This is a genomic window from Pseudomonas baetica, from assembly GCF_051216495.1.
Taxonomy (GTDB): Bacteria; Pseudomonadota; Gammaproteobacteria; order Pseudomonadales; family Pseudomonadaceae; genus Aquipseudomonas; species Aquipseudomonas baetica_B.
Genome location: NZ_JBPKAM010000037.1, coordinates 1 through 56869 on the forward strand (window position 1 = coordinate 1; position 56869 = coordinate 56869).

The 56869-nt window shown below is 59.2% G+C and carries 54 protein-coding genes; 43 read left to right on the forward strand and 11 right to left on the reverse strand.

Annotation, left to right across the window (positions count from 1 at the left end; translation table 11 throughout):
- Positions 1-113: 113 nt before the first annotated feature.
- The 4 genes from pabB to ACSFE6_RS14940 form a co-directional block, all read right to left on the reverse strand.
- A complete protein-coding gene (gene pabB / locus ACSFE6_RS14925) occupies positions 114-1457 on the reverse strand; it encodes an aminodeoxychorismate synthase component I (protein WP_435428326.1) in 1344 nt (447 codons plus the stop codon).
- A 190-nt stretch (positions 1458-1647) separates the two neighbouring features.
- Positions 1648-2634 carry an alpha-L-glutamate ligase-like protein gene (locus ACSFE6_RS14930; RefSeq protein WP_435428327.1) on the reverse strand — a complete coding sequence of 329 codons (987 nt, stop codon included), beginning with the start codon at positions 2632-2634 and terminating at the stop codon, positions 1648-1650.
- The gene (locus ACSFE6_RS14935) at positions 2634-4169 is read right to left on the reverse strand and encodes an inactive transglutaminase family protein (RefSeq protein WP_435428328.1); all 1536 of its coding nucleotides are present in this window, start codon (positions 4167-4169) and stop codon (positions 2634-2636) included. Before ACSFE6_RS14935 ends, ACSFE6_RS14930 begins: the two co-directional genes overlap by 1 nt.
- A gap of 5 nt (positions 4170-4174) precedes the next feature.
- Positions 4175-4711: an ATP-dependent zinc protease family protein gene (locus ACSFE6_RS14940; RefSeq protein ID WP_435428329.1), complete on the reverse strand. Its 537-nt coding sequence runs from the start codon at positions 4709-4711 to the stop codon at positions 4175-4177.
- 301 nt (positions 4712-5012) lie between these two features.
- On the opposite strand from ACSFE6_RS14940, the gene ACSFE6_RS14945 reads away from it, so the two are divergent.
- The 6 genes from ACSFE6_RS14945 to prpD all read left to right on the forward strand — a co-directional run bounded on the left by ACSFE6_RS14945 (position 5013) and on the right by prpD (position 13566).
- Positions 5013-5729, forward strand: coding sequence for a GntR family transcriptional regulator (locus ACSFE6_RS14945; RefSeq protein WP_435428374.1), 717 nt, complete (start codon positions 5013-5015; stop codon positions 5727-5729).
- Positions 5726-6616, forward strand: a complete 891-nt coding sequence (gene prpB / locus ACSFE6_RS14950) for a methylisocitrate lyase (RefSeq protein ID WP_435428330.1) — start codon at positions 5726-5728, stop codon at positions 6614-6616. The genes ACSFE6_RS14945 and prpB overlap by 4 nt, the downstream gene beginning before the upstream one ends.
- Positions 6617-6775: 159 nt before the next feature.
- Entirely contained in the window at positions 6776-7903 is a 1128-nt protein-coding gene (gene prpC, locus ACSFE6_RS14955; protein WP_435428331.1) for a bifunctional 2-methylcitrate synthase/citrate synthase, read from the forward strand.
- Positions 7904-8107: 204 nt separating this feature from the next.
- Complete coding sequence (gene acnD / locus ACSFE6_RS14960; RefSeq protein WP_435428332.1) at positions 8108-10702, forward strand: Fe/S-dependent 2-methylisocitrate dehydratase AcnD; 2595 nt, start codon at positions 8108-8110, stop codon at positions 10700-10702.
- 62 nt (positions 10703-10764) lie between these two features.
- Positions 10765-11955 carry a 2-methylaconitate cis-trans isomerase PrpF gene (gene prpF / locus ACSFE6_RS14965; protein ID WP_435428333.1) on the forward strand — a complete coding sequence of 397 codons (1191 nt, stop codon included), beginning with the start codon at positions 10765-10767 and terminating at the stop codon, positions 11953-11955.
- Positions 11956-12081: 126 nt separating this feature from the next.
- Positions 12082-13566, forward strand: a complete 1485-nt coding sequence (gene prpD, locus ACSFE6_RS14970; protein WP_435428334.1) for a 2-methylcitrate dehydratase — start codon at positions 12082-12084, stop codon at positions 13564-13566.
- A 118-nt stretch (positions 13567-13684) separates the two neighbouring features.
- Here the strand turns inward: prpD and ppsR are convergent, their stop codons facing one another.
- Positions 13685-14503 (reverse strand): posphoenolpyruvate synthetase regulatory kinase/phosphorylase PpsR, encoded by an 819-nt coding sequence (gene ppsR, locus ACSFE6_RS14975; protein WP_435428335.1) that lies wholly within the window; start codon positions 14501-14503, stop codon positions 13685-13687.
- A 174-nt stretch (positions 14504-14677) separates the two neighbouring features.
- Here ppsR and ppsA point away from each other — a divergent pair, with 174 nt between their 5' ends.
- From ppsA to ACSFE6_RS15015, 8 genes are all read left to right on the forward strand, one after another.
- On the forward strand, positions 14678-17053 hold the full coding sequence (ppsA, locus tag ACSFE6_RS14980) for a phosphoenolpyruvate synthase (protein ID WP_435428336.1): 2376 nt from the start codon (positions 14678-14680) through the stop codon (positions 17051-17053).
- Between the two features lie 195 nt (positions 17054-17248).
- Positions 17249-18238, forward strand: coding sequence for an alpha/beta fold hydrolase (locus ACSFE6_RS14985; protein ID WP_435428337.1), 990 nt, complete (start codon positions 17249-17251; stop codon positions 18236-18238).
- Positions 18239-18369: 131 nt separating this feature from the next.
- Positions 18370-18858 (forward strand): ribonuclease E activity regulator RraA, encoded by a 489-nt coding sequence (gene rraA, locus ACSFE6_RS14990; RefSeq protein WP_435428375.1) that lies wholly within the window; start codon positions 18370-18372, stop codon positions 18856-18858.
- Positions 18859-18880: 22 nt separating this feature from the next.
- Positions 18881-19876, forward strand: a complete 996-nt coding sequence (locus ACSFE6_RS14995; RefSeq protein WP_435428338.1) for a zinc transporter ZntB — start codon at positions 18881-18883, stop codon at positions 19874-19876.
- 63 nt (positions 19877-19939) lie between these two features.
- Complete coding sequence (locus ACSFE6_RS15000) at positions 19940-20188, forward strand: hypothetical protein (protein ID WP_020801096.1); 249 nt, start codon at positions 19940-19942, stop codon at positions 20186-20188.
- A 2-nt stretch (positions 20189-20190) separates the two neighbouring features.
- Positions 20191-21015, forward strand: coding sequence for a mechanosensitive ion channel family protein (locus tag ACSFE6_RS15005; RefSeq protein WP_008048604.1), 825 nt, complete (start codon positions 20191-20193; stop codon positions 21013-21015).
- A gap of 89 nt (positions 21016-21104) precedes the next feature.
- Entirely contained in the window at positions 21105-21695 is a 591-nt protein-coding gene (gene sigX / locus ACSFE6_RS15010) for an RNA polymerase sigma factor SigX (RefSeq protein ID WP_017337463.1), read from the forward strand.
- Positions 21696-21802: 107 nt separating this feature from the next.
- Positions 21803-22834, forward strand: coding sequence for an OmpA family protein (locus ACSFE6_RS15015; RefSeq protein WP_435428339.1), 1032 nt, complete (start codon positions 21803-21805; stop codon positions 22832-22834).
- 97 nt (positions 22835-22931) lie between these two features.
- Here ACSFE6_RS15015 and cobA read toward each other — a convergent pair whose 3' ends face one another.
- The 5 genes from cobA to ACSFE6_RS15040 form a co-directional block, all read right to left on the reverse strand.
- Entirely contained in the window at positions 22932-23696 is a 765-nt protein-coding gene (gene cobA, locus ACSFE6_RS15020) for a uroporphyrinogen-III C-methyltransferase (RefSeq protein WP_435428340.1), read from the reverse strand.
- Positions 23697-23836: 140 nt separating this feature from the next.
- Positions 23837-25507 (reverse strand): protein kinase domain-containing protein, encoded by a 1671-nt coding sequence (locus ACSFE6_RS15025; protein WP_435428341.1) that lies wholly within the window; start codon positions 25505-25507, stop codon positions 23837-23839.
- Between the two features lie 7 nt (positions 25508-25514).
- Entirely contained in the window at positions 25515-26726 is a 1212-nt protein-coding gene (locus ACSFE6_RS15030) for a nitrate/nitrite transporter (protein ID WP_435428342.1), read from the reverse strand.
- 321 nt (positions 26727-27047) lie between these two features.
- Positions 27048-27623: an ANTAR domain-containing response regulator gene (locus ACSFE6_RS15035; protein WP_435428343.1), complete on the reverse strand. Its 576-nt coding sequence runs from the start codon at positions 27621-27623 to the stop codon at positions 27048-27050.
- Positions 27624-27638: 15 nt separating this feature from the next.
- Positions 27639-28850: a CmpA/NrtA family ABC transporter substrate-binding protein gene (locus ACSFE6_RS15040; RefSeq protein WP_435428344.1), complete on the reverse strand. Its 1212-nt coding sequence runs from the start codon at positions 28848-28850 to the stop codon at positions 27639-27641.
- 176 nt (positions 28851-29026) lie between these two features.
- On the opposite strand from ACSFE6_RS15040, the gene ACSFE6_RS15045 reads away from it, so the two are divergent.
- The 18 genes from ACSFE6_RS15045 (at position 29027) to ACSFE6_RS15130 (ending at position 46244) form a co-directional block, all read left to right on the forward strand.
- Positions 29027-29812: a helix-turn-helix domain-containing protein gene (locus ACSFE6_RS15045; protein WP_435428345.1), complete on the forward strand. Its 786-nt coding sequence runs from the start codon at positions 29027-29029 to the stop codon at positions 29810-29812.
- Between the two features lie 4 nt (positions 29813-29816).
- Positions 29817-31466, forward strand: coding sequence for a type III secretion system outer membrane ring subunit SctC (gene sctC, locus ACSFE6_RS15050; RefSeq protein ID WP_435428346.1), 1650 nt, complete (start codon positions 29817-29819; stop codon positions 31464-31466).
- On the forward strand, positions 31463-32569 hold the full coding sequence (gene sctW / locus ACSFE6_RS15055; RefSeq protein ID WP_435428347.1) for a type III secretion system gatekeeper subunit SctW: 1107 nt from the start codon (positions 31463-31465) through the stop codon (positions 32567-32569). Before sctC ends, sctW begins: the two co-directional genes overlap by 4 nt.
- Positions 32570-32592: 23 nt before the next feature.
- Positions 32593-34644, forward strand: a complete 2052-nt coding sequence (locus ACSFE6_RS15060) for an EscV/YscV/HrcV family type III secretion system export apparatus protein (RefSeq protein ID WP_435428348.1) — start codon at positions 32593-32595, stop codon at positions 34642-34644.
- Positions 34645-34656: 12 nt separating this feature from the next.
- Positions 34657-35064, forward strand: a complete 408-nt coding sequence (locus ACSFE6_RS15065) for an Invasion protein B family (protein WP_435428349.1) — start codon at positions 34657-34659, stop codon at positions 35062-35064.
- Between the two features lie 50 nt (positions 35065-35114).
- A complete protein-coding gene (gene sctN, locus ACSFE6_RS15070) occupies positions 35115-36347 on the forward strand; it encodes a type III secretion system ATPase SctN (protein WP_435428350.1) in 1233 nt (410 codons plus the stop codon).
- Positions 36331-36786: a type III secretion protein gene (locus tag ACSFE6_RS15075; protein WP_435428351.1), complete on the forward strand. Its 456-nt coding sequence runs from the start codon at positions 36331-36333 to the stop codon at positions 36784-36786. The genes sctN and ACSFE6_RS15075 overlap by 17 nt, the downstream gene beginning before the upstream one ends.
- Positions 36783-37640: a SpaN/EivJ family type III secretion system needle length determinant gene (locus ACSFE6_RS15080; RefSeq protein WP_435428352.1), complete on the forward strand. Its 858-nt coding sequence runs from the start codon at positions 36783-36785 to the stop codon at positions 37638-37640. Before ACSFE6_RS15075 ends, ACSFE6_RS15080 begins: the two co-directional genes overlap by 4 nt.
- The gene (locus ACSFE6_RS15085) at positions 37637-38551 is read left to right on the forward strand and encodes a FliM/FliN family flagellar motor switch protein (protein ID WP_435428353.1); all 915 of its coding nucleotides are present in this window, start codon (positions 37637-37639) and stop codon (positions 38549-38551) included. Before ACSFE6_RS15080 ends, ACSFE6_RS15085 begins: the two co-directional genes overlap by 4 nt.
- Complete coding sequence (locus tag ACSFE6_RS15090) at positions 38544-39203, forward strand: EscR/YscR/HrcR family type III secretion system export apparatus protein (RefSeq protein WP_435428354.1); 660 nt, start codon at positions 38544-38546, stop codon at positions 39201-39203. Before ACSFE6_RS15085 ends, ACSFE6_RS15090 begins: the two co-directional genes overlap by 8 nt.
- Positions 39204-39213: 10 nt before the next feature.
- Positions 39214-39468 carry an EscS/YscS/HrcS family type III secretion system export apparatus protein gene (locus ACSFE6_RS15095; protein WP_435428355.1) on the forward strand — a complete coding sequence of 85 codons (255 nt, stop codon included), beginning with the start codon at positions 39214-39216 and terminating at the stop codon, positions 39466-39468.
- A gap of 4 nt (positions 39469-39472) precedes the next feature.
- Entirely contained in the window at positions 39473-40279 is an 807-nt protein-coding gene (sctT, locus tag ACSFE6_RS15100) for a type III secretion system export apparatus subunit SctT (protein ID WP_435428356.1), read from the forward strand.
- Positions 40254-41288, forward strand: a complete 1035-nt coding sequence (locus tag ACSFE6_RS15105; RefSeq protein ID WP_435428357.1) for an EscU/YscU/HrcU family type III secretion system export apparatus switch protein — start codon at positions 40254-40256, stop codon at positions 41286-41288. Before sctT ends, ACSFE6_RS15105 begins: the two co-directional genes overlap by 26 nt.
- 237 nt (positions 41289-41525) lie before the next feature.
- A complete protein-coding gene (gene sicA / locus ACSFE6_RS15110; protein WP_435428358.1) occupies positions 41526-42008 on the forward strand; it encodes a type III secretion system translocator chaperone SicA in 483 nt (160 codons plus the stop codon).
- 2 nt (positions 42009-42010) lie between these two features.
- Positions 42011-43780: a type III secretion system translocon subunit SctE gene (gene sctE, locus ACSFE6_RS15115; RefSeq protein WP_435428359.1), complete on the forward strand. Its 1770-nt coding sequence runs from the start codon at positions 42011-42013 to the stop codon at positions 43778-43780.
- A 24-nt stretch (positions 43781-43804) separates the two neighbouring features.
- Positions 43805-44875 (forward strand): IpaC/SipC family type III secretion system effector, encoded by a 1071-nt coding sequence (locus tag ACSFE6_RS15120; protein WP_435428360.1) that lies wholly within the window; start codon positions 43805-43807, stop codon positions 44873-44875.
- Positions 44876-44887: 12 nt separating this feature from the next.
- Positions 44888-45880 (forward strand): IpaD/SipD/SspD family type III secretion system needle tip protein, encoded by a 993-nt coding sequence (locus tag ACSFE6_RS15125; protein ID WP_435428361.1) that lies wholly within the window; start codon positions 44888-44890, stop codon positions 45878-45880.
- Between the two features lie 109 nt (positions 45881-45989).
- Positions 45990-46244 carry a phosphopantetheine-binding protein gene (locus ACSFE6_RS15130; RefSeq protein ID WP_435428362.1) on the forward strand — a complete coding sequence of 85 codons (255 nt, stop codon included), beginning with the start codon at positions 45990-45992 and terminating at the stop codon, positions 46242-46244.
- Between the two features lie 54 nt (positions 46245-46298).
- Here ACSFE6_RS15130 and ACSFE6_RS15135 read toward each other — a convergent pair whose 3' ends face one another.
- The gene (locus tag ACSFE6_RS15135) at positions 46299-47513 is read right to left on the reverse strand and encodes a hypothetical protein (RefSeq protein ID WP_435428363.1); all 1215 of its coding nucleotides are present in this window, start codon (positions 47511-47513) and stop codon (positions 46299-46301) included.
- Between the two features lie 308 nt (positions 47514-47821).
- Between ACSFE6_RS15135 and ACSFE6_RS15140 the strand changes: the two genes are divergently transcribed.
- From ACSFE6_RS15140 to ACSFE6_RS15190, 11 genes are all read left to right on the forward strand, one after another.
- Positions 47822-49459 (forward strand): winged helix-turn-helix domain-containing protein, encoded by a 1638-nt coding sequence (locus ACSFE6_RS15140; protein WP_435428364.1) that lies wholly within the window; start codon positions 47822-47824, stop codon positions 49457-49459.
- Positions 49456-49902 (forward strand): transglycosylase SLT domain-containing protein, encoded by a 447-nt coding sequence (locus tag ACSFE6_RS15145; RefSeq protein WP_435428365.1) that lies wholly within the window; start codon positions 49456-49458, stop codon positions 49900-49902. Before ACSFE6_RS15140 ends, ACSFE6_RS15145 begins: the two co-directional genes overlap by 4 nt.
- A gap of 117 nt (positions 49903-50019) precedes the next feature.
- A complete protein-coding gene (locus tag ACSFE6_RS15150) occupies positions 50020-51192 on the forward strand; it encodes a PrgH/EprH family type III secretion apparatus protein (protein WP_435428366.1) in 1173 nt (390 codons plus the stop codon).
- Between the two features lie 10 nt (positions 51193-51202).
- Complete coding sequence (gene sctF / locus ACSFE6_RS15155) at positions 51203-51463, forward strand: type III secretion system needle filament subunit SctF (protein ID WP_435428367.1); 261 nt, start codon at positions 51203-51205, stop codon at positions 51461-51463.
- Between the two features lie 59 nt (positions 51464-51522).
- Positions 51523-51831 carry a type III secretion system inner rod subunit SctI gene (sctI, locus tag ACSFE6_RS15160; protein WP_435428368.1) on the forward strand — a complete coding sequence of 103 codons (309 nt, stop codon included), beginning with the start codon at positions 51523-51525 and terminating at the stop codon, positions 51829-51831.
- Positions 51828-52550, forward strand: coding sequence for an EscJ/YscJ/HrcJ family type III secretion inner membrane ring protein (locus ACSFE6_RS15165; protein WP_435428369.1), 723 nt, complete (start codon positions 51828-51830; stop codon positions 52548-52550). The genes sctI and ACSFE6_RS15165 overlap by 4 nt, the downstream gene beginning before the upstream one ends.
- Complete coding sequence (locus ACSFE6_RS15170) at positions 52537-53103, forward strand: secretion system protein (protein WP_435428370.1); 567 nt, start codon at positions 52537-52539, stop codon at positions 53101-53103. The genes ACSFE6_RS15165 and ACSFE6_RS15170 overlap by 14 nt, the downstream gene beginning before the upstream one ends.
- Entirely contained in the window at positions 53075-53773 is a 699-nt protein-coding gene (locus tag ACSFE6_RS15175) for an oxygen-regulated invasion protein OrgB (protein ID WP_435428371.1), read from the forward strand. The genes ACSFE6_RS15170 and ACSFE6_RS15175 overlap by 29 nt, the downstream gene beginning before the upstream one ends.
- Positions 53763-54200, forward strand: coding sequence for a hypothetical protein (locus ACSFE6_RS15180; RefSeq protein ID WP_435428372.1), 438 nt, complete (start codon positions 53763-53765; stop codon positions 54198-54200). Before ACSFE6_RS15175 ends, ACSFE6_RS15180 begins: the two co-directional genes overlap by 11 nt.
- Positions 54201-54249: 49 nt before the next feature.
- Complete coding sequence (locus ACSFE6_RS15185) at positions 54250-55644, forward strand: hypothetical protein (RefSeq protein WP_435428373.1); 1395 nt, start codon at positions 54250-54252, stop codon at positions 55642-55644.
- Between the two features lie 119 nt (positions 55645-55763).
- A complete protein-coding gene (locus tag ACSFE6_RS15190) occupies positions 55764-56783 on the forward strand; it encodes a quinone-dependent dihydroorotate dehydrogenase (RefSeq protein WP_435428376.1) in 1020 nt (339 codons plus the stop codon).
- Positions 56784-56869: the final 86 nt, after the last annotated feature.

Below are 56869 nucleotides of genomic sequence, written 5' to 3' on the forward strand. Positions count from 1 at the left end.
GGGCGGCAAATGGTATTGGGGTTTGTTGTTTGCCCGGGAGGTCTCTTTTGCGGGGGGCTTCTCTCCAAGGGGGCCTGGCCGGTTTTGTGGGAGCGAGCCTGCTCGCGAAGCTTTTAGAGGTTCTGCAGGGTATCGAGCAGTACTTTCACCTTGGTGATCGATTCCTGATATTCGGCCTGCCACTGCGAATCCGCGACAATCCCGCCGCCACCCCAGCAACACACCTGACCTTCCTTGACCAGCAAACTGCGTATGGCGATGGAGCTGTCCATCTCGCCGCGCACGTCCAGATACAACAATGAGCCGCAATACAACCCGCGCCGGGTCGGCTCCAGCTCGTCGATGATCTGCATCGCCCGAATCTTCGGCGCGCCGGTAATCGAACCGCCCGGGAAACTGCCGGCGATCAGGTCCAGTGCATCCCGGTCGTCCGCCAGTTCGCCGGTCACGCTGCTCACCAGATGATGCACGTTGGGGTAGCTTTCCAGGCTGAACAGTTCCGGGACCCGGACCGAGCCTGTGCGGCAGGTGCGACCGAGGTCGTTGCGCAGCAAGTCGACGATCATCAGGTTTTCCGCGCGATCCTTGGGGCTGGCCAGCAGTTCATCGGCATTCGCCGCATCTTCGGCAGCGGTCAGTCCGCGAGGACGAGTGCCTTTGATCGGACGGGTTTCCACATGCCGTTCACTGACTTTGACGAAGCGCTCCGGCGACAGGCTCAGCACCGCGCCGCCGTCAGGCAAACTCTGGAACCCGGAAAACGGCGTCGGGCATGCCAGGCGCAAGGCGCAATACGCGGTCCACGGATCACCCTGACAGGGCGCGCGGAAACGCTGGGCGAAATTGACCTGATAGCAGTCGCCGGCCTGGATGTATTGCTGAATGCGTTCGATTGCCTGGCGATACTGATCTGAGCTCAGGTCAGCCTTCATGGGGGCTTTCAGTTTGAACGGCTCGACCGCTTCAACAGCTGATTGATTGAATAGCTGGATCAGGCGTTGACGCTCGCTGTCCGCCAGCGTCGGGTGAAACACCAGTTGACTGGTGGCCTGCTGGTGATCGCTGATCAGCGCCCAGTCATACAGGCCGAAGCGCGCATCCGGCAGTTGCAGATCGTCCTGCGCCTCACTTGGCAGGTGTTCCAGATGACGACCGAAGTCGTAGCTCAGGTAGCCGATCAAACCGCCGGCGAATGGCAGTTCATAGGCTGCCGGCAGGGAGGCTTCACCCAGTCGTGTCAGGTTGTCCCGCAGGCGTTGCAGGAAATCGCCACCACTTTCGTCAGGCGCTACCGTCAGCTGTTCCAGCGGCCAGGCGCTGAGCAGGTCGAACCGGCCGCGCTCGGCACTGGGTCGGCCGCTGTCGAGCAGCACTGCGCCGGGGGCGTGGCGGATGGCCGAAAAGTAGTCGGCGGGGTTGGCGCGATAGGGGAGCGGGTATACGGAACAGATCAGCATGGGCGGGTTGGATCAGCCATCGAGGCGGGGTGGCGATTGTAGTCCCCTGCGGGATTTGGTCCTAGTGGGGATTGATGACCTGTAGGAGCGAGCATGCTCGCGATGAGCGCCGGAACACCGCGTAGTGTCAGGTTTCCATCGTCATCGTTGACGACCATCGCGAGCGTGCTCGCTCCTACAGGGGGAGGGATCAACCTTCGACCGGCGGAATATGCCCGAACATTTCCTGCACGAACGCCACACGCTCTTCGACGGTTTCGGTCACGCCACGGGCCTTCATCTCTTCCAGTCGCGCTTCGACCGCGTGGGTGCGCAAGGTCAGGCCGCAGTCGTTGGCAATCTGGATGTTCAAGCCCGGCCGGGCATTGAGCTCAAGGATCAGCGGGCCTTTTTCCTGGTCGAGCACCATGTCGACACCGATGTAACCCAGGCCGCACAGCTCATAGCACCCGGCGGCGAGTTTCATGAAGCCGTCCCAGTAGGGCAGTTGCACGCCGTCCACCGCGTTGGTGGTGTCCGGGTGTTTGGCGATGATGTTGTTCAGCCAGGTGCCACGCAGGGTCAGACCGGTGGCGAGGTCGACACCGACGCCGATGGCCCCTTGATGCAGGTTGGCCTTGCCGCCGGACTGGCGGGTCGGAAGGCGCAGCATGGCCATGACCGGGTAGCCCATCAGCACGATGATGCGGATGTCGGGCACGCCTTCGTAACTGATGCTTTTGAAGATCTGGTCCGGGATTACGCGGTACTCGATCAGCGCCCTGTCGCGATGCCCGCCAAGGGAATAGAGCCCGGTGAGGATGCTGGAAATCTGATGCTCGATTTCCTCGTGGCTGATGATCTTGCCGGATACCGTGCGATAGCGCCCTTCAAAGCGGTCGGCAATCACCAGGATGCCGTCACCGCCGGCGCCTTGGGCCGGTTTGATCACGAAGTCGCTGCGCCCACCGATGATCTCGTCGAGTTTTTCGATTTCCTTCTCGGTGGAGATGATCCCGTACAGTTCCGGCACATGGATGCCGGCCGCGATGGCACGTTCCTTGGTGATGATCTTGTCATCGACAATCGGGTACAGGCTGCGCTTGTTGTACTTGAGTACGTAGTCTGCGTTGCGCCGATTGATACCCATGATGCCCCGGGCTTCCAGGGCCTTCCAGGTCTTCCAGAAGCCGAACATCAAGCGTCAGCCTTTTTCAGGAAAGCCTTGAAACGCACCAGCTCGGTCAGGCGGTAGCCGCGATAGCGACCCATGGCCAGCATGAAGCCCACCATGATCAGCAGGATCGCCGGGAAGGTGAACACGAAGTACACCAGCTCCGGAATGGTCATGATCAGGTGAGCCAGGGTTGCGGCGAACAACGTACCGATCGCCACTTTCATGGCATGGCCGCCGCCACGTTCTTCCCAGGTGATCGACAGGCGTTCGATGGTCATGGTCAGAATGACCATCGGGAACAGCGCCACCGACAACCCTCGCTCAAGGCCCAGCTTGTGGCTGAGCAGGCTGATGGCCGCGATCAATACCACCACGAATGTCAGTACCACCGACAGCCTCGGCAGCATTTGCAGCTTCAGGTGTTCAAGGTAGGAACGCAGTGAGAGTCCCAGGGCCGTAATGATCGTGAACAGCACGATACCGAAGCCAAGCTGGGTTTCGCGGAAGGCCAGGGCGATCAGCACCGGGGTGAAGGTGCCGAGGGTCTGCAGGCCGATCAGGTTGCGCAGGATCAGGATCACCAGCACGCCGATCGGGATCATCACCATGATCATGAACGTTTGCTGGGTTTGCAGCGGCAAACCGTACAGCGAGTATTCGAGGAAATTGGCGTCGGTGTTTTCGTCGGTCAGCTTGGCCAGGCGAATGGCGTTCATTTCGCTGTTGTTCATGCTGAAGGTGACAGTGGCTTTCTTGCCGCCATCGACGGTGATCAGGTTCTCCTCACCGGTCCACCACAGCAGGCGGTCGGTCGGCAGGCCCTGTTCGCCGGTTTCCGGGTTGAAGTACAGCCAGTCGGTGCCGTTGAAGCTTCGCAGCCAGAGCTCCGGTGTCTGCGGCTGGTCGGCCACCAGGCGAATGGTGTGGACTTTTTCCACTGGCACGTGGGCGATGGACAGCACCAGTTCGACGATCCTGGCTTTTTGCGCCGTGGACGGATCGCCCGCCAACAGCAGCTTCACGTTGTCGTCGTTGACATTGTTGACACGTTTGATCGCTTCGCCGACGAAGGTTTCGACGTCGGCCGAGTGTTGACGGATCGGCGCGAGCAGGGCTTCGGCGGCGATTTTTTCCGGGCCTTCGATGGCGATGCTGTCGCGGAAGGTCGGACCTTTGATCTTGGACTTTTCGGCGCTGTAGCGCTTGGTCAGCACCAGGCGGTAATAAAGGGTCTGGTTGCCCTTGGCCCGACGTGCCGACCAGGTGACCTTGCGGTTACCGTCGACCCGGTTGACCGCCACCCCGTAGTTATTGGAGATGAAGCTCTCGTTGAGGCTGACATAGTCGCGGCTCAGCGGTGGCACGAACATCTGGATCTTGACCGGATCCTTGGCACTGGCGACGAACTCGACCTTGGCGTCGATGTTCCACAAGTCGTCGGTGGCGTCTTCGGTCACGGGAATGCCCAGCACGAAGATCTGGTAGGCCGTGACTGAAATGCCCAGCACCACCAGGATGGCGATCAGCATTTTCAGATGAAGGGTAAGAGAGCGCATTGGAATTACTCTGCGGTATGAGCGTCGGTGGCGCAGGCGGGTTTGCCGGCAGCGTATTTAAGACTGGGGTCGACCAGCGCATCGAAGCGTTTGAGCGCTTCGGAGCCGATCAAAAGCGGATATTGGAACGCGCTGCGGTCGGTCAGGTTCACTTCGATGCTGCGTAGGGCCGAGCCCATGCAAATATCCAGTTCGATCACCGGGCGGGCGGTGTACTTCTTGCCTTCTTCCGGGTCGTAGTCACCGGCCCGGCGCTTGATCTTGCTGACGCGGGCCAGCGGGCGTTCGATCGGGTGAGAGTGGGCGGTGTCGATGGCCAGGTAAAAACGTACCCAGGACTCGCCATTGCGTTTGAAGCGCTTGATGTCGCGGGCACTCAGGGAAGCGGTTTTGGCCCCGGTATCGAGTTTGGCGGCCACTTCCAGGTCCAGGCCACCCAGCGACGCGTACTCATTAAGGCCATACACGGTCTTTTCCCCCGCCACGGCGACACCTGGCAGGCAAAGAAAATAAAGGAAAGCGGGGAAGGGCTTGAGTCTCATAAATCCTGGTGCGCAGCGGTCCGTGTTTCGATTCAAGACCCTGGCATTGCTGCGCAAGCTCCTCGTATGCCTATCAGGGTTTTATGACAGACAGTGCAGATGTGACAAACAAATGCGGGCGGCATTCTAGCACGGTGGTTTTATGGCGCCAGCGCTGCCCGGCGACTATAAACAGGTTGGCCGCGTCCTTGTGATCAATGTGGTTATTAGACGATTGTCGACAATATCCAATTATCCTTTGACTGTTACGGCGGTATTGGTTAGTTTTTGCGGCACTGGCTTACAAGGTGTCGACAATATGCTGGACCAACTCGAACCTCCGGTTTCGATTTCAGACGATTCTGAAACGCTTTCCGAGAACGTCTTCCGACGCATCCAGGCGGCTATCGTCAAGGGTGAAATCGCCCCGGGCAGCAAAATCTCCGAACCGGAGCTGGCGCGTACCTATGGCATCAGCCGCGGTCCGCTGCGTGAGGCCATCCACCGTCTGGAAGGTCAGCGCCTGCTGGTTCGCGTACCGCACGTCGGCGCTCGGGTTGTCTCGCTCAACCATGCCGAACTGCTGGAGCTCTACGAAATCCGCGAGTCCCTTGAAGGCATGGCCTGTCGCCTGGCCGCCGAGCGCATGAGCGTCGAAGAGATCGACGAACTGCGGCGTGTCCTCGAAACCCACGAGCGCGATGAAGCGTTCCAGGCCGGCCGAGGCTATTACCAGCAGGAAGGTGATTTCGACTTCCACTACCGAATCATCCAGGGCAGCGGCAACCGCACCCTGACGCAATTGCTCTGCGGCGAGCTGTATCAACTGGTGCGCATGTACCGCATCCAGTTCTCCACAACACCCAATCGTCCGCACCAGGCCTTTGCCGAACACCACCGAATTCTCGATGCCATCGCCGACCGTGACGGTGAGCTGGCCGAGTTGTTGATGCGCCGTCACATCGGCGCTTCCAAACGCAATATCGCCCGTCATTACCAGGACGGCGCCAATCCGACAGCCAAACGAGGTGAGTCATGAGTTTGAACAAAAGCACTCCAGGCCAGCGTTTCCGCGATGCGGTCGCCAGCGAGCATCCATTGCAAGTGGTCGGCGCGATCAACGCCAACCACGCGCTGCTGGCCAAGCGCGCCGGTTTCAAGGCGATCTACCTGTCCGGTGGCGGGGTGGCTGCAGGCTCCCTCGGCGTGCCTGACCTGGGCATCACCGGCCTGGATGACGTGCTGACCGACGTGCGCCGCATCACCGACGTCTGCGATCTGCCACTGCTGGTGGACGTGGACACCGGTTTCGGCTCCTCGGCCTTCAACGTTGCCCGTACCGTCAAGTCGATGATCAAGTTCGGCGCGGCGGCGATTCACATCGAAGACCAGGTCGGCGCCAAGCGTTGCGGCCACCGTCCTAATAAGGAAATCGTGACCCAGCAGGAAATGGTCGACCGCATCAAGGCGGCCGTCGATGCCCGTACCGACGACAGCTTCGTGATCATGGCCCGTACCGACGCCCTGGCGGTGGAAGGCCTGGAGTCCGCGCTGGATCGCGCTGCCGCCTGCATCGAAGCCGGCGCCGACATGGTGTTCCCGGAAGCCATCACCGAACTGGAAATGTACAAACTGTTCGCCAGTCGCGTGAAAGCGCCGATCCTGGCCAACATCACCGAATTCGGCGCGACGCCGCTGTACACCACCGAACAATTGGCTGGTGCCGATGTATCCCTGGTGCTGTACCCGCTGTCGGCCTTCCGTGCCATGAACAAGGCCGCGGAAAACGTCTACACCGCCATCCGTCGCGACGGCACGCAACAGAACGTCATCGGCACCATGCAGACCCGCATGGAGCTTTACGATCGCATCGACTACCACACCTTCGAGCAGAAGCTCGATGCGTTGTTTGCCGCGAAGAAGTAATCAACACCCTGTGACTGTAGGAGCGAGCATGCTCGCGATGGACGTCAACGATAACGCGGGAACCCTGTGACCCCGCGGCGTAGCGTCCACCATCGCGAGCATGCTCGCTCCTACAGGAGGGAAGTTTCCCCAACAAATTCAAGAAGATTGGAGACAGCAATGGCCGAAGCAAAAGTACTCAGTGGCGCCGGGCTCCGTGGCCAGGTTGCCGGGCAAACCGCACTGTCCACCGTGGGCCAGGAAGGCGCAGGCCTGACCTATCGCGGCTACGACGTTCGCGAACTGGCGGCTGACGCACAATTCGAAGAAGTCGCTTACCTGCTGCTGTACGGCGAACTGCCAAGCAAAACCCAATTGGCGGCGTACATCAGCAAACTGAGCAAGCTGCGCGACCTGCCGCAAGCGCTGAAAGAAGTGCTGGAACGCATCCCTGCCGACGCCCATCCAATGGACGTGATGCGCACCGGTTGCTCGTTCCTGGGTAACCTGGAGCCGGAGAACAACTTCTCCGAGCAGCACGACAAGACCGACCGCCTGCTGGCCGCCTTCCCGGCGATCATGACCTACTGGTATCGCTTCAGCCACGAAGGCAAGCGTATCGATTGCGTGAGTGACGAGCAGTCCATCGGTGGCCACTTCCTGCACCTGTTGCACGGCAAGAAGCCGAGCGAGTTGCACGTTAAGGTGATGAACGTCTCGCTGATTCTTTACGCGGAGCACGAGTTCAACGCCTCGACCTTCACCGCTCGCGTTTGCGCCTCGACCCTGTCCGACCTGTTCTCCTGCATCACCGCGGCCATCGGCTCGCTGCGCGGCCCTCTGCATGGCGGCGCCAACGAAGCGGCGATGGAAATGATCGAGCGCTTCTCGTCGCCGGAAGAGGCGATCAAAGGCACCCTCGGCATGCTTGAGCGCAAGGACAAGATCATGGGCTTTGGCCACGCGATCTATAAGGACAGCGATCCACGTAACGAAGTGATCAAGGGCTGGTCGAAGAAGCTGGCTGAAGAAGTGGGCGACAAGGTGTTGTTCCCGGTCTCCGAAGCTATCGACAAGACCATGTGGGAGCAGAAGAAACTGTTCCCGAACGCCGACTTCTACCATGCCTCGGCGTACCACTTCATGGGCATCCCGACCAAATTGTTCACACCGATTTTCGTCTGCTCGCGCCTGACTGGCTGGGCCGCCCACGTCTACGAACAACGTGCCAACAACCGCATCATTCGCCCGAGCGCCGAGTACACCGGCGTTGAACAGCGCAAGTTCGTGCCAATCGAACAACGCTGAATGGTGGAGGCCTGAACTTCGGCAACTGAAGGAACCGAGACCCTGTGGGAGCGAGCCTGCTCGCGAAGACGGACAGACATTCAACATCGATGTTGACTGAAATACCGCTTTCGCGAGCTGGCTCGCTCCCACAGTGGATGGTGTGAACTTCAGGCCTAGTGCCAAGCCCCACCCTTTGTAATTACCGTGACCGAGTCCTGACCGATGAACACAGAATTCCGTAAAACGCTGCCCGGCAGCCATCTGGATTACTACGACGTGCGTGCGGCGGTCGAGGCCATCCAGCCCGGCGCCTACGACACCCTGCCGTACACCTCCCGCGTGCTGGCGGAAAACCTTGTGCGTCGCTGCGACCCGGCCACGCTCACCGAATCCCTGAAGCAATTCATCGAGCGCAAGCGCGACCTCGATTTCCCATGGTTCCCGGCTCGCGTGGTGTGCCACGACATCCTCGGCCAGACCGCGCTGGTGGACCTCGCCGGCCTGCGTGACGCCATCGCCCAGCAAGGCGGTGACCCGGCGCAAGTCAACCCGGTGGTGCCGACCCAGCTGATCGTCGACCACTCCCTGGCCGTCGAGCGCGGTGGCTTCGATCCGGAGGCGTTCGAGAAGAACCGCGCCATCGAAGACCGTCGCAACGAAGACCGTTTCCACTTCATCAACTGGACCAAGAAGGCGTTCAAGAACGTCGACGTGATCCCGCCAGGCAACGGCATCATGCACCAGATCAACCTGGAGAAAATGTCTCCGGTGATCCAGGTGCGTGACGGCGTGGCGTTCCCTGATACCTGCGTCGGTACAGACAGCCACACCCCGCACGTCGATGCGCTGGGCGTGATCGCTATCGGTGTCGGTGGTCTGGAAGCGGAAAGCGTGATGTTGGGCCGTGCATCCTGGATGCGCCTGCCGGAAAGCGTCGGCGTCGAACTGACCGGCAAGCTGCAACCGGGCATCACCGCCACCGACATGGTGCTGGCGCTGACCGAATTCCTGCGCAAGCAGAAGGTTGTGGGCGCTTGGCTGGAATTCTTCGGCGAAGGCGCGTCCGCGCTGACCCTCGGCGACCGTGCAACCATTTCCAACATGGCTCCGGAATACGGCGCCACTGCAGCGATGTTTTACATCGACCAGCAAACCATCGACTACCTCAAGCTCACCGGCCGTGAAGACGAGCAGGTGCAGTTGGTCGAGAGCTACGCCAAGCAGATCGGTCTGTGGGCTGACAGCCTGAAGGGCGCGCAATACGAGCGTGGTCTGACCTTCGATCTGTCTTCGGTGGTGCGCAACATGGCTGGCCCAAGCAACCCGCACGCCCGTGTGGCCGTTTCGGATCTGGCGGCCAAAGGCATTTCCGGACAGTGGGAAGACGTTCCAGGGCAAATGCCGGACGGCGCGGTGATCATCGCCGCCATCACCAGCTGCACCAACACCAGCAACCCGCGCAACGTGATCGCTGCCGGTCTGCTGGCGCGCAACGCCAACAAACTCGGCCTGACCCGCAAGCCTTGGGTCAAATCATCCCTGGCGCCGGGCTCGAAAACCGTGGCGCTGTACCTGGACGAAGCTGGCCTGACCGATGAGCTGGAGCAGCTCGGTTTCGGCGTCGTGGCCTTTGCCTGCACCACCTGCAACGGCATGTCCGGTGCGCTGGACCCGGTGATCCAGCAGGAAATCATCGATCGCGACCTGTACGCCACTGCCGTGCTGTCGGGCAACCGTAACTTCGACGGCCGGATTCACCCGTACGCCAAGCAGGCATTCCTCGCCTCGCCGCCGCTGGTGGTCGCTTACGCCATCGCCGGTACCATCCGTTTCGACATCGAAAAAGACGTGCTGGGCGTGGTCGACGGCAAGGAAATCCGCCTGAAGGACATCTGGCCGAGCGACGAAGAAATCGACGCGGTGGTCAAGGCCTCGGTGAAGCCGGAGCAGTTCCGTCAGGTCTACATCCCGATGTTCGCCATCCACGAAGACAACGGCCCGAAAGTCGCGCCACTGTACGACTGGCGCGAGATGAGCACCTACATCCGCCGTCCGCCGTACTGGGAAGGCGCATTGGCCGGCGCCCGTCCGCTCAAGGGCATGCGCCCGCTGGCGGTACTGCCGGACAACATCACCACCGATCACCTGTCGCCGTCCAACGCCATCATGATGGACAGCGCCGCCGGCGAATACCTGGCGAAAATGGGCCTGCCGGAAGAGGACTTCAACTCCTACGCGACCCACCGTGGTGACCACCTGACCGCACAGCGCGCCACCTTCGCCAACCCGAAACTGTTCAACGAAATGGTCCAGGAAAACGGCAAGGTCAAGCAGGGCTCCCTGGCCCGCGTCGAGCCGGAAGGCAAAGTGATGCGCATGTGGGAAGCCATCGAGACCTACATGGATCGCAAGCAGTCGCTGATCATCATCGCCGGCGCCGACTACGGTCAGGGCTCGTCCCGCGACTGGGCAGCCAAGGGCGTGCGTCTGGCGGGTGTGGAGGCGATCGCCGCCGAAGGTTTCGAGCGCATCCACCGCACTAACCTGGTGGGCATGGGCGTGTTGCCGCTGGAGTTCAAGCCGGGCACCAACCGTCACACCCTGGCCATCGACGGCACCGAGATCTATGACGTGATCGGTGATCGCACGCCACGGGCCGATCTGACCCTGGTGATCCATCGCAAGAACGGCGAACGCGTCGAAGTGCCGGTGACCTGCCGCCTCGACACCGCTGAAGAAGTGTCGATCTACGAGGCGGGCGGCGTGTTGCAGCGCTTCGCCCAGGACTTCCTCGAAGAATCGGCGGTAGCCGTTTAACACAGGCTGTACGGACACGGGACCTTGGGTCCCGTGTCTCATTTCAAGGAGTAACGAGCATTATGGCTCACGCACCTCAGATCAAAATTCCTGCCACCTACATGCGTGGCGGTACCAGTAAAGGCGTGTTCTTCAGCCTGAAGGATTTGCCGGAAGCGGCACAGGTTCCGGGCCCGGCCCGCGACGCTTTGTTGTTGCGCGTGATCGGCAGCCCCGATCCGTACGACAAGCAAATCGACGGCATGGGCGGCGCGACCTCCAGCACCAGCAAAACCGTGATCCTGTCGAAAAGCATCAAGGCCGATCACGACGTCGATTACTTGTTCGGTCAGGTCTCCATCGACAAGCCTTTCGTCGATTGGAGCGGCAATTGCGGCAACCTCTCGGCGGCAGTCGGTTCGTTCGCCGTCAGCAATGGCCTGGTGGATGCCAGCCGCATTCCGCACAACGGCGTTGCCGTGGTTCGCGTGTGGCAAGCCAATATCGGCAAGACCATCATCGCCCATGTGCCGATCACCAACGGTGAAGTGCAGGAAACCGGCGATTTTGAACTCGACGGCGTGACGTTCCCGGCCGCTGAAGTGCAAATCGAGTTCCTCGATCCGGCTGCGGAAGAAGAGGGCGGCGGCGGTTCGATGTTTCCTACCGGCAACCTGATCGATGATCTCGAAGTACCCGGTGTCGGCACCTTCAAGGCGACCATGATCAACGCCGGCATCCCGACGATTTTCGTCAATGCCGAAGACATCGGCTACAAGGGCACCGAGTTGCAGGGCGCGATCAACGGTGATCCGAAAGCGCTGCAGATGTTCGAAACCATCCGTGCCTATGGCGCAGTGCGCATGGGCCTGATTGCCAACGTCGACGAAGCGGCCAAGCGGCAGCACACGCCCAAAGTGGCATTCGTGGCCAAGCCAGCGGACTACGTTGCCTCCAGCGGTAAAGCGATTGCCGCCGGCGATGTCGACCTGCTGGTGCGCGCGCTGTCCATGGGCAAACTGCACCACGCGATGATGGGCACGGCGGCTGTGGCGATCGGCACGGCGGCGGCGATTTCCGGCACCTTGGTCAACCTCGCGGCCGGCGGTGTCGAACGCAACGCGGTGCGCTTCGGTCATCCGTCCGGCACCCTGCGTGTCGGCGCCGAGGCCAGCCAGCTCAATGGCGAATGGGCCGTGAACAAAGCCATCATGAGCCGCAGTGCGCGGGTGTTGATGGAAGGGTTCGTGCGGGTGCCGGGCGACTCCTTCTGATCGACACACCCCTGTAGGAGCGAGCTTGCTCGCGATGGACGTCAACGATAACGAGGCGTCCCTGATGCACAGTGGTGTGCCTTCCACCATCGCGAGCGAGCTCGCTCCTACAAGAGTGAATCGAACATGAGCGCCAACGTTGACCTCAACAATCGCCCGGACTATGACCAGGTCTTGCAGGACATTGTCGATTACGTCCTCAACTTCAAGGTCGAGTCCGAAGAAGCCCTGGACACCGCCCGCAACTGTCTGATGGATACCCTGGGCTGTGGCCTGCTGGCGCTGCGTTTCCCCGAGTGCACCAAACACCTGGGGCCGTTGGTCGAAGGGACCGTTGTGCCCTTTGGTGCGCGGGTGCCGGGCACCAGCTTTCGATTGGACCCGGTCAAGGCGGCGTGGGACATCGGTTGCATCGTGCGTTGGCTCGATTACAACGACACATGGCTCGCGGCCGAGTGGGGCCATCCGTCGGACAATCTCGGTGGCATCCTTGCCGTGGCTGACCATTTATCACAAAAGCGCTTGGCCAATGGCAATGCAGCATTGACTGTTCGTACCATGCTCGAAGCGATGATCATGGCACACGAGATTCAAGGTGTGATTGCCCTGGAAAACTCCTTCAATCGCGTCGGTCTTGATCACGTCATTCTGGTTAAGGTCGCCTCGGCGGCGGTTACCGCCAAGCTGATGGGCGCCAATCGTGAGCAGTTGCTCTCGGCGTTGTCCCACGCATTCGCCGACGGCCAGGCGCTGCGCACCTACCGGCATGCGCCAAATGCCGGGTCGCGCAAGTCCTGGGCGGCGGGCGATGCGTCAAGCCGTGGCGTGCGTCTGGCGGATATTGCGATGCGTGGCGAGATGGGGATTCCGGGTGTCTTGGGTGCCAGGCAGTGGGGCTTTTATGACGTGCTGTTCAGCCATACCAACAACGATCTGGCGCTCAAGCCCGAAGACAAGCGTGCCTTCAGTTTCTCCCGGCCATACGGCAGTTATGTGATGGAAAACGTGCTGTTCAAAATCAGTTTTCCCGCCGAGTTTCACGCGCAAACCGCCTGTGAAGCGGCAGTGACGTTGCACCCGCAGGTGCGTAATCGCCTGCATGAAATCGACCGGATCGTCATCACCACCCACGAGTCGGCGATCCGCATTATTTCCAAGGTCGGCCCGTTGGCCAATGCCGCCGACCGCGATCATTGCCTCCAGTACATGACCGCGGTGCCACTGGCCTTCGGCAATCTGGTGGCGGAGTACTACGAGGACGATTTCCACAAAGCGCATCCGATCATCGATGTGTTGCGCGGCAAAATGGTCATCGTCGAAGACCCGCGCTTTACCCGCGAATATCTGGAGGCTGACAAGCGCTCCATCGCCAATGCGGTGCAGGTGTTCTTCAAGGATGGGTCCAGTACCGCAAACGTGGTGGTGGAATACCCGATCGGCCACCGTCGGCGCCGTGCCGAGGGTATCCCGTTGCTGGAGGACAAGTTCAGGGCGAACCTGGCGACGCGGTTTGTCGGGCAGCGAAGCGAGGAGATATTTGCGTTGTGCAAGGACCAGGCGCGGCTTGAGGCGACGCCGGTGAACAGGTTTGTGGATTTGTTTGTTATCTAGGAGACCGCGTTATCGTTCAATCGCTAGCAGGCTAGCTCCCACAGGGGATCTGCGGTGTACACAAATCAACTGTGGGAGCTAGCCTGCTGGCGATGAGGCCAGAACAGGCGATTGAGATTTATTTGAAACGCCGCTCGACGCCTTTCTCCACAAGGATCTTTGCGGAAATTTCTTCAACGGAGAAATGCGTGGAGTTGATGTTCGGAATGTTTTCGCGGCGGAACAGGTTTTCCACTTCGCGCACTTCGAACTCGCACTGGGCGTAGCTCGAGTAGCGGCTGTTGGGCTTGCGCTCGTTGCGGATCGCGGTCAAGCGGTCCGGGTCGATGGTCAGGCCGAACAGCTTGTGCTGGTGGGCGCGCAGGGCGCTGGGCAGTTGCAGGCGTTCCATGTCGTCTTCGGTCAGAGGGTAGTTGGCCGCGCGGATGCCGAATTGCATGGCCATGTACAGGCAGGTAGGCGTTTTGCCGCAGCGTGACACGCCCACCAGGATCAGGTCGGCCTTGTCGTAATAGTGCGTACGGGCGCCGTCGTCGTTGTCGAGGGCGAAGTTAACGGCCTCGATACGCTCCATGTAATTGGTGTTGGCCCCGATGGAATGGGACTTGCCGACGGTGTAGGAAGAATGCTCGGTCAGTTCCTGTTCGAGAGGCGCCAGGAAGGTCGAGAAAATGTCGATCATGAAACCATTGGAAGTCGCGAGGATCTCACGAATGTCCTGATTGACGATGGTATCGAAGATAATCGGACGGAAGCCGTCGGTTTCGGCGGCTTTGTTGATTTGTTGTACCATGGCCCGCGCTTTGTCCACGCTGTCGATGTACGGCCGCGTGACTTTGCTGAAGGTAATGTTTTCGAACTGCGCCAGAAGGCTTTGACCCAGGGTTTCGGCCGTAATGCCGGTGCCATCGGAGATAAAGAAAGCAGATCGTTTCATTTGCACCTTGGGCCTTAAGCTAGTAACGAATCTTGGATATGATAGGCGCGGTTTGCCGGCCGCCATTGGCCCGCATTCTCACTTATTTTCCAGGTCCAGGCCATACAGCTGGCAAACGCTCCCCCGAGCAGCCGGTGTCTGAGCTTTTCCAACACAGTTAGTGGAGAGATCACCTTGGTAGAGTACGTAGTTTCCCTCGATAAGCTCGGCAAACACGATGTTGAGCATGTGGGGGGCAAGAACGCATCCCTGGGCGAGATGATCAGCAACCTTGCAGGTGCCGGTGTATCGGTGCCCGGTGGCTTCGCCACGACCGCTCAGGCTTATCGCGACTTCCTGGAACTGAGCGGCTTGAACCAGCAGATTCACGACGCCCTTGATGCCCTGGACGTCGACGACGTGAATGCCTTGGCCAAGACCGGCGCCCAGATCCGTCAATGGATCATGGAAGCCGAGTTCCCGGAAAAACTGAATGCCGAAATCCGCGCCGCGTTCGCCGCGCTGTCCTCCGGCAACCCTGACGTGGCCGTGGCCGTACGTTCTTCCGCTACCGCCGAAGACTTGCCCGATGCGTCCTTCGCCGGTCAGCAGGAAACCTTCCTGAACATCCGTGGTGTCGATAACGTCATTCGCGCCGCCAAGGAAGTGTTCGCCTCCCTTTTCAACGATCGCGCGATTTCCTACCGCGTGCATCAGGGCTTCGACCACAAGTTGGTAGCCCTGTCGGCCGGCGTACAACGCATGGTCCGTTCCGAAACCGGCACCGCCGGCGTGATGTTCACCCTCGATACCGAATCGGGCTTCCGCGACGTGGTGTTCATCACCGGCGCCTACGGCCTGGGTGAAACCGTCGTACAAGGCGCGGTGAACCCGGATGAATTCTATGTCCACAAAGGCACGCTGGCCGCCGGTCGCCCGGCGATCCTGCGCCGCAACCTGGGCAGCAAGGCCATCAAGATGATCTACGGCGACGAGGCCAAGGCCGGTCGTTCGGTCAAGACCGTCGATGTCGACAAGGCCGAACGCGCGCGTTTCTGCCTGACCGATGCCGAAGTCAGCGAGCTGGCCAAGCAGGCAATGATCATCGAGAAACACTATGGCTGCCCGATGGACATCGAGTGGGCCAAGGACGGTGACGACGGCAAGCTGTACATCGTGCAGGCCCGTCCGGAAACCGTGAAGAGCCGTACCCAGGCCAACGTCATGGAACGTTACCTGCTGAAGGAAACCGGCACCGTGCTGGTGGAAGGTCGCGCCATCGGCCAGCGCATCGGCGCGGGCAAGGTCCGCATCATCAAGGACGTGTCCGAGATGGACAAGGTCCAGGTCGGCGACGTACTGGTCTCCGACATGACCGATCCGGACTGGGAACCGGTCATGAAGCGCGCCAGCGCCATAGTCACCAACCGTGGCGGTCGTACCTGCCACGCGGCGATCATCGCCCGTGAACTGGGTATTCCGGCCGTGGTCGGTTGCGGTAACGCCACCCAGCTGTTGAAAGACGGCCAGGGCGTCACCGTTTCCTGCGCTGAAGGCGACACCGGTTTCATCTTCGAAGGCGAACTGGGCTTCGACATCAAGAAGAACTCCGTGGATGCCATGCCGGAGCTGCCGTTCAAGATCATGATGAACGTCGGCAACCCTGACCGCGCCTTTGACTTCGCACAGCTGCCGAACGCCGGTGTGGGCCTGGCCCGCCTGGAGTTCATCATCAACCGCATGATCGGCGTGCACCCTAAGGCGCTGCTGAACTACGACGGCCTGCCGCAGGACATCAAGGAAAGCGTCGACAAGCGTATTGCTGGATACAACGATCCGGTCGGCTTCTACGTCGAAAAACTGGTCGAAGGCATCAGCACCCTGGCGGCGGCGTTCTATCCGAAGAAGGTCATCGTGCGTCTGTCGGACTTCAAGTCCAACGAATACGCGAACCTTATCGGCGGTAAGCTCTATGAGCCGGAAGAAGAAAACCCGATGCTGGGCTTCCGCGGCGCCTCGCGTTACATCAGCGAATCGTTCCGCGACTGCTTCGAGCTCGAGTGCCGCGCACTCAAGCGCGTGCGCAACGACATGGGCCTGACCAACGTCGAAATCATGGTGCCGTTCGTCCGTACCTTGGGCGAAGCGAGCCAGGTGGTGGATCTGCTGGCTGAAAACGGCCTGGCCCGTGGCGATAACGGTCTGCGCGTCATCATGATGTGCGAACTGCCGTCCAACGCGATCCTGGCCGAAGAGTTCCTCGAGTTCTTCGACGGCTTCTCCATCGGTTCCAACGACCTGACCCAGCTGACCCTGGGCCTGGACCGTGACTCCGGTATCATCGCGCACCTGTTCGACGAGCGTAATCCGGCAGTCAAGAAACTGCTGGCCAACGCCATTGCCGCGTGCAACAAGGCGGGCAAGTACATCGGCATTTGCGGTCAGGGCCCTTCGGACCACCCGGACCTGGCCAAATGGCTGATGGAACAAGGCATCGAAAGCGTTTCGTTGAACCCTGACTCCGTACTGGAGACCTGGTTCTTCCTGGCGGAAGGTCAAGCTTCGGCTTGATGGTGTGAAACGGGCCGCTCTCTCTGTAGGAGCGAGCTTGCTCGCGATGGACGTTAACGATAACGCGTTTATCCTGGAAAAACGTGGTGTCCTGAAGTTCTTCGCGAGCAGGGCTCGCTCCTACAGGGAGCGGTCTTTTTGAGATTCAAGTAGGGCGGGCTCCTCTGGATGCCGCCCTTTTTTGTGCAAGAGATTATGCAAAGCAGCAGCAACCTATTTCCTGTCGCCCTGATCAGTGCCGAACGGCGCGGTGATCTGAGCGAAGATGTCTATCGTTTGAAACCCGGCAACAGCCCGGACGGTACCGTCGAGCTGGCTGTGACGCGCCTGGGCATGGCCGACGAGCCGGCGGTGCGTGGTGTGCCCGTGATCCTGTTGCACGGCAGCTTTTCCAATCGACGCTTCTGGTTTTCCCCCAAGGGCCTGGGGTTGGGCGCTTATCTGACGCGCTTGGGGTTCGATGTGTGGATTCCGGAAATGCGCGGTCACGGTCTGTCCCAGCGCAACCAGGGCTACCGCAAGAACCGCGTCGCCGACTATGCGCGCTACGATCTGCCGGCCATTGGCGCCTTTGTACGCGAGCAAAGCGGGCAGGTGCCGCACTGGATTGGCCACTCGTTGGGCGGCATTACCCTGGCGGCAGCGCTGGGCGGTGAGTACATTGGCGAGCCGGTGGTCGCGTCGGTGGCGTTTTTCGGCACGCAAGTCAGTCGCACCTACTGGCCGTTGAAGATTCCGCCAGTCGAGTGGAGCGGGCGTTTCATCCTCAATCGGTTTGCGCAATTGTCCGGCTCACGGCTCAAGCGTGGCCCGGAAGACGAGCCTGTTGGCCTGGCCCTGGAAAGCATGCGCTGGTATGGCCTGTTCGGCCGCTTTGGCGATGCCGACAAGGACTGGTGGGCGGGTTTGGCCGAGGTCAAAGTACCGGTGTTGGCGGTCAGTGCCGCTGGCGACCATCAGGACCCGGCGTGGGCTTGTCGCAAGTTGTTCGAACAGTTGGGTTCCGAGCAAAAGCAATTTATCAACCTGGGCCGCGAGCAGGGCTTTGGCGATAATTTCGGCCATGTGGAAATGCTGGTTAGCAAAGCCGCTCAAGCCGAAGTCTGGCCCTTGGTGGCCCGCTGGCTGGCGGATCAGCAAACACCTTTGCTGGGTGAGCAAGCGGATTTGACCACGGCAATCTAAGCTGGGCGCTCTATCAGAGGCATTTCGCTCTGATCGGCTTGCGGCTAAGATATGACGCATTGTGCTGTTTTGGTCATTTTCGATGTCAGTGTTGTTCGTGCTGTCTTCCTCTTTACAGGAGTTTTTCGATGATCCATTACCTTACGCCTGACCTGTGCGACGCCTACCCGGAGCTGGTGCAGGTGCTGGAACCGATGTTCAGCAATTTCGGTGGCCGTGATTCATTCGGCGGTGAAATCGTGACCATCAAGTGCTTCGAAGATAACTCGCTGGTCAAGGAACAGGTCGAACTCAAAGGCAATGGCAAGGTACTGGTAGTCGACGGTGGCGGCTCCCTGCGTCGCGCGTTGCTGGGCGACATGCTCGCCGAGAAGGCCGCGAACAACGGTTGGGAAGGTCTGGTGATCTATGGCTGCATCCGCGATGTGGACGTCATTGCGCAAACCGACCTCGGGGTTCAGGCGCTGGCCAGCCATCCGATGAAAACCGACAAGCGCGGCATCGGCGACTTGAACGTTGCCGTGACCTTCGCCGGTGTGACCTTCCGTCCTGGCGAATACATCTATGCGGACAATAACGGCGTGATCGTCTCGCCGAGCCCGCTGAAAATGCCTGAGTAGGAATTTGACCGAAGGAATGCGGATGTTCGAGGAAGAAAACGCGCAGTGGGGGTTGGTACATGCCCTGGTGCTGGACGGTAAAGGCGGTGCGCGTTCGATAGCCCGGACAGAACTCGATGACTTGCAGCTGCAGGCCCATGAAAGCCTGTGGTTGCACTGGGATCGCAGTCACCCGCAGACCCAGACCTGGCTGCGTAAAACCAGTGGTCTGAGTGAGTTCAGTTGCGACCTGCTGCTTGAAGAAAACACCCGTCCGCGTCTGTTACAGCTTTCCGACAGCGAACTGCTGCTATTTTTGCGTGGGGTCAATCTGAATCCAGGGGCCGAGCCTGAAGACATGGTCTCGGTACGGATCTTCGGCTCCGCCCAACGGGTCATTTCCCTGCGTTTGCGTCCGTTGCGCGCCACCGAAGAACTGTTGGTGCAACTGGCAGACGGCAAGGGGCCGAAAACCGCCTCCGAACTCATCCTTTATATGGCGCAGTACCTCACCAACAAGGTGCAGGATCTGGTCAGCTGCCTCTCGGAAGTGGTCGATGGGGAAGAAGAAAAGCTAGATGCCGACGAACGGTATACACCCGAGCACGGAGAAGTTTTACAGATCCGTCGCCGGGCGGCTGCGTTGAAGCGCTTTCTCGCTCCGCAGCGAGACATTTTTGGTCAACTGACGCGGATCAAGTTGCCTTGGTTCGTCGAGGATGATGGCGATTACTGGAACGAATTGAACAACAGCCTGACCCGCTATCTCGAGGAGCTTGAATTGACGCGGGAACGGGTGGGGCTGGTCCTGGAGGCTGAAGACCGCCGATTGAGCGTGCGTATGAACCGCACGATGTATCGCTTCGGGATCATCACCGGGATCTTTTTGCCGATGAGTTTTTTGACCGGTCTTTTGGGGATCAACGTCGGGGGTATTCCGTTCTCTCAAAGCCCCTATGGCTTCCTCGTCGCCTGCCTGCTGATGGTTTCGGTAGCGCTCGGGCAGTGGTGGTTATTCCGACGTTTGCGCTGGGTTTGAAAGTGAGCCATGTGACCCAACCAAATTTGACCGCGTCTTTCACAGACATCACGAGAGGTGCGTATGCACGATCCGTTTGAACAGTCTTTGCGTGACATGCTCAAGGCATCACCGTCCACCCGGGACGACGATGCGTGCCTTGGCCGTGTACTGAAAACCGCCAACCGCCAGGTCGGTGCCGGCGATCTGTTCAGCTTGCTGGGCCGCTGGCTGCCCGCCCTGATGATCGCCCTGAATAACGGTTCGGCCCACGTGGCGCCGGTGTCCCGTCTTCGTAAACCTACCGCTCGCACTGCTGATAAGGCTGATTGAATATGGAACTTGATCTCTGGACACAGAGCCTCGTCACTGCAATGACTGCGTTATGGACCAAGGTTGCGAACTTCATTCCGAACCTGTTTGGCGCACTGGTCGTGCTGCTGCTGGGTTTTGTCGTGGCCAAGCTGCTGGACACGTTGCTGTCCAAACTGCTCGCCAAACTGGGCCTGGATCGTTTGATGGGCGGTACCGGCCTGACCAAGCTGTTGTCACGCGCCGGCCTTCAAGTCCCGATCTCCACGCTGATCGGCAAGATCGTCTATTGGTTCGTTCTGCTGATTTTTCTGGTTTCTGCCGCAGAATCCCTTGGACTTGAGCGAGTTTCGGCTACGCTGGATATGCTTGCGTTGTATTTGCCGAAGGTATTCGGCGCGGCGCTGGTGTTGCTGGTGGGTGTATTGCTGGCGCAACTGGCCAATGGCCTGGTGCGCGGGGCGGCAGAAGGCGTAGGCCTGGACTACGCTTCCGGGTTGGGGCGTATAGCCCAGGGCCTGGTGATCATCATCAGTATCTCGGTTGCGATCAGCCAGTTGGAGGTCAAGACAGACCTGCTCAACCACGTGATCGTAATCGTATTGATTACCGTTGGTCTGGCGGTTGCGCTGGCCATGGGGCTGGGAAGCCGGGAAATTGCCGGTCAGATTCTTGCGGGAATCTATGTGCGTGAGTTGTACCAGGTTGGGCAACAAGTGCGTGTTGGCGAGGTCGAAGGGCAGATCGAAGAGATCGGCACGGTTAAAACCACATTGCTGACCGATGAGGGTGAGCTAGTCTCTCTTTCCAATCGGATCCTCCTTGAGCAGCATGTGAGTAGCCGCTAACCCGGCAAACCCTGCTAATGTATGCCGCCGCAAAATGCCGCTGATGCTGGCTGCGGCGGACATTGACCTGACTGTCGGCACGACTTGTTTTGAATAAAGCCCAATCGCTATCCACGCGCTACGACCCCCGCGAGCTCTCTGATGAGGAGTTGGTCGCGCGCTCGCATACCGAGCTGTTTCATGTTACGCGCGCCTATGAAGAATTGATGCGGCGTTACCAGCGAACATTATTTAACGTCTGTGCACGATATCTCGGGAACGATCGCGACGCAGATGATGTCTGTCAGGAAGTCATGTTGAAGGTGCTGTATGGCCTGAAGAACTTCGAGGGCAAATCGAAGTTCAAGACATGGCTATATAGCATCACGTACAACGAATGCATCACACAGTATCGGAAGGAACGGCGAAAGCGTCGCTTGATGGACGCCTTGAGTCTCGACCCCCTCGAAGAAGCGTCCGAAGAAAAGGCGCCGAAACCCGAGGAGAAGGGCGGACTTGATCGCTGGCTGGTGTATGTGAACCCGATCGACCGGGAAATTCTGGTGCTACGATTTGTCGCAGAGCTGGAGTTTCAGGAGATCGCAGACATCATGCACATGGGTTTGAGTGCAACAAAAATGCGGTACAAACGCGCTCTAGATAAACTGCGTGAGAAATTTGCAGGCATTGCCGAAACTTAGTTCGGCGCAAATATCTCTTACGTGTAGGCAAGTTCTGATAGACTTGCCGCCGAGTTGTCCCCCGGTTTGCGGGACTGCTTCACAATCACCAGATGGGGATTTAACGGATGAAATTGAAAAATACCTTGGGCTTGGCCATTGGTTCTTTGATTGCCGCTACTTCGTTCGGCGCTCTGGCACAGGGCCAAGGCGCGGTCGAAATCGAAGGTGGCGTTCAGAAGCGTTACTACGATAGCGAGCGTAATTTCGATAACACTGGCACTAACCCGTACTTTCAGGGCAGCTACTTCCTGACCGACGACGTCGCTCTGGGCCTGCGCTACAACGAAGTGCACAACGCCCGTGGCGATAGCGGCAAGGACATCAAGGGCAGCAACACCGGCCTCGATGCTACCTACCACTTCAACAACCCGGGTGACCTGGTTCGTCCGTACGTTTCTGGTGGTTTCTCGCACGAGAGCATCGGTCAGGACGCCCGCAATGGTCGTGATCACTCCACCTTCGCCAACGTGGGCGCTGGTGCCAAGGTGTACTTCACCGAGAACTTCTTCGCCCGTGCCGGCGTAGAAGCCAACTACAACATCGACCAGGGCAACACCGAGTGGGGCCCGATGCTGGGTGTGGGTGTGAACTTCGGTGGCGGCTCCAAGCCTGCTGCTGCTCCAGTTCCAGCACCAGAAGTTTGCTCCGACAGCGACAACGATGGCGTTTGCGACAACGTTGACAAGTGCCCGGACACCCCAGCCAACGTTACTGTTGACGCTGATGGCTGCCCAGCAGTTGCTGAAGTTGTACGCGTAGAGCTGGACGTGAAGTTCGACTTCGACAAGTCGGTCGTTAAGCCTAACAGCTACGGCGACATCAAGAACCTGGCTGACTTCATGAAGCAGTACCCATCCACCACCACTACTGTTGAAGGTCACACTGACTCCGTCGGTCCTGACGCTTACAACCAGAAACTGTCCGAGCGTCGTGCAAACGCCGTTAAGCAAGTTCTGACCAACCAGTACGGTGTTGAATCGTCCCGCGTTCAGTCTGTTGGCTACGGCGAATCCCGCCCAGTTGCTGACAACGCTACTGACGCTGGCCGCGCTGTAAACCGTCGCGTAGAAGCGCAGGTTGAAGCTCAAGCTAAGTAATTAGCTCGCCGCTCTGAGAAAAGCCCGGCTTAGGCCGGGCTTTTCTTTGTCTGCGATTTGATGCTGTGGTTGAAAAGATCGCAGCCTGCGGCAGCTCCTACATAGATCCCTGTAGGAGTTGCCGAAGGCTGCGATCTTCTGATCTTTTGATCTTTTCGTTCGCCGCCACCGCACCGATAACCAGAATCGCCGGGCTTTTCAGCTCGAAGGCATGGGCGTCTTCTTCCATCGCCGTCAGATCGCTCCGACATTCGCGCTGATGGGGCAGCGAAGCGTTTTCGATCATCGCCACCGGCATGTTTGGCGCCATTCCTCCGGCCAGCAACTGTTCACGGATTTCACTGAGTTTGGCAACGCCCATGTAGATCACCAGGGTCGTGCCGCCCTGTGCCAATGCTTGCCAGTTCAGGCTGCTGCCGTCCTGAGTATGGGCGGTGACCAGCGTCACTCCTCGCGCCACACCGCGCAGGGTCAGCGGAATGTCGCATTGCGTGGCGCCAGCGAGCCCGGCGGTGATGCCGTTGACCAGTTCGACTTCAACCCCGCGTTCGCGCAACCACTGAGCCTCTTCACCACCGCGCCCGAAAATGCACGGATCGCCCCCCTTGAGTCGCACCACGCATTTGCCGTGACGTGCGTAGCGCAACATCAGACGATGTATGAATGCTTGTGGCGTGGAGCGGCAGCCGCCGCGTTTGCCAACGGGAATGATCCGGGCGCCGCTGCAGTGCTCAAGGACCGCATCATTCACCAAATCATCAATCAGCACGACGTCCGCTTCGTTCAATGCCCGCACGGCCTTGAGCGTCAGCAATTCCGGATCACCAGGTCCCGCACCGACCAGCCAGACTTTTGCGTTCATCGTGTTTTCCTCATCAGGTCGAAAGAGTTGCCGTGACGTTCAGTTCGCCTTCGCGAGCAGGCTCGCTCCCACAAGGGATTGTCTGAACAACTGAGAGCCCCTGTGGGAGCGAGCCTGCTCGCGAAGGGGACGACTCGGTCTTAGCCATGAAATACCGCAAACAACAGCACCAGATTGATCAATAGCGACACCAGCGCTAGCGTCCGCCACACCTTCAGCGGCTCTCGTTCCAGCAGCGGCCTGGGGCGTACGCTCAAGCTATGGCGCTCCCCCTGTTCCATCAGCAGCAACCATTCCTCGGCCGTTTCAAAGCGCTCAGCCGGATCCGCCGCCACCGCGCGTTCCAGGATCGGTGTCAGCCATTCCGGCAGGTCGGGTCGATAGCGGCTGGCGCTGACCGGGACCCCGAATCGCGGGCGCTGGAACGCTTCGATTTCGCCGTAGGGAAAATGCCCGGTCAGCAGGTAATACAAAGTCACACCGACCGCATACAGATCCTGTTGCGGGCTCGGTCTTTCACCGCGAAACGCTTCGGGCGCAATGTAGCTGGGCGTTCCGGGCAGGGTTGAGGGTTGGTCTTCGGACAGACCGGAACACCAGGCGAGCCCGAAATCCAGCAAGCGCAATTCCCCGTCTTCACCCAGCAGCAGGTTCTCCGGTTTGATATCGCGATGCAGGATCTGCCGTCGATGCAACAGGCCGACTGCCTTCAGCAGGCGTTCGGCCAGATCTTGCCACTGTGCCAGCGGCAATGGTCCGGTCTGTGCGTGCAGTTGCGCCAGGGTCGAGCCGGAATATTCGCGCATCACGTAGTACAAATGCTGACGCTGACTGGCCGCATGGACTTCAGGAAAATGCCGTCCGGCCACACGCTTTAGAAACCATTCCTCCGAGAGCAATGCCTGCCCGGCCAAGTGATCATCACGCAACGCACTGGGCAGGGTTTTCAGCAGCCAGGGTTGCCGTTGACTGTCGCGCACCCGATAGAGCAGTGACTGCTGGCTCTGGCCAAGTATTGTTTCAATTTGCCAGCCCTCGAAATCCTGACCCAGCTTCAGTGCCGGCGGCAGCGGCCATTGCTGCACATGAATCAGCGCCTCGCCAATGCTGGTTTCGCCGAGAGCATCGACCCGCACCAGCAGGGCGCTGGCATTATCCTGGCTGCCGGCCAGATGGGCCGCATTGACCAGTGTCTGTGCGGCGCTGTCGAGGTCCGGTTGATCGCGCAGAATCGCGGCAATCGCCGTATCGCCCAGCACCGCCCAGATGCCGTCGCTGAGCAGCACGAAGCTCTCATCGAGGCGCAATTCACCGTCGAGGAAATCCAGCACGAGGTGCTGATCGAGCCCCAGTGCTCGCTTGAGCACATGCTGCATGCCCGGCTGATCCCAGACGTGGTCTTCGCTGACCCGCTGCAATTGATCTGCGTGCCAGCGATACACCCGGCAATCACCGACATGGGCCAGGGTAAAGCGCCGGCCACGCAGGACCAGTGCACTGACCGTGGTCAGCAAGGGTTGCCCGCCACCGTTGGCCTGCAGCCAGCGATTCTGCGCCAGCAGCAGGCGATCCAGGGCCTGGGCAACGCCCCAGGTTTCCGGGGTGGCATAGTAATCCAGTGCCAGGGCCTGCAACGTCGAGCGGGCGGCCAGTCCGCCATCGGCGCATTGGCTGACGCCGTCGGCGATGGCGAACAGGTAACCCTTGCTGGCTGCCAGTGCCGGGGCCGGCGTCACCAGGCGCAAGGCGTCCTGATTTTCCTCACGCGGGCCGGTGGCAGTGGCTTCGGCAAAACTCAGTTGCAGGCTCATGGCGATCTCAGACCCGTGCAGCGGTCACGGCGGCCGAACCCCAAGTGGTTCTCCAGCGACGTTTCACACCATGCAAGCCGAACCAGGCGAGGATGGCGAGACTGGCGAACAGCCACAGCGCCATCTGGTAGCTACCGGTGCTTTGCTTAATCGCACCCATGCCGGCCGCCAGCGCAAAGCCGCCGATACCACCCGCCATGCCGATCAGGCCGGTCATCACGCCGATCTCCCGACGAAAGCGTTGTGGGACCAGCTGGAACACCGCACCGTTACCGGCCCCCAAACCGAGCATGGTGCAGACGAAAAGTGCCAGGGCTGCGTAGGAACTTGGTAGGTTGAAACCCACGGCAGCAATGCAGATCGCCGCCACGGTGTACATCGCCAGCAAGGTGCGGATGCCGCCAAAACGATCAGCCAGGGCGCCGCCCAATGGGCGCATCAGGCTGCCACCGAATACGCAGGCCGCCGTGTAGTATCCAGCCGTCACCGGGCTCAGGCCGTATTGGTCGTTGAAATAGCCGGGCAGGGCGCTGGCCAGGCCGATGAAGCCACCGAAGGTCACGCTGTAGAAAAACATGAACCACCAGCTGTCACGGTCGCCCAGCGCCTTGAAGTAGTCGGCCATCGACTTGGCTTTCGGCCGTTCGGGTGCGTTTTTGGCCAGCCAGGCGAACACGATCAGGGTCAGGACCAGCGGGATCAGGGCGAAGCCGAACACGTTGCTCCAGCCAAACGCCGCGGCCAATACGGGGGCGATCAGTGCCGCCAGTACGGTACCGGAGTTACCGGCCCCGGCGATGCCCATGGCTTTGCCCTGGTGCTGTGGCGGATACCATTGCGACGCCAGGGGCAGGGCCACGGCGAACGATGCGCCAGCCATGCCGAGGAACAGACCTAGCAACAGCGCTTGTTCGTAACTGTGGATGCCCAGTTTCCAAGCGCCGAACAGCGCGCAGATCACGATCACCTGGCCGATCAGGCCTGCGGTTTTCGGTGACAGGCGATCGGCCAGCATGCCCATGACAAAGCGCAGTACAGCCCCGGCCAGGATCGGCGTCGCCACCACCAGCCCGCGCTGTTGGGTGGTCAGGTGCAGGTCACCGGCGATTTGCACCGCCAGGGGGCCGAGCAGGTACCAGACCATGAAGCTCAAATCGAAATAGAGGAAGGCCGCGAACAGGGTCGGGGTATGGCCGGATTTCCAGAAGCTTGAATTCATCGCGCACCTCAACTGATAGGAGTCTCGAACGGGAGTCGTGCAGGTGGGGCGCCGCAGGGCCGCACCACCGGCCCCGGGCAATGGGGCCAAAACAAAAAAACGCCGCTACCCGATCCGCCAGGGGCAAATGGGGTGAGCGACGTCTTTGTCGTAGGTGGGGCAACCGCCGTTGGTTACCTGTAGTGATTAACTAGCGAGATCTGTGCCAACAGTCAGAATCGGGTGGTCCCCATTCGCGAGCAGGCTCGCTCCCACATTGGACCGCGATCAACTGTGGGAGCGAGCCTGCTCGCGAAGGCGATGGAACATTCACCGCAAGCCTCAGCCCAGCAACTCACTCATGGCAATAATCTGCTCCGCTACCTGAATCAGCTTCTGCTGGCGGCTCATGGCTTGGCGACGCATCAGGGTGTAGGCCTCTTCCTCGTTGCAATCCTTCATCTTCATCAGCAGCCCTTTGGCCAGCTCGATGCGCTTGCGCTCGGCCAGTTGCTGGTCGCGGGCGTGTAGTTGCGCGCGCAGGGCCTGGTCGCTTTCGAAGCGCGCCATGGCCACGTCGAGAATCGGCTGCAAGCGCTGTGCGTGAATGCCTTCGACGATGTAGGCACTGACCCCGGACTTGATCGCCTGGCGCATCACCTCGGGGTCGTGCTCGTCGGTAAACATCACGATCGGCCGTGGCTGGTCACGGCTCACCAGCACCACTTGCTCCATGACATCGCGGCCCGGTGACTCGGTATCGATCAGGATGACGTCCGGACGCACCGTTTCGACGCGTTCGGGCAGGTCGATGGTCAGTCCGGATTCGTCGATCACCTCGAAGCCGGCTTCGGTCAGTGCGGCTTTCAGGCGCCCGACTTTTTTCGCGGTGTCGTTGATCAGCAGGATACGCAGCATATTCGCAGTCTCCCGTCAGCGGCTGGCGAAAAGGGGCGAGCTGTCGCTCATGGCGTGCAGCTTGAAGCTGCGGGCATAACCCGCCGGATCTGAACCGTCCCAGACTTTGCCGTCGATCAACTGGCTGCTGCGCATTGCCTCGCCTGCAAAAGCGACACCGACGGCGCTGGCAGCCTCTTGATACAAGTCTAGTTGCTGGACCTGACGGGCCACCGCCAGGTAATCCGGATCGTCACGCAGCAAGCCCCAGCGGCGGAACTGGGTCATGAACCACATGCCATCGGACAGGTACGGCAGATTGACCCCGCCATCACCATGGAAACGCAAGGCGTGCGGGTCCTGCCATCGGTTGCCGAGTCCGTCGGCATAGTCGCCCAGCAGGCGCGGTTCGATGCACTCGAGCGGGGCGTCGAGGTACTGCGGTGCGCTGAGCAACTGCGCGGTGCTGCGGCGGTTTTCGGCGCTGTCTTCGATGAAGCGGCTGGCTTGCAGGATCGCCATCACCAGCGCGCGGGCGGTGTTGGGGTACTGCTCGACGAAGGCACGGGTACAGCCGAGGACCTTTTCCGGGTGATCGGGCCAAATCGTTTGGGTGGTCGCCAGGGTAAACCCGAGATCCTGTTGTACGGCGCTGGCGGACCAGGGCTCGCCGACACAGAAACCGTCAATGCGACCCGCTTGCAGGTGGGCAACCATTTGCGGCGGCGGCACCACCACGCTGTCGACATCCTGCAAGGGATGAATGCCTTGGCTGGCAAGCCAGTAATACAACCACATGGCGTGGGTGCCGGTGGGAAAGGTCTGGGCGAAGGTCAATTTTGGGCGAGTTTGGTGCACGTGCCGATGGAGTGCTTCAGGACCGGTCACGCCCAGACCCTGCAAACCGTGGGAGAGGTTGATGCTCTGGCCGTTCTGGTTCAAGCCCATGAGCACGGCCATATCGGTCGGGGCGACGCCGCCGATGCCCAGGTGCACCGCGTAAATCAAACCGTAGAGGCTATGGGCGGCGTCGAGTTCGCCGCTGACCAGTTTGTCGCGCAAATTGGCCCAGGATGGCTGGCGCTTGAGGTTCAGGGTCAGGCCATAGGGCTGGGCAAAGCCCTGGGTGGCGGCGACGACGACTGAGGCGCAGTCGCTCAGGGCCATGAAGCCGAGGTTGATTTCGGTCTTTTCCGGGGCATCGCTGCCATTGACCCAGGCCAGAGGGCCGGCTGACGGTTCGTTCATCGCATGTTCACCTTGCAAAAAAAAGCGTCGTCCCGGGTCCTTGCACGCGCAGGGCCGTGTGACGACGCCATTGTCCTGGCACACATCCCGCCATTGGCATGAGTGCTGATGGCGGGAGTGGTGCAAGGCAAATGCCAACCCGGCTTCATCAGCTTTTCATCAGGATTCAACGCGCTGTGTCTTTCATCCTGCCGGCACTTGATCGTCAGGTCGTGAAGGAGGTTGAGGTGCACATCGAGTCACTCGGCGCCACAGGTTTGCCCGATGCCCGTTTCAGCGAACCGGTGCTGTTTCTGCGTGTCAGCGAATCCCCTGCGTGTCTGGTTTCGCAACAGTTTGCGTCGACCTGCTGGTTGCCAGCCGGTTGGGAAGGGCTGATTGCGATGAGCGGTGTAGTCGAGGTGCGCGGAGGCGTGCAGGCCCTGCCAATAGCCCAAGCACCGTTGGTCAAACTGCAAGTGTTCATCGACCAAGGAAACGCGCTGAACGATCAGCGTGCCAGCGAGGCACCTTGGGCTGTATTGCCGGTGCCTGGTTCGACCGTTCAGTGCCAGAGGCCCCTTGAGCGCTGGTACATCGAACAGGCCATGATCGGTGGTTTGGCCTATCAGGCATTTGCCAGTGTGCTGCGCCACACCGAGAGCTACGGACTCGTGCGCTTCCTGCTGGAACAGGGCACCCACAGCGAAAAGCTGTCCACGCTGGCGCAGCGTTATGGGGTGTCCGTGTCGCATTTTCGTCGACTGTGCCGGCAGGCGCTGGGCACGGCAGCCAAGCCTGCCTTGCGTGGCTGGCGAACCGCCCAGGCGTTGCTGAACATGAGTCTGCAGGATGGCTCCCTGACGGATGTGGCGCTGGAGTTCGGCTTTGCCTCGTCTTCGCATTTCTCCAGGGAAATCCGCGAGCTGGTGGGCTTCACGCCCAGCAGCCTGGCCGACATTTCCTATCTTGCAGGCAAATGAGCCGATGAACTGCCGATTGTTACCCCTCTTTCCGGTCTGTCTGAGCGCCGCGTTGCTGCTCACGCCGTTTGTCGCGCAGGCCGATGTCTACAGTTTCGAGGCCCGCGAACAAAGTGCGCGCACATTTTTCAGCGAGCTGTCCGGATCGCTGGGCAAGCCGGTGATCGTTAGCAAGGCCGCTGCGGCCAAGCGGGTTTCCGGTACGTTCGATCTGCGTACGCCGCAGCGAACCTTTGAGCGAATCGCTTCGAAGATGGGCTTGATCTGGTACAGCGACGGTCAGGCGATCTATCTGTACGACGCCCCGGAAATCAAAAGCTCGATGGTGTCGTTGCAGACCCTGACCGTGGCCAGGCTTCTGGCTTTCCTTGAGCGTTCCGGGTTGCACGATGCCCGCTATCCATTGCGCCACGATGGGCTGCGTACCTTCCATGTCTCAGGTCCGCCGATGTACGTCGATCTGGTGGTGCAGGCGGCCGGGATGATGGACAACCAGCGCTCGGAACTGCTGCTGGGCAAACAGCAGATCGGCGTTATCCAGGTGCGCAACACCTTTGTCAGCGATCGCCAATACGAGCTTCGCGATGACAAGGTGACCATCCCCGGACTGGCCACCGTGATCGAGGCGTTGTTACGCGGCGAGAAGCGTGAAGTCGAGCCGTCGGTCGCGCAAGTGCCGGCGCAGCGACCACAGGGCTTGATGCCGGCGTTTCCCCTGGAGGGCCTGGCAACCAACACCTCGGATCAAGACCCGGCTGCACCGCGCATCATTGCGCGGGATGTGGCTGCCGGGAACATTCGGGTAGTGGCCTATCCCGACACCAATAGCCTGTTGGTCAAGGGGTTGCCGGAGCAGGTGCGCTTTATCGAGAACCTGGTGAGTGCCCTCGACACGCCGAAGCGACACGTGGAGTTGTCACTGTGGATCATTGATCTGCACAAGGATGAACTCAATCAGCTGGGTATCAATTGGCAAGGTACCGTGAACTCGGGCGGGACATTTTCCGCATCGCTCAATGCCGGCTCGGCGACTACCCTCGATGGCGTGTCGTTCGTGACCCAGGTCATGGCACTGGAACGCACCAACCGGGCAAACGTGGTATCGCGGCCGGTCATCCTGACGCAAGAAAACGTACCGGCGATCTTCGACAACAACCGCACGTTTTATGCGCCGCTGGTGGGGGAGCGCAGCGTCGATTTGCAGCATGTGACCTACGGCACGCTGGTGAATGTATTGCCTCGTTTCGCCCAGGCGGACGAGGTCGAAATGTCGCTCAACATCGAGGACGGCAACGAAGTCGAACGCCCTGACGAGGGCACGCAGCCGGGCACATTGCCGACCGTCGGCCGCACACGGATCAGCACGGTGGCGCGGGTCCCCCAGGGCAAGAGCCTGTTGGTAGGCGGCTTCACCCGTGATGACAACAGTGAGCAAGTCGGACGCATTCCCGTGCTGGGGTCGATTCCGTGGGTCGGGCGCTTGTTCAGCTACCGGCAAAACCGCTCGGCCAACACGGTACGGGTGTTCCTGATCCAGCCCAAGGAAATTCGCGACGCAATGGAACCTGGCAGCATCGAGCCGGGCACACGATTACTGACCCCGGAGCAGCATGAGCGTGTGCGCCGGTCCTATTTTCGGGCTGCCGTAGAATGATCCTGCCGCCGATTTCCACGGGCGGGCGAGCCGCCCAGGCGCGGCTGAATGCCGAGAAGGCCGCCGAGCATCCGCAACCACAGGTGGAAGCAGATATCGATCTGGACGACAGCGGCGCGGCTGCTGCCATTGGCCGCTTTGTGCAGATTAGCGATGAAATGTCGGCGGCGCTGGCACAGTTGCGTGGACGACGGCTTTTCGAGCTCAAGTCCGACACCTTGACCGACAGCTTCGAAAGGGTCCTGGAGGACGACACCGTGCCCAAGGCGCGGCAGGTCCTCAATCTGGCGCGGCTGACGGACAAACCTGTTGCCTGGCTACTGGAGATGGCGCGCAGTCTGTTTCCCGATGACAGCGATCTGGCGTTGGTGCTGCGAGAACTGTTACGTCGAAAAAAACTGGAATCGGCTACCCGCCAGCGGCTCGAAACGCTTTTGCAGACGGTGGTTGCCCAAGGTTCTCCCAAGCGCATGAATGCCGGGATCAACGCCGCCCTCAAAGCCAAAATGTTCGGGGCGAGCATGGCTGTGCGTGCAGGCCTGTTGCGCGAGACCTACCGGGATTTTCTCGAGTCCGATGACGGCCCGCTCAATTGCTACCAGGACTGGATTGCTCTGTACGGGCCACCCCAGCGCAGGAGCGTGTTGGCTTTCATCGAAGCGGCGTTGCTCACCGACATCAGCGCCCAGGACCCCAGTTGCTCGCGGGCGGAGTTCGGTCAACTGCTGGCCAGGGTGAACGACCTTAAACGCTTGCGTTCAGCCGATGACCTGTTCATTGGCAGCCTGCTTGGCGACGCGCTCATCTGTCGGCACAACCCCCATGAATCCGATTGGCTGGTGTTTCTGTTCGGTGTGTTGGCGTACCCCGATGAACTCGATCAGTTGTTGCTAGGCGTGTTGGGTGATCGCGTGTTGCTGAGTGCGCACCATGAGCGTTCGGCCGTGTTGCAGGCAGTGCGCCGCCTCAGTCTGCAATTGCCAACGCCACTGTTTGCCGATGAAGAGGCGCCGCTGCGCCTGGCGCAACAGTTCACGCGTCTGGCCGACATTGCCTATGCCCACGAGTGCATCGAACAGCGATGCCTGGACGGTGGCTCATGATTTTTTCCCGGAGCTGAACGGCCATGCTCAATGTGTTTTTGCGCAACGTCGGCGCTCGTCCAGAGCTGCTGATCCTGACGCTGATGGTGATGATCATTGCCATGCTGATCATCCCCCTGCCAACGGTGCTTGTGGATTTTCTCATCGGCCTGAACATCGTCATTTCGCTGCTGGTGTTCATGGGCTCGTTCTACATCGAACACATCCTCAGTTTTTCGACATTCCCGGCCTTGCTGCTGTTGACCACCTTGTTTCGCCTGGCATTGTCGATCAGTACCAGCCGCTTGATCCTCAGTCAGGCCGATGCGGGGGAGATCATCGCGTCTTTCGGTGAGTTCGTCATCGGCGAAAGCCTGGTGGTGGGCTTCGTGATCTTTTCCATCGTCACCATTGTCCAGTTCATCGTGATCACCAAGGGCTCGGAACGGGTGGCGGAAGTCGCGGCGCGCTTTTCGCTCGACGGCATGCCGGGCAAGCAGATGAGCATCGACGGTGACCTCAAGGCCGGTGCGATCACGGCCGAGGAGGCCAAGGAAAAACGCAGCGTGCTGGAGCGTGAAAGCCAGTTGTACGGCTCGTTCGACGGTGCGATGAAGTTCATCAAGGGCGATGCGATCGCCGGCATCATTATTATCTTCGTCAACTTCATCGGTGGCATGGCCATCGGGGTTGGGGGAATGGGCATGGACATGTCCACGGCTCTGTCGACCTACACCCTGCTGACCATCGGCGATGGCCTGGTGGCGCAGATTCCCGCGCTGCTGATCGCCATCGGCGCCGGCTTTATCGTCACCCGCGTCAACGGCGACGACAGCAACCTGGGGCGCAACATGCTCGCCCAGATGCTAGGCCATCCGTTCGTGCTGGGTGTGACGGCGCTGCTGGCCGTGGGTGTCGGCCTGTTGCCCGGTTTTCCGCTGCTGACCTTCCTGCCCATTGCCGCCGTCCTGGCGTTGGTTGTGTTCGTTCGACAGCGCAAGGCTTCCAAATCGCAAGGTCAGGGTGACAGCCGTGCGGCGCCTGCACAGGGCGATGCCACGCAGACCGGATCGGGCCTGCTCGATGACGTCGACAACATCGCCACTGAAACCATCGCCTTGATGTTGCTGGTGCCCACCGTACGCCTGGATGAACTGAACAAGGCGCGGTGGCCGGCCCGCTTTCGCAGCCAGTTTTTCGTCGACTACGGGTTGCGCATTCCCGAGCCGCAACTGCGCGCCAGCGAGGCCTTGCCGGCCCACCAAGTGGCCGTATTGATCAACGAAGTACGCGCCGAACAGTTCGATATCCATTTCGATCACTGGCGTCTGCTCGACTACTCGCCGGAACTCGAATCCCTGGGTTTCGCCCTGGTACGCGGCAACGACAGCAATCGCCTGGGCGGTGTCTGGGTCAATGCCGCTGACAGGGAACGGGTGCAGCAACTGGGGTATCACCTGCGTCCCGCGGACGAGGAGTGCTACCGCTGCCTGGTCACGCTGTTGGCGCGCAATATCCAGGAGTTTTTCGGTGTGCAGGAAACCAAGCAACTGCTCGACGAGATGGAAGCGCGTTATCCCGATCTGCTCAAGGAAGTCTATCGACACGTCACGGTGCAGAAGATCGCCGAAGTGCTGCAGCGCCTGATTGGCGAGCGAATTTCCGTGCGCAACATGAAGCTGATTCTCGAATCGCTGGCCCATTGGGCGTCGCGGGAAAAGGACCCGCTGGCGCTGGTCGAGCACGTTCGCGGTGCGATGGCCCGCTACATCAGCAACAAGTTTGCCCAGGGCAATGACTTGCGTGTGTTGCTGTTGTCACCGGAGTTCGAAGAGGTCGTGCGCAAGGGGATTCGGCAAACATCGGGCGGCAGTTTCATCAATCTGGAACCGGCCCAATCGGAAGAGCTGATGGATCGATTGACCGTCGGCCTGGACAGCGTGCACATCGCGCACAAGGACATGGTGCTGCTGTGTTCGGTCGATGTGCGGCGCTACATCAAGAAGTTGATCGAGGGGCGGTTCCGGGAGCTGGACGTGATGTCGTTCGGCGAAATCTGCGAGACCGTCTCCGTCAATGTCATCAAGACCCTCTAAGGAAAGCTGCAAATGATCACGATGGATATTGCCGATCTGTTGCGCGAAGCGCTGCGCCACAGTGGCTGTGTGGACAGCCAGATCGGGCACTTCGACAGTCACAGCACCATTGAAATGCACATGAAGGATTTGCCCAACATCAACGTGGGTCATGTGGATGGCGATGTTTGGGTCTGGGCCTCGGTCATGGAGATCGGGCCAACGCAACTGGGCCGTAACGCCGCTGCGTTATTGCAGATTTTGCTGCAGGGCTGTCCTTGGTCCCGCAGTGGGCAGTTGCATCTGTGCGACGTAGAGGGGCAGCTCGAACTGCGCCTGATGTGCAATGAGCGCGCCCTGGACGAGGCTGAGAATTTCGCCCAGGCCCTGGACCACTTTGTGGCAGTGGTCGAAGAACTCTACGGCATTATGCGCCTGTGAGCGGGTGGCTGGAGCGGCGGGCGGCCCATCCATTGCGCTTGAGCGGCCCCATGATCGAAGCGGCGCTGGGCAACGTGGTGATCGGCGAAATCTGCGAAGTGCGTCGGCATTGGCGCATGCCTGAAGTGGCGGCCAGGGCGCAGGTTATCGGCTTCAAACCCGGTACGGTCCTGCTCAGTTTGCTCGGCGATGCGAAAGGCTTATCCAGGGAGTCGATGATCGTGCCCACGGGCGCGACACTGCAATTGACCTGCAGTGATGCCTTGCTCGGCAGCGTGGTCGATCCCCAGGGCTCCATCGTCGAGCGTCTGGCGCCGACAACGGCGCTTGCGCAACAGGACTACCCCGTGGATGCCGACCCACCCTCGTACCAGCAACGTCGCCCAGTGGTGGAAACGTTACGTACCGGCATTCGCGTCATCGACGGTTTGCTGACCTGCGGCGTCGGCCAGCGCATCGGTATTTTTGCCGCCGCCGGCTCCGGGAAAACCACCTTGATCAACATGCTGATCAACCACACGGATGCGGATGTGTTTGTCATCGGCCTGATCGGCGAGCGTGGGCGTGAGGTGACCGAATTCATCGAGCATCTGCGCCAGTCCGAAAATCGTTCCCGCTGCGTGGTGGTGTATGCCACCTCGGATTTTTCATCGGTGGATCGTTGCAACTCGGCCCTCCAGGCCACGGCCATCGCCGAGTATTTCCGTGATCAGGGCAAGCGAGTGGTGCTGCTACTCGACTCGTTGACGCGCTACGCCCGGGCCCGTCGCGATCTCGCCTTGGCAGCCGGTGAAGCGCCGGCGCGACGGGGGTATCCGGCCTCGGTGTTCGATGCCTTGCCGCGCTTGCTGGAGCGCCCCGGCGTGACGGCTGCCGGGAGCATTACCGCCTGGTACACCGTCCTGCTCGAGAGTGACGATGAACCCGATCCGATCGCCGAGGAGATTCGCTCCATCCTCGACGGCCATGTCTACCTCAGCCGTGCGTTGGCGGCCAAGGGGCACTACCCGGCCATTGACGTTCTGCGCAGTGTCAGTCGCGTGGCGACGCAAGTGACTTCACCACAGGTGCAGCAATTGGCGGCGTCGACCCGGGAAACCCTGTCGCGCCTTGAGCAGCTGCAGATTTTTCTCGACATGGGCGAGTACACCCAGGGCGCGGACGTCGCCAACGACCGCGCGTTGCAGCGCCGCGAAGCGCTCACCCAGTGGTTGCGTCAGCCGGTGGGCGAGTGTTGCGAGCCGGACGAAGCCTTGCGTGGTTTACATGAACTCATTGCCTGATCGACGGCGCCTGTTGGCGCTCAGTCAGTTGCGTCGGCAACGGGGCGAGCAGGCCATACGGCGTACACAACAACAACTGCAACCGTTGTTGCAGGAACGTGCCGATTTCGAGGGACAGGAGGTTGCGCTGCAAAACCTGCTGGCCAGTCATCGCGCGAACGACTGCGTGCTGGATCACGGCCAGCTATTGGCGTTGCTGAGAAGGCAAGCCGTCATCCGTCGGCAGATCGATCTGTTGCGCGTTGAACGTGATCGTGTAGATCAGCAGTGCCGGCAGGTTGAACAGTTGTTGCAGGAACAGCGCGAGCACCTTCGGGTTCTGCGGCGCAGTCATGACAAGTGCGAGCGGTCCGTTCTGCAGCTGCTGCGTGAGCAACGGCTTGAGCGGGTGTGGCGGGAAGAGAGAGAGCTTGAAGAGATGAACGGAGTTCGGCGATGAAAAATGTGTCTGCGGTTTTACCTGTATCGGCTCGAGTTCCGGACCCCGTCTCTGAAGGTTCCTTGGATGAGCTGCACGATACCCTCATACCGGTGCAAGAGGATGAGCTGCCACAAGGTGTGCTGGCGCTTATGGCGAACCTGATCCTGCATCATCGACCGGTGATGGAAACCGGCCATGCGTTGGCCAGGCATTCGATGGCCGACGGTCAGGGAGCGGTGGAGGCCGAGCGCGGCGAAGCACGATGGCCTGCCGTGGTGGATGTGCTTCATTCACAAACTGGCCCGTTGTTGCACAAGCCGATTCCACATCCGAAGCCACAACTGATCTCGTCATCGATGCCACAACCCGTGACACCTGCCATCACGGTTGAACCCGCGCTGATCGAGAGTCCCGCTAACGGGGTCGAACCGCTGCCAGTCGACCATGCCGTCAGTTCGGCGCCCGCCATCGATATGCAACTGTCCGAAGCCTCGTTGAGGCTTCAAACCACACGCCATGCGTCACCGGTTGCACAACCTCCAGTTCCTTCACCGACGATGCCTCAACCATTGTCTGTTCTCGAGCTGAAGCCCGAATCCCTGCCGAGGACGGAGCGCGGCTTGCTGCAGGTGCCATTCAATAGCGGTGCTGCCAGCGGGCAGGTGACGATCAGTCGAATGACTGACGAACCGACCCGGAATCTGTTGCTCAGTCCGAGCAATGCCTTGGTCTTCGATCAGATCAAGACGGCCCTTGACCTGACTCGCGACGCCGGATGGCAACTGACCGATAACGAGGGTGAACAGCGGGGCCGGGGCACGCATCAGCCGTCAGACGACGAGCAGGCCGAGCAGCAGGACCTGCCGGCATGAGCGTACTGAAGTTGCGCCGGGTCGACACTCAAGCACATGCCGTCGCGCAGTGGGTTCAACGTTGGCAGCGCACCGGGCACGGTGCAGGTTTGGGCAGACCGGACCGGCAACCGGGCTATCTGCGTTTTCGCGCGCAAGGTGATGGCGGGGACTGGCTTGGGCTGATCGTCGCCCACGACTGGCTTTCACATGCGCTCCCAGCGTTGCAGTCATTGCTGACGGTCGAGTGCTCGCTGGCGAGTATCGCCGGTTTGTTTCAGGCCGTGCAGCGACCTTTGCTGCTGGAGGTGGAAGGGCTGCATGACCGGGCGCTTAGCGACATCGAGTGCCTCGTCCCGACCCAACTCCCAGCCCACGACTTGCCGTGGCTGGATACGCCTCGGGGACGTGTGTGGTTGATGCGGTTGCCATCGACACCCATCACCGCAGGCTGCCCTGTGTCAGCGGATTCATGGCTGAGGGATTTGCCGCTGCGTCTTACGCTGATGCTGGGCATCAGTCAGCTGAGCCCTGCGAGTCGCAGACGACTGAGCGAGGGTGATGTCCTGCGGATCATGCAGCGCACTCAACACTGTTGGCTGGCGAATAGATGCCTCGGCGTATTCACGTTTACTGAAGGGGGATTACACATGGAAACGACCGTGGCTGATACCAATGAACAGAACGCGCCAGGTCCCGACCTTGGCGCCGTGCCGGTGCACCTGGAGTTCGTGCTGGCGACCCATGAAACCGATCTTGCCACGCTCTTGCAGATCATCGACGGGCAACTGATTCCGCTGGCCGACGATGCCGTGCGGCACATCGAAGTTCGCGCCAATGGCAAGCGTGTCGCCCGTGGCGAACTGGTGCAGCTCGACGAACAGTTCGGCGTGGAGCTGCTTGAGATTTATCGGAACACTTGCGATGAATGACGTCTCGCTGATCGCGCTGTTGGCGTTCGCGTCTTTGCTGCCGTTCCTGGTGGCGGCGGGCACCTGCTACATCAAGTTTTCCATCGTATTTATCATCGTGCGCAATGCCCTGGGGTTGCAGCAGGTGCCGTCAAACATGACCCTCAATGCGATCGCTTTAATGCTGGCGATTTTCGTCATGACGCCAGTGATGAAGCAGGGTTACGGCTATTACAAGTCGGAAGCGGTGGCGTTCACCGACATCGAGTCGGTGGTGAATTTTGCCGAGAACGGTCTGGGCGGCTACAAGGACTACCTGAGCAAATACACCGACCCGGAACTGGCATTGTTCTTCGAGCGCGCCCAAGCGGTTCAGGATGAATCCGAGGCCGGCGTGCCTGCTGATGAAGAGCTCGTGCCGTCGCTGTTTGCGCTGTTGCCGGCCTATGCGCTGAGTGAAATCAAAAGCGCCTTCAAGATCGGCTTTTATCTGTATTTGCCCTTCGTGATCGTTGACCTGGTGATCTCCAGCATCCTGCTGGCGCTGGGCATGATGATGATGAGCCCGGTGATCATTTCGGTGCCGATCAAACTGGTGTTGTTTGTCGCACTCGATGGCTGGGCGCTGCTGTCGACAGGGTTGGTCAAGCAATACCTGACCTTGCTGGCATAGGGCGTCGTTCATGAACGAACTGGTGTATGCCGGTAACAAAACCTTGTACCTGATTCTGTTGATGGTGGCCTGGCCGATCATCGTCGCCACGGTGGTCGGACTGGTGGTCGGCTTGATTCAGACCGTGACGCAGTTGCAGGAACAGACGCTGCCCTTCGGCTTCAAGCTGCTGGCGGTGGCGGCGTGCTTGTTCCTGCTCTCGGGCTGGTACGGTGAAACGCTGCTCGATTTCAGTCGTGAAGTCATGCGCCTGGCACTGGGTTAGGCCGATGTCGCTGACACTGTTTTTTGATCTGTATGCATTGTTCGCCGCTGCGGTCCTGGGCGTTGCGCGGTTGGCACCGATTTTTTTCATGCTGCCGTTTCTCAACAGCAGCGTACTCACCGGCGCTGCGCGTCAGGCGGTCATTGTGCTGGTGGCACTGGGATTCTGGGTCAGTATTGGCGTGCCGTTGCCTGCTCTCGATGGGGTGGCGTTCCTTGGCTTGGTGCTGCGCGAAGCCGGGATTGGTGTCTTGCTGGGGGGGCTGTTGTGCTGGCCGTTCTGGGTGCTGCATGCCATGGGCAACCTGATCGACAATCAGCGCGGCGCGATGCTCAGCAGCACGGTCGACCCGGCCAACGGCGTCGATACCTCGGAGCTGGCGAACTTTCTCCAGTTGTTCGCCGCCGCGGTGTACCTCGAAGGGGGCGGCATGCTGTTGATGCTCGAAACGGTCGGCCACAGTTACCGGATCTGTGCACCGGCGAGCGGCTGTGAGGTGCAGCTGCTGCCGATCCTGAGTGTGCTGGATGCGCTGGTGAGCAAGACGCTGGTGATCAGCGCACCGGTGGTGGCGACCCTGCTGGTCAGCGAGGCGTTGCTTGGACTGCTCTCGCGATACGCACCGCAAATGAATGCATTCTCGGTGTCGCTGACAATCAAGAGCCTGGTGGCGCTGCTGGTGTTGATGTTGTATTTCGGTGTGCACCTGCCGGATGAAGTGCTGCGCATGGACATGAAGTCTCAGGCGTTGGAGCTTTATCTCGATGCCGGCGGGGAGGTGGGCGATGTCGTCCAGCGCCTCGAAGACTGAGACGCCGACGGCCAAGCGACTGCGGGATGCCTCACGCAAGGGGCAGACGTTCAAGGCCAAGGACCTGGTGGTCACCTGCCTGACCTTGTGCGGCATCAGCTACATGGTGTTCAACAGTTCGCTGCTTGAAATCATGGAAGTCTACCGACGCATCATTGCCAGCGATTTTGACGCCGACCTGCAAACGTACTCGGTGATGCTGGTGGTCGCGGGGCTCAAGGCACTGCTGCCGCTGTTGCTGGTGTGTGTCCTGACTAGCGCGCTGCCGGCGTTGCTGCAAAGCGGTTTTGCCCTGGCCAGCGAAGCCTTGAAGCTGAACTTCGGCGCGTTGAATCCCATCAATGGCTTCAAGAAACTGTTCAGCCTGCGCACCGTCAAGGACACGGTCAAAGCGCTGCTGTACCTGGGCAGTTTTGCCCTGGCGTTGTGGATCGTCTGGATCACGCAGCGGCAATTGCTGTTGGCCCAACTGTTCGCCCAGGCACCGGACCTGTTTGCGATCTGGGGGCATTTGCTGTTGGTGCTGGTGTTGGCATTTCTGGCGTGCATCGCATTGATTGTCGTACTCGATGCGCTCAGCGAATACGCCTTGTTCATGAAGGATCAAATGATGGACAAGGATTCGGTCAAGCGTGAACACAAGGAACAGGACGGCAATCCGGAAATCAAGGGGCGCCGCCGAGACCTGCATCGGGAGTTGCTGTCGGAGCAGGTCAAATCCGATATTCGCAGCTCGCGGATGATCATCGCCAACCCCACCCACATTGCCATCGGTGTGTACTTCCGCCCGGAAATCACCGTGTTGCCGTTCATCTCCCTGATGGAAACCAACCAGCGTGCCCTGGCCGTTCGCGCCTATGCCAGGGAGGTCGGTGTACCGGTAATCAACGACATCGCCCTGGCCCGGCGGATCTACAAAACCCACCAGCGCTACAGCTTCCTCCAGGTGCAGGAAATCGAAGAAGTCCTGCGCCTGCTGATCTGGCTCGAGCAAGTCGAAAACGCCTGATCCCCATGACCCGCCCACTGTAGGAGCGAGCTTGCTCGCGATGGTCGTGAACGATGACGCGGGCTGTCTGAGAAAACGCGGTGTTCTTGAGTCCATCGCGAGCAAGCTCGCTCCTACAGGGGGCAGGTCATGTATCCATGCCATCGCCGCCATGAGCGCAATTTGGCATCGCGCTCAGCAGCGTTTTGGCTCAATGCATTCGTCAGCAGCGCTGACGTTTTTTCAGGAGTGTGGCCGATGAGTCGCAACAAAAAACAAGATGAGCAGGTCGCGCTGGACGTCGTGGATGCAGTGCTCGGTGGCGCGGCATTAAAGGACGTGCAGGGCATCAGCGATGAGCAGATGAACAGCCTGTATGCCTTCGCCTACCAGTTCTATGAGCAGGGTCGATTGGACGATGCCGAGAAGTTCTTTCACTTCCTGTGCATCTACGACTTTTACAACAGCCATTACTGGATGGGACTGGCGGCGGTGCATCAACTCAAGCAGAACCATCAGAAGGCGATCGATCTGTACGCGATCGCTTTCGCCCAAGGCAAAAGCAATTGGTGGCCGATGTTTTACACCGGTCAGTGCCAACTCGCCCTGGGCAGGGTCGGCAAGGCCCGGTTGTGTTTCGAGTCTGTGCTGGAACAGGCCACACAAGACGATCTGCGGGAGCAGGCCCGGGTGTATCTCGACACCTTGGGTCACATTGAAAAGGACTGTTCGGAGGACTGAGCATGAGTGAAATCAGAAACACCTTCAATCCAGCGTTTCACGGGGCGTTGAGTCGCACGGAAGCCTTTGAGAAATATGGCAAGGCCGCCGCCCAGGCAGCCAGGACTGCGGATTTTCAAAAGGCCGGCCAGGAAGCGTTGGCTGGATTGATGTCGGTGAATTACCAAAGTCCGCACAGTGCATCCGCTGCGGGTACAGGAAGGCCTGTGTTGCAGGCGCCACCGCCGCGAGCGGACGGTAACAAGCAGGAAACCAACGGTGATCTGTTCACGCTGTTGATGGCGATGATCACCGAGCTGATCGGCGAGGTGGACGTCAATAAGCTGAAAAATCGTCTGGCGATGCTGCAATCCATGGCCGGTGCCAAGCAGCAAGGCCATGAAAAACTGGCCGCCGAATACGCCGCTGCCGTTGAAGCGCTGGAGGCGGCCGAAGGCGCCGTCGGCAGCAGTCAGGAACAGCTCGATCAGTTGAAGGCACGTGTCCAGCATGTTCAGGGACTACTGGATGAAAGCGAAGCGCGTCTGGCGGAGCTGGATCCCGAATCGCCTGAATATGCGCGGGAACTGGCGCTGCGCGATCAGCTCAAGGGTGAGTTGGCGGGCCACACCCAAACACTGCAGAAAGCCACCGATGCCCACCTGAAGTTGATCGAGATCGCCAACGCCAACGCCAAAACCCTGGCTGTTGTGGCGGCGAAAGTGCAGGAGGCGGGGCTCGCGGGTTCTTCCATCAAGGACACCCATGAAAAGGCCCTGAGCAGCAGTGCACTGGCGTTGCTTAACCGCTTGAAGATCATCGAGCTGTTGGGGGAAGCCGCACAGAACAAGGAAGAACTCAGCCAGGAACTGTTCCAGGAATTGCAGGCCAAGCTTCAGGAACATATGAAGCAGGAGTCGGAAAAATACCTGGAAGAAGTCCGCAAGGCCGAGGCGATGAAAAAGACCATGGGCTGCATCGGTGCAATCGTCGGTGCGATTTTGACCGTGGCGACCATCGCCGCCGGCGTGCTGACCGCCAATCCGGTGCTCATCGCCGTGGGCGTGATTGGCGCGGCGATCATGATTTCCGATGCGGTAGTCAAGGAGGCGACGGGTATGTCGTTCATGGCCGAAGCGATGAAGCCGCTGACCACTGTGATGCAGGAAGCGATCAAGCTGTTCACGGAGCTGTATACCAAGCTCTTGATCGCGGTTGGCGTCGATGAAGAAACGGCGAAGAAGATCGCGCAGATCGCCGGGATGATTCAGGGGATAGCCTCAACCCTCGCTGCCGTCGCCTTGGTGGCGGTCGTCGGCGTTCAGGTGATCGGGCCGATGGTCAGTGCCGTTGCCTCGAAACTGGCCTCGGTGGTTGCGCAGGCGGCGCCGGCGGCGATGCAGGCCGCCCGGCAATTGGCGTCATCGCTTGGTAACTCGCTGACTCAGGTACTCACTCAACTGCGCAGCTTCATCACCAGTGGCGCCGACCCTGTGACCCTCGCCCGTTACGCCGCCAACCTGGAGATTGCTCAGGCCGTCACCGAGTTCGGCAACGTGGCAGTGCAGGGCGGATTGCAGATCAAAAGTGGCCAGCACCAGGCCCAGGCCGCCGAACACCTGGCCGAAGTACGAGTGCGCATGGCGATCAGCGAAGAAATCACCGCCTACCTCACCCGACTGGTCGAGGACTACGGCACGGCGATGCAGGAAAGGACACGGCAGATCGAGCATGTGTTTGCCGATTTGCAGCGCAGCCATTCCGTGAGCCTGCAAATGGTTCGGCATGTTTAAACCTATCGATAAAGGGAATTCTTGATGACCACCATCAACGGCACAGGCGTGTTTGTTGCACGCCCAATGATCAACCAGCAGGACGTGAATCCTGCCGAGAAAAAACTCGATGCACTGAAGGGTTTCGCAGGGAGTCGTGCGCAGGTCGATAAACAAATTCTGAACACGGCGGATGTTCGTAGTCCGTCGGCCGTCGAGCTTGCAAGCGCCATTGACGCTTATCAACCTGACGAAAGCGACCGCCAGGCGTTGTTGGCAGCGTCCATGACCCTCAGCGAAGAGGTGCGCCAGGACCTGGTATTCGACCCCGGTGCCTGGGAAAAACACGCCAACGTACTGGTCGCCGCCATCATCGCGTTGAACATTTCACGGGTGGCCAACGCACAACTGCGCGGCCACTTCAGCGTCATGGCCGCCGACGCCGCCAAGGCTCAGGGCGCCGCTATTGTCGAGTCGGGCAAGGCGGCGCTGAACAGTGCGATTACGGCGGCGGTGGTGTCTGGTGCCATCGCCGGGTTCGCCATGGTCAAGACTTTCCAGGGGCAAGGGCTCAAGCATGCGGATATCAGCCTGAACAAGCGCAACGCCCTGGACGCCGGCAACCTCGAACGCGATCTCAGGCGTGATCGCAATCGCGACGACTGGACTCCGGAAACCACCTACAAGATCAAAACCTTCGACGATTTCGGTCGCTCAACCTCAGTCGATTTCAAACCCAAGGGCTCCACGCTGACACCCCAGGAACAGGCGTGGTTCGACGGTGAGATCCTCAAGGCACAGAAGGTCGGTCAGACCTCCGACTGGCTGAGTCAGATGGGTACCAAGGGCATCGAAAAGAAACTGGAAATCGGACGGGCACTCAATGCCATGTCGATGAGCATGAGCCAGGTGGTGTCGAGCATGGTGCGCATGGCCGAGCATGCGGCGCGGGAAAAAGAGGTCCTGCAGCAAAGTGCGCAGAACACCCAGAAGAGTTTGAGTGATGAAGTTGGCCAGAAAGATTCGGCGGAAGCGGCGTTGCTGCAGAAGCTGATGGAGATGGTGATGCAGCTTTTTCAGTCCCGCGCTGAAGTCATTCGCGCCATAAGTGCTTAAGCGGAGAAACACATGATTATTACGAATTCGCTGCCAGCGATAAAACCATCGGCAGATTTCAACCCGATCACTGAAACGCCTGTTGTTGCTGAAGCCCCTCGCGAAGTCCAAACACGTTCTGCCTCTGTGCGGTTGCTCGAAAACTCCACCCGCGCCCTCGATCGTCATCTCGAGCAGATGTTCCAGTGCCCACCGGACATGTTCGAAGCGCGCTCGCAACTGTGTGCACAGCAGGTAGGACAGTACGGCGCACTGATTGCACAATGTTTGCAAACGCTATCCCCGGAGCAGCGTCAGCAACTCTTTGAGCGCAGTTTGCAACAAATGCCTATACCGCAAGAGCTGGCGGAGGATTTCGATGTTGGGGTGAAATCATCGAATGACTTTTTCGACAAACTGCTCGAACTCATCGATCTGATCAAAAACGGCTATCTGGCCGGTTATGAACATATTATCGCGGCTTACTCTGACTTTTTTGCCGATTTCAACGAAACAATCATGGCAAAAATGAAAGATTGGATTCAGGGGGCTAATGAGGGTAAGGAAGTTATGTTGAATGTAAAGGAGCTCCGCGCTGCTTTGCAAAGCCTCATCGAAAAATATAAAGATGCCGTGCTGTTTCCCGCTCCGGACAAAGAAACCGGGGAGTACAAAGGCGTCAGTAAAGAGGAAGCCGAGAAATGGCGAAAGGCGTTGGGCTTGCCGGAAAGTTGCCTTAAACAAAATGCAGATGGCACTTACTGTGTGGTCATGGATACGGGGCCGTTGACGATAATGCTTGAGAGTGTGCCCGAGAGCTGGATCGGATGGGTCAGTTGGGACACCGCCAAATTCCAGGCCTGGCAAACCGGCTTCAATGCCCAGGAGGAACGCATGAAAAACCTGCTGCAGTCCTTCACGCAGAAGTATTCGAATGCCAATGCTTATCATGACAACTTCAATAAAACCTTATCTGCGCACCTTAATCAGTTTTCCGACATGTTGAAGGCGATGTTGAATTTTTGATGGGGTAGTAAGGGTAGCAGGCAACAAAATTTTTAATGTCACAACGCAGGCGCACTCCCGGTTTGTTTGAACCAGAGTTGTACCTGCGTTAATTGCATTGGATAAAAGAATGTCGAATGAACTGAGTGCCGAGTGTGTAGTGGAAAACCAGGTAATCAAAGTGTTGATGGATTACTTTCCGGCAGACCGCCGAAAAATTGAGGCCGCTTCCCGGTTGGTAGAGGATCTGTATGTGGACTCCATCAGTCTGGTTGAAATCGTTATGGCACTGAATGAAACGTTCGGTATCGAGTTACCTGAGTCAGGTGTAAGGGGGTGGGGGACGGTGAAGGATATTTGCGATTCAGTGAAAGAGTCTTTATAGCGGTTCTTGTTAAAAACCGTCCGGTGTGGACGGTCATTTTAATGGTTGAAGTTATCAGGCTGGTGTGAATGTTTGTTTTGAACGCTCGCTCAGTTTCGTTGCTAGCTCGGCGTCTTCGATTTCAATGGTCAGGAGTTTGCTGAAGAGGTCGTTCTGGTTGTTGGATATCAATATATTAAGGTGCTCTCGGTCAATCTCTGATAGTCCGTCTTCAATGAGTTTTACAGTGTTTTCTGAGAATTCGTTGTGCTCAATTTCGTTGATGGACTCCATTTGGTAAATGGCAAGTGCTGGAAGTAGCGAGGTTTCTACATAGTTAGGCTCAAGGAAATCATTAAGATGATTTTCTTCTTGGGGTGTTAATGGTAGGTTCAGGCTACGTGCTTCGACTAAGTGTGCATTTAATTCAGCTTTCAGGTCTAGTACCTGAAGGAACGTAATCTGATTCTGCAAAATGCTTTCAAATTCTGCTTTGTCTTCTATTTTTCTTTGAGGGATTTCTGTGATTTCATCATTCTTCTCGAAGGCATATGATTTATCAGTTATTGATTTTGCAGTGTGCGCAAGTGTGATGGTAGTTCCCATTACGGAGGCATGTGTTTCGACACTATGTGCAAGGTTGATCGGGAAGTGGTTGGTTCCACCTTCAGCATAGAGTTCTTTGTTGGTCGGTGTCATGGTCGCTTTGGATATGAAGCTTGTGTGGCGAGCATCTTTGCTACTTTGGTTTTTAGATGCGCTTAATTCATACTTTGAGTATTCATGCTCTTTTGCGTGAGGTTGATCGATGCTGCCTTCTTCATAGTTTACATTTATATATCCGCCGGAGAGTATTTTGGAGGCCAGTGTCCATCTGTGAAAGTGAGGGCTGTCTTCGCCGCCCAGTCCACTGCCTTTTATACTAAAAGTATGTAGGCGCAAATTCCAACCTTGATCGTTGTTCGACATTAGATAGAGTTTTGTGAAGAGTGGCGAGTTTGCCGAGCTTTTTTGACATTCATCCAGTAAGTGTGGGTCAGATTTTATGTGTTTGAGTATTGAAATTATTTCTTTAATTGAAATGCTGTCGATGTCGCCTGATATGCCTGGTTTATGTTGGTAACCAGTTTCATTTTCTTGGCTGAACGCGGTGTATCGGTCGATAATTTCATTAAGAATTCTGGTGTATGTTTGTCCATGGTTTTCATGTCGCATATTGTTTTTGGTGGTGGGGTGCGGTGGATTGGCTGAAGGGGAAGGGATGTGCGGGGTCGAATGGTTGATTCGCATATAATTCACATAATTGAAAAAATGGGTTTTATAATTGTTTTTTTGATTGTTTTGTGCTTGTAAAAAACGCTCTTCTGTTTTGTGAGTGGATGTGGCTTCCTGTGGTTGTTCATTTGTATTTCGAGCAAATGATGGCTCTATAAATGCAAGGCCTACAGTTTTTGTCGTGGTTTCTTACTGGCATTAAGCCGTAGTCCTACGGAATCCCCCTACTCAACTTCCTATAGTCACGCCGCTTGTCATCTCGAGCCTGCCCATCCGCAGGCTCGATTGCGCTTCAGTACCTTTCTATAGAGAAGTTTCAGAGTATGGACAGTGCAACTGATCAAACGCCGGTCAAGTCGTTCGTTTTTGGCCACTGGCAATTGCTTGGCGATGGAACGCTGATGCGAGATGGACAAGGAGTTCATGTTCCACCCAAAGAGTTGAGCGTTTTGCGTCTGTTGCTGGTGTCAGCGGGCGCAGTGCTCGGCAAGGACCATTTGCTGGACCGGGTATGGCCCGGAATGGATGCCGCCGAGGAGTCGTTGACCCGCTGCATTTACGCCTTGCGCAAACTGCTTAAGGAAAACAAGGATTTCATTTCGACTGTGTACGGTCAGGGTTATCGATTGACCTGTCCGGTCGTTGTGCTTGATGCGCCAAGCCAGGCGCGGATCGCGGCACCTTCGTTGGCGGTTCTGCCTTTTCGACATCTGGGCGAAACGGCAGCGCTGGATCTGCAGGATGTGATGATCCGCCAATTGACCGCGGCGTTCGGCGAGGCGTTACACATCATCCCCTCGGGATTGATGGCAGCCTGCACGCCATCGGTGGATGTGCGCTCACTGGTGGGGCAGTTATCGGCGGACTACTGCCTGAGCGGGCGCTATATCGACAGGGGGGGGCAGCACCAATGGTCGATCGAACTGATCCGGGGAAGTGATCAGGTTCTTTTGCATGGACAGACGCTGAACGCCTGTGATCTCGGGGAAGCACTGGGTGTTTTGACCTGTGTGGTCGCGCAGCGTGTTCCGAGGCTGCGTCCTGTCGGAGGCACTTGTGCGTCCTATCCGGCGGCGGTGGCTTATCTCAATGGCTTGTGCAGCGTGCAGCACCACACGCCGCAAAGCCTGCGTGATGCCTTGGTACAGTTTCGACAATGCCTCAAGCAGGATGCCGGGTATGCGCCTGCCTGGTGCGGAGTGGCTGATGCATGGCTGGGGCAGGCGATGATCGGCCTGTGTTATCAAGGGCGCGCTATTGAAGAAGCCCAATCGGCGATAGCCAATGCCTTGGCGCTGGACCCAGGCAGCTCTCTGGCGTTGACGCGCCTGGCGCTGCTTACCAGTCTTCGCGGCTGCGAGCAGGCGGCCCAGGTACTTTTCCGCCGCTGTTTAGCGACTGCAGACGAGGCTGACGTTCACTACTTTCATGCATGGCACCACTGGTTCTGGCGGCGCAATGTGCAAGCGGCGCAAAGTATCGACAAGTGCCTGCATCATGATCCGGATTGCGTACGGGCACAGGTCTTGCGCGTGCGTATTGCGTTTGCGCAGAGTCCCGCAGAAACGGTGTTCATGGCGCGTCAAGCCTTGCAGCAACGTGGTGCGTCCAATCCATTGCTGGTGATTCTGCATGCCTTGGTGCTGGCGTATTTCGGTCAGCATCAGGCCGCCTGGCATGAACTCGATCAAGCTGGCCTGGCTGAAAGTGCTGTCGGTGAGCAAGGGCTGGCAGCCTGGAATGTGTTATTCGGCGGCAACCCCCTCATCGCCCGCAGCCAGTATGCAAACTGGTTGCGCCTGATGAAGGCGCCAGCGATCGGCGCGGGGCAGGGTGGGGCAGTCGTCGCGCCACTCTGGCAATCCTTGCTGCGCTCGTCAGATCTTCGGTTTCGGGAACCGACGCAGGGTGTTCCGTTACAGGATCGGCCGGCACTCGATGATGGACGGCGTCTGGCATGAGGCCGTGGAGGATCAAATGGTTGATCGTGATGCTGTGCCTGGGGGCGGCTCAGGCGCATGCCTATTGCTGGAGCCGAGCCGGGGAGCAACATTCAATCGAACCCGAACTGCTTCGGGCGATTGCCGATGTCGAATCAGGGCTGCTATCGGATGCGATCAACCATAACAAGGACGGCACGCGCGATATCGGGCTCATGCAGATCAACAGCAGCCATCTGCCCCGATTGAAGACTCAGGGCATCACCGAGCAGCGGCTGCTGGAGGAGCCTTGCTTGTCGGTCGAGGTCGGTGCGTCGGTGCTGGCCGGTTTTATCGCCCGGTACGGCTACAACTGGACGGCGGTGGGTGCCTACAACGCTGGCAATTCTCCTCGCCGTCAAGCCGCACGTCTTCGCTATGCGCGCAAGGTCTGGCAGCGCTATCAAGCGTTCATGGTGCCTTGAAGGGGCTGGCTGGAGATTCTGATCCTCTGCGCAGCGCAATCGGCAGAATTCGATCAGGAATCTCGCCGTCAGCTCTTCTACCTTGTCCGCTCATTTCACAGCTCCGGAGCTTGAACGGTGACAGTTCTGACGGCCCCCACCCAGCAACCTTGCGTCCTGCGGATACTCAATGGTCCGCTGCAAGGCTGCGAATTCCCCCTTGGCGAATCCATTACCCTGTTCGTGGTCGGGGCTCTGGATCTGTTGGGGGAGGGGGCGCTGACGGCCAGCGTTCCGGCGCAGGCCATCTTCATTCCACTGGAGGAAGGTGGGTGCAATTTCGAGGTGCTGGCCGATCAAGCTACGGCGGATGGTCTGCCGGTGCGGCTGCTCAATGACTCGGCCGAAATACGTCATTGCGCCTTTCACGCCAGGGAGCAGATTGGCGGTCTGCGCATTGCGGTACGTCCTGAAAACCAACCCTGGGCGCCTGAATACCTGCAACAGCCACCTGACGCCTCAGTCCCTGCTGCCACGCAAGTCCGCTGGCGGACCTCTTGGATTCGATGGGTTGCCGGCGGTCTGGCATTGGCCGGGCTGGTCGTTGCGATGGGGTTCTGGTCGTTGCAGGAACCGGCGCCGGAAACCGATATCCGCGCATTGATCGCAGGTGCCAGCGCAGAAGTTGAAGTGCTGCGCGGTCGTGACGAGTCGGTTTACGTGTTTGTGTCTTCCGAACGCGACGCCAGCTGGAGTCGACAGGTGTTGATGCGCCACAACACGCTGAACGGCAAAGTGCTGGTCATGGATCAGGAGCGTCGCCGGCTGGAGCAGTTGCTGACTGACCACGATCCACAACTGGCTTGGCATTCCATTGATCTGAAGGCCCCGTCCCAGCCGCGACTGCTGCTCAGCACGCAACGCAATCTGCTGACCCCCGACAAGCAAAAGGAACTGCTTGATGCGCTGCTCGAGGTGGCGCCCTATGCCCAGGATATCGCGGTGCAACTTCAGGATGACCATCGGCTTGCAGAACTGGCCGAGGAAGGTTTGCAGCGCCTTTCTCTAGGCTTCAGTCGGGTCGAGCAGGGGGACAGTGTCACGTTTGCGGTGACAGGCAACTTGCAGGATTCGCAATGGGCGGCGGCTCGCCAATACGTCGACAGCTTTTACCGGCAGTGGGGTGATCGCTACGTGCATTTCACTGTCGAGCTTCAGGACGATTCGCTCGAAGGCAAGTCGTTTCAAACCGGCCCGCAAGGCTACATCAAGATGACCTCGTCATCGTGGCATTTTCCAACACAACACTAAGAGGTGACGCATGGCTGACATTGGTATCCCCATCGATTTTCCCGATGATTTTCTTGGGCGGCAGGCTCAAGCATTCGAAAACGGTGCAAAAGACCTCAAGGATGCGCTGGATGAAGCGCTGGAGAAACTCAAGCTTGATGCATCGGATCCGGGGTTGCTGGCCGCCTATCAGGCCGCATTTTCCTCCTATACGGTATTCCGCAACGCCCAGACCAACACGATCAAAGGCTTCAAGGATATCGACATGGCGATTATCCAGGCGGCTCGCTGACTTTTCCTTTTTCCACGGCCATCGGCACGTGACGATGGCCATTTTCATGAGTGCATCGCATGTCTATTCAACACACTTCCGCTTTGTTAACCCAACGAACGGCGTTGACAGAATTGCGCGGCCCGCAGGAAGGGCCGATCGTTTCCCTGGAGTCGCGCTTGATCGAAGCGTTCGCCGGTTCCGCAGTCAGCAGCGAGCAGGACGTTTCAGCGATCAACCAAATGATGCAACACCCGGACATCACCAACCCCGAAATGCTGAGCCAATTGCAGGAGCTGACCGGGCAATACAACGTGGACATCAATTTGCTCAACGTGCTGGTGCGCAAGGCGGTGGGCACGGCTGAAACGCTATTGCGTGCTTCATGAAGCTTGGGGTGCTGTTGATGCTGCTGTGTCTGGCGCTGGCGGGGTGTCGGCAGCCGAACCTGCTGGAAGGGCTGGACCAGCAGCAGGCCAATGAAGTGCTGTCGGTCCTGCAACGCAACAATATCGCGGCGGTGAAGGTCGACGCCGGTAAAACCGGCTACGCGGTGAAGATCGATCAGGTCGATTTTTCCGCCGCCGTCGATTTGCTCAACCTCTATTCCTTGCCTTCCCGGCCACGTGTTCAAGTAGCGGAGATGTTTCCCGCCGACTCGCTGGTGGCCTCGCCCCGCGCGGAAAAAGCCCGGCTGTATTCCGCACTCGAGCAGCGCATCGAACAATCGCTGGGTGTGCTCGAAGGCGTGGTTTCTGCGCGGGTGCATGTCAGTTACGACCTTGACGCCGGTGAAGGTGGGCGCAAGTCACCGCCTATTCACCTCTCGGCGGTGGTGATCCACGAACGGGACGCCGAACCGCAGTTGCTGATCACCGACATCAAGCGCTTTCTCAAGAACAGTTTTGCGGCGGTCGAGTACGAAAACATTTCAGTCATTCCGAGCAAGCGTTCACCGACACAGCATGTCGCGCCGTCCGTGGCGGCAACGCAGGGGCAACCGCATTGGATGTGGTTATTGACCGTGATCGCCGGATTGCTGTTGGCGGGTGGCGCAGCCTGGGCCTATCGCCAATCGGGAGCAGGACGGCGTGATGTCGCACGCTGAGTGTCTTCAGGCAATTGTCGCCGAGCCCCTGGGTTATCTGCATCCGCAGCGCCTGACTGTTCCCCCGGGGTTCGAAGGAGGCGAGGCACGGGAGCTGCTCAACCGGATCCTGCTGGAAGGCCTCGAACTGCAAGGCCCCTGGCCTTCGACGCCGCTGAGCGCCGTGGCCATTCAATGGGTTCGCCATTGGCGACAACTGCCGTCTATCGCCAGGCTGATGGGCGCTTATCGCTTGATGCCCGATCTGGCACGAGGTGCGGTGTTGCGATGCCTGCCATTGCCGACTCGTCGATTCGCTGGTCTCAACCTGGGAAACAGGAGTCGTCTGTCGGTCGAGCACTCGCCTGTCTCTAACGAGCAGGTCGAAGCCGCCGGTCTCAATGCGTTGTGGAGTTGGCACGCGCAGGTACCGCCCCTATTGCTGCAACGGTTGGTCCTGCAATTTCCCGAACCGGTTGTGCGCTTGCACGAGCAATGGCCGGTCACAGAACCCGATACAGCCCTTTTCTTTTTGGCGGTGCAGCATGCTCGACGCTATCCGAATCCTGACTGAACTTCCTGAGTCTAGCGATACGCATCTGTCCCGCGAAGAAATAGTCGCCGCGCGTCGGCGTCGTGCGTTGCAGCAGCAGGCCCAGCGCTGGGCCAGGGATTGTGTCGAACAGGCCCGGCATGACGCCGAAGTGATTCATGCCCAGGCCTTTCAGGAAGGTTATGCCGAGGGCATCTTGCGCGCGACCGGGCATCTGGCCAGCGGCTTGCTGGAGTCGCAAGCACTGGGACTGCATTTGCGCGAGGAGCTTGCCCGAGCCGCTCGCGATTTGCTCGCACAAGCCTTGAGCCGTCCTGAATGGCTGGACGACATGCTCGAGCGCTGGCTGGCGGAGCAACCGCACGGCTCGGGCGGGGTCTTGCAAGTGCTGCTGCCGACGCATTGCCGCTCGCAAGGCAATGAACTGCGCGAGCGGTTGTGCAGGTTCTGGCCTGGCGAATTGGTCCTCGACTATCACTCGCAAGAGCGCTATGTGCTGCGGCTCGCCGATCAACTGCTGGAATTCGATACCGAAACGACCCGGCAACGACTGGAGCCGCGGTTGCTGGCGTGTGTCGCCAACCTGCCCGAGTCGGTTCGCACCCTCGACCAACAATCGATACAGGCGCTCACGGACTTGTGTTCGACCTACACCCAGACAACCCCGACCGAGGTTCGTCATGAAAATTAATTCATTGAGCGGTTCCGGCACGCTTGAGCACGGTGGGAGCCCATCAGTGGAGACGCTGGAGTCACGCTTGCTGGCTACCGGTCTCGAACTGCCCGGCAGCAAGCGCCCGGACCCTGATTTCGAACGCCTGTATCAGCAACTGTTGGCCATGGAGGGGCAGGGCAAGCAGGCCATTTACGAGTACCTGCGCTTACTGCGGGGAGCGGATGGAGATTCGCCGGCGTACCCCACCGCCAAGGCATTGATGGCGATCACGCTACAGGTTCTGGTCCGGTTAAAGGACGAGAACCTGCAGGATTCGCAGCTTTACAAGGAAGTCAGCGGCGCCAATGCCCTGGCGTTCAGCATGGACCTGTTCGTCAAGGGGTTCATGCGGGAGGTGTTCGAGCCGATGGGGGATGAGGCGTGGGAGAAGAGTGAGTGGTGAACTGGGCAATTCTGGGAAAACCTAAACCTACAGTAAAAGGGACACGATGATGAATTCATCCATTGCCGGATCATCTGGACGAAAGATTACGTTGCCTGGAAATTTGCCTACACCCGTTATGGCCGCCCGTCGCCATTCATCTGTGATGCTCCATCCATCAACGCTGGCTGTTTCTCCGGATTTCCACGTAGCGACATTGGGCACACCCAGACAAGTTGGAGCTGCCATGGCAACGATGGACGGTCATGTAACCGTTCAGATGGAGGAGACCTATAGGCAGTTAGGCGAAACAGATCGAAATGTGGTGGGGCGAGCCAATGACTTCATCGAACACGGAACGTTGCCCGAAGAGTCGATCAATGAAGACTTTTTCGCTCGCGCCGCTGAGTTAAACGAAGCCGATCTTGAGCAATCGCGTGAAAGTCGAATGCGCACGCTGCTTGAGGCCGGTCTGGAGCTAATTGAGAAAGCCAAGGATCCAGCAATAAACCTGTTGAACGTCACGGCTCGCACAGGCCTGGTTGTCACGGTGACTACGGTACTGCGCCAGCTTGTTGGTTTTTACGTGGAAAAAGCCATCAGGGAGGGCGACTCCACCGACGCTTCACGCGCATGGGCCGTGGCCGCGATAACGATGATCGGTCCGGCCATGAGTCTGATGGGGGCTATCCGCGATGAATGCGCAGGAACGGCCACTCTTCAGACGCGACTTGGGCGGGTGTGCATGGCCAGCATAACGATGGGGGCGTTTCTTTTGTCGCACATGACCGGAGCCTCGAAAAACATGCTCACCGCTGTGATCAGTACGAATGTGTATACGGTGGCTCGAGATGTGGCCAACGCCTTCTTCCCTTTGCGGGACAATGCGAGAGCACCAACGGCCTTGCCCACCGGGGTGACTACTGCAGCGTATGGAGCTGTTCAATTTGCGTTGGAGCATTTGAATACCTTGATGCCTCTGAGCGGTGCGGGGCGGTATGCGGCGGAGCTTGGCTACAGTCTGGGGGCGGATGTCATTCAGGGCACACTGAACGCTGTCGGAGCGATCACTGACGATTTCATTTTTATCTTGTGCAGAAGCTGGTCCTCGTTATCTCCATCAGTGGGACTGGATTCGCCTTTGGCTGATTCCGAATCCCTGCAGCGAAGTGTTCTGGAAGTACGTGCGGGAGCGCGTTTGCCATCAAGGGAGCAACTGGCCAATGCACTGCTTAACGTCAGCGCGTCCCGAACGTCGGCGTTCCAGGCACTCAATCATTCATTGGGAGCGGCGGCAGTCATGCTGGCTCTTTCTGATTTGGATGAAGGTACTCAAGGTCAGCTTTTGATTCTTGGTTTGGCGATGGTTTTGATGCTCATCTACTTCCCTTTCATTTGGACCTGCTCACAGCGTACGGACAATCAATGGTCGCCTGAGCAACTGCGAGAGAATCCCTCGCCGTAGACACCTTGTGTAGTCTCGTCGCGAATGGGGAGAGGGCGATGTCATACGCGCCCTCGCCTGAGTCTCTGCACCCGGCTATAATCCCCGCCACTTTTCGCCGCCCCGAGTCCATCGCGCCCATGTACACCCTGGCCCGTCAGCTGTTGTTCAAACTTTCCCCGGAAACCTCCCACGATCTGTCCCTGGACCTGATTGGCGCGGGTGGGCGGCTGGGGCTCAACGGTTTGCTGTGCAAGGCCCCGGCGAAGATGCCGGTGACGGTCATGGGCCTGGATTTCCCGAACCCGGTCGGTCTGGCGGCCGGCCTGGACAAGAACGGCGCGGCCATCGACGGTTTCGCGCAGCTGGGTTTTGGTTTTGTCGAAATCGGCACGATCACTCCACGTCCGCAGCCGGGCAATCCGAAGCCACGGTTGTTTCGCCTGCCGGAAGCAGAAGCGATCATCAATCGCATGGGGTTCAACAACCTCGGTGTCGACAACCTGCTGGCTCGCGTGGCGGCCGCCAAATATAAAGGCGTGCTGGGCATCAACATCGGCAAGAACTTCGATACGCCGGTCGAGCGCGCGGTCGACGATTACCTGATTTGCCTGGACAAGGTTTACGCCCACGCCAGCTATGTGACGGTCAACGTCAGCTCGCCGAACACCCCGGGCTTGCGCAGCCTGCAGTTCGGTGATTCGCTCAAGCAGTTGCTCGCTGACCTGGCCACGCGCCGGGCAGAATTGGCACTGCGTCACGGCAAACATGTGCCGCTGGCAATCAAGATTGCCCCGGACATGAGCGACGAAGAAACCGCACAGGTCGCCCAAGCGTTGATCGAAACCGGCATGGACGCGGTCATCGCCACCAACACCACCCTGAGCCGCGTTGGCGTTGAAGGCATGGAGCATGGTGACGAGGCGGGCGGTCTGTCGGGCGCACCGGTTCGCGACAAGAGCACCCACACCGTGAAAGTGCTGGCGGCGGAGCTGGGCAGTCGCTTGCCGATCATTGCGGCGGGCGGTATCACCGAAGGCAAGCACGCAGCCGAGAAAATCACCGCGGGTGCCAGCCTGGTGCAGATCTACTCGGGCTTCATCTATAAAGGCCCGGCGCTGATTCGCGAATCCGTGGACGCCATCGCGGCCCTGCGCTAATCCCTGTGGGGGAGGGGGGGGGGGGGGGGGGGGGGGGGGGGGGGGGGGGGGGAGGGGGGGGGGGGGGGGGGGGGGGGGGGGGGGGG

Coding starts and splice junctions, on each gene's coding strand:
- ACSFE6_RS15065 (WP_435428349.1), top strand. CDS start 34,657: ATGATCACGATGGATATTGCCGATCTGTTGCGCGAAGCGCTGCGCCAC.
- ACSFE6_RS15090 (WP_435428354.1), top strand. CDS start 38,544: ATGAATGACGTCTCGCTGATCGCGCTGTTGGCGTTCGCGTCTTTGCTG.
- prpC (WP_435428331.1), top strand. CDS start 6,776: ATGGCCGAAGCAAAAGTACTCAGTGGCGCCGGGCTCCGTGGCCAGGTT.
- sctT (WP_435428356.1), top strand. CDS start 39,473: ATGTCGCTGACACTGTTTTTTGATCTGTATGCATTGTTCGCCGCTGCG.
- ACSFE6_RS15170 (WP_435428370.1), top strand. CDS start 52,537: ATGTCGCACGCTGAGTGTCTTCAGGCAATTGTCGCCGAGCCCCTGGGT.
- ACSFE6_RS15080 (WP_435428352.1), top strand. CDS start 36,783: ATGAAAAATGTGTCTGCGGTTTTACCTGTATCGGCTCGAGTTCCGGAC.
- ACSFE6_RS15165 (WP_435428369.1), top strand. CDS start 51,828: ATGAAGCTTGGGGTGCTGTTGATGCTGCTGTGTCTGGCGCTGGCGGGG.
- ACSFE6_RS15175 (WP_435428371.1), top strand. CDS start 53,075: ATGCTCGACGCTATCCGAATCCTGACTGAACTTCCTGAGTCTAGCGAT.
- ACSFE6_RS15145 (WP_435428365.1), top strand. CDS start 49,456: ATGAGGCCGTGGAGGATCAAATGGTTGATCGTGATGCTGTGCCTGGGG.
- ACSFE6_RS15005 (WP_008048604.1), top strand. CDS start 20,191: ATGGAACTTGATCTCTGGACACAGAGCCTCGTCACTGCAATGACTGCG.
- ACSFE6_RS15190 (WP_435428376.1), top strand. CDS start 55,764: ATGTACACCCTGGCCCGTCAGCTGTTGTTCAAACTTTCCCCGGAAACC.
- ACSFE6_RS14930 (WP_435428327.1), bottom strand. CDS start 2,634: ATGTTCGGCTTCTGGAAGACCTGGAAGGCCCTGGAAGCCCGGGGCATC.
- prpF (WP_435428333.1), top strand. CDS start 10,765: ATGGCTCACGCACCTCAGATCAAAATTCCTGCCACCTACATGCGTGGC.
- ACSFE6_RS15030 (WP_435428342.1), bottom strand. CDS start 26,726: ATGAATTCAAGCTTCTGGAAATCCGGCCATACCCCGACCCTGTTCGCG.
- ACSFE6_RS14940 (WP_435428329.1), bottom strand. CDS start 4,711: ATGAGACTCAAGCCCTTCCCCGCTTTCCTTTATTTTCTTTGCCTGCCA.
- ACSFE6_RS14985 (WP_435428337.1), top strand. CDS start 17,249: ATGCAAAGCAGCAGCAACCTATTTCCTGTCGCCCTGATCAGTGCCGAA.
- ACSFE6_RS15040 (WP_435428344.1), bottom strand. CDS start 28,850: ATGAACGAACCGTCAGCCGGCCCTCTGGCCTGGGTCAATGGCAGCGAT.
- ACSFE6_RS15130 (WP_435428362.1), top strand. CDS start 45,990: ATGTCGAATGAACTGAGTGCCGAGTGTGTAGTGGAAAACCAGGTAATC.
- ACSFE6_RS15105 (WP_435428357.1), top strand. CDS start 40,254: ATGTCGTCCAGCGCCTCGAAGACTGAGACGCCGACGGCCAAGCGACTG.
- acnD (WP_435428332.1), top strand. CDS start 8,108: ATGAACACAGAATTCCGTAAAACGCTGCCCGGCAGCCATCTGGATTAC.
- ACSFE6_RS15000 (WP_020801096.1), top strand. CDS start 19,940: ATGCACGATCCGTTTGAACAGTCTTTGCGTGACATGCTCAAGGCATCA.
- ACSFE6_RS15180 (WP_435428372.1), top strand. CDS start 53,763: ATGAAAATTAATTCATTGAGCGGTTCCGGCACGCTTGAGCACGGTGGG.
- sicA (WP_435428358.1), top strand. CDS start 41,526: ATGAGTCGCAACAAAAAACAAGATGAGCAGGTCGCGCTGGACGTCGTG.
- sctW (WP_435428347.1), top strand. CDS start 31,463: ATGATCCTGCCGCCGATTTCCACGGGCGGGCGAGCCGCCCAGGCGCGG.
- sctC (WP_435428346.1), top strand. CDS start 29,817: ATGAACTGCCGATTGTTACCCCTCTTTCCGGTCTGTCTGAGCGCCGCG.
- sctE (WP_435428359.1), top strand. CDS start 42,011: ATGAGTGAAATCAGAAACACCTTCAATCCAGCGTTTCACGGGGCGTTG.
- sctN (WP_435428350.1), top strand. CDS start 35,115: ATGATCGAAGCGGCGCTGGGCAACGTGGTGATCGGCGAAATCTGCGAA.
- pabB (WP_435428326.1), bottom strand. CDS start 1,457: ATGCTGATCTGTTCCGTATACCCGCTCCCCTATCGCGCCAACCCCGCC.
- ACSFE6_RS15140 (WP_435428364.1), top strand. CDS start 47,822: ATGGACAGTGCAACTGATCAAACGCCGGTCAAGTCGTTCGTTTTTGGC.
- ACSFE6_RS15185 (WP_435428373.1), top strand. CDS start 54,250: ATGAATTCATCCATTGCCGGATCATCTGGACGAAAGATTACGTTGCCT.
- ACSFE6_RS15085 (WP_435428353.1), top strand. CDS start 37,637: ATGAGCGTACTGAAGTTGCGCCGGGTCGACACTCAAGCACATGCCGTC.
- cobA (WP_435428340.1), bottom strand. CDS start 23,696: ATGAACGCAAAAGTCTGGCTGGTCGGTGCGGGACCTGGTGATCCGGAA.
- ACSFE6_RS14935 (WP_435428328.1), bottom strand. CDS start 4,169: ATGCGCTCTCTTACCCTTCATCTGAAAATGCTGATCGCCATCCTGGTG.
- ACSFE6_RS15025 (WP_435428341.1), bottom strand. CDS start 25,507: ATGAGCCTGCAACTGAGTTTTGCCGAAGCCACTGCCACCGGCCCGCGT.
- ACSFE6_RS15035 (WP_435428343.1), bottom strand. CDS start 27,623: ATGCTGCGTATCCTGCTGATCAACGACACCGCGAAAAAAGTCGGGCGC.
- ACSFE6_RS15095 (WP_435428355.1), top strand. CDS start 39,214: ATGAACGAACTGGTGTATGCCGGTAACAAAACCTTGTACCTGATTCTG.
- ppsR (WP_435428335.1), bottom strand. CDS start 14,503: ATGAAACGATCTGCTTTCTTTATCTCCGATGGCACCGGCATTACGGCC.
- ACSFE6_RS15075 (WP_435428351.1), top strand. CDS start 36,331: ATGAACTCATTGCCTGATCGACGGCGCCTGTTGGCGCTCAGTCAGTTG.
- ACSFE6_RS15135 (WP_435428363.1), bottom strand. CDS start 47,513: ATGCGAATCAACCATTCGACCCCGCACATCCCTTCCCCTTCAGCCAAT.
- ACSFE6_RS15060 (WP_435428348.1), top strand. CDS start 32,593: ATGCTCAATGTGTTTTTGCGCAACGTCGGCGCTCGTCCAGAGCTGCTG.
- sctF (WP_435428367.1), top strand. CDS start 51,203: ATGGCTGACATTGGTATCCCCATCGATTTTCCCGATGATTTTCTTGGG.
- ACSFE6_RS15015 (WP_435428339.1), top strand. CDS start 21,803: ATGAAATTGAAAAATACCTTGGGCTTGGCCATTGGTTCTTTGATTGCC.
- ACSFE6_RS15120 (WP_435428360.1), top strand. CDS start 43,805: ATGACCACCATCAACGGCACAGGCGTGTTTGTTGCACGCCCAATGATC.
- ACSFE6_RS14995 (WP_435428338.1), top strand. CDS start 18,881: ATGTTCGAGGAAGAAAACGCGCAGTGGGGGTTGGTACATGCCCTGGTG.
- prpD (WP_435428334.1), top strand. CDS start 12,082: ATGAGCGCCAACGTTGACCTCAACAATCGCCCGGACTATGACCAGGTC.
- sctI (WP_435428368.1), top strand. CDS start 51,523: ATGTCTATTCAACACACTTCCGCTTTGTTAACCCAACGAACGGCGTTG.
- prpB (WP_435428330.1), top strand. CDS start 5,726: ATGAGTTTGAACAAAAGCACTCCAGGCCAGCGTTTCCGCGATGCGGTC.
- ACSFE6_RS15125 (WP_435428361.1), top strand. CDS start 44,888: ATGATTATTACGAATTCGCTGCCAGCGATAAAACCATCGGCAGATTTC.